This window comes from Stutzerimonas chloritidismutans (assembly GCF_051486945.1).
GTDB classification, from domain to species: domain Bacteria; phylum Pseudomonadota; class Gammaproteobacteria; order Pseudomonadales; family Pseudomonadaceae; genus Stutzerimonas; species Stutzerimonas chloritidismutans_B.
The window spans coordinates 453,263-510,933 of the sequence record NZ_JAHVDX010000003.1; the positions used below are offsets into that span (position 1 = coordinate 453,263).

Sequence of the window (57,671 nt, forward strand, 5' to 3'; positions counted from 1 at the left end):
GGCTGGATGACCCCACCGATGGTGCTCACCAGCATCTGTTTGACCACGCCGCGTACGGGCGAGGTGATCAACGTGCGGCGGACCCGATCCTCGAGCGCCTTGCCTGTGGATTGCAGCTTGGAGAGCTCCGTACGCGCCTCGTTGAGCTGAGTGAGCGCTTCGCTGCGGAACCGTCCTCGTGTTTCGCTGATTTTGCTTTCGATTTCCTTGATTGCCGCGCTAGCGCGAGGCAGTGCTAGCGTGGTGGCGTCGAGCTGCCCGCGGCTCTCGACCTCGGCCCGTTTGAGTCGGAGCACCTCCACGGGAGAAATGGCACCGCTGGCCACCAGCGGTTCGGACATTTCGATTTCTTTGCGCAGCAGGCCCAGGCTATTTCGGAATTGCTGCTGCTTAGATGTCATCTCGCGTACTTCCTGCCGGCGCTGCGCGAGCTGTTCCTCCAGCCCGGAGATTTCTGCGCTTAGCTGGGCGCGTCGGCTTTCGTAAAGCGCGCTCTCGCTGTTGGCGAGGTTGGGCGCGTCGCGCAGAAGCCCTTCGGGCATCACCAGTTCACGGCCCTCTACTTCCGCGGTCAGCCGCTCCACGCGCGCCGACAATGCCAACCGATCGGCTTCGGTTTCACCGACATTAGAGGCAAAGCGAGTGTCGTCCAGACGCAGCAAAGGTGCGCCTGCCTCGACGATTTGCCCATCACGGACGAACAGCTCCGCAACGATGCCGCCTTCGAGGTTCTGGATTTTCTGCAGACGGGATGACGGGATCGCCTTGCCTTCCCCCCGCGTCACTTCGTCGACAACGGCGAAGTGCGCCCATAGCACCAAGAACACGACAAAACCCAGCAGGCCCCAGATCGTCAGGCGAACCAGGCGTGGTGCATCTTCGATTAGCGCCTTACGGACTTCCGGCAGGGGCTCATTACGTGACCCGGTCAGCGAGCCCAGGCCGCTGCGGGCCATGATCGGCGGGATCGATTGCTTAGCTGACACGGATCTGCCCCTTCTTCAAGGCTTCGAGGATGACCGCCTTTGGACCATCAGCCACGATCTGGCCACGATCGACGATCACCAGCCGCTCGACCAGGCTGAGCATCGAGGTGCGATGGGTCACGAGCAGCAAAGTCTTGTCCACGGAGGCCTTCGCCAGTTGCTGCTTCAGGCGTTCTTCACTGGTGTTATCCAGCGCGCTGGTCGGCTCGTCGAGCAGCAGGATCGGGGGATCGAGCAGCAACGCTCGAGCCAGGGCTACGCATTGCCGTTGGCCACCAGACAGGTTCTGGCCCCGCTCGCCAACCTGCAATTCGTAGCCCTTGGAGTGCATCCGCGCAAATTCATGAACGCCGGCCAGCTCGGCAGCCGCGATGACGTGGTCGTCTTCGACGTAGCGTGCGCCCATCAGCAGGTTGTCGCGCAAGGTGCCAGAGAACAGCTGAATATCTTGTGGTACATAGCCGATGTTACTGCGCACATCAGCGATATCGAGCTGGCGAAGGTCGATCCCATCAATCAGCAGGCTTCCCGACTCGGGCTGATGAAGGCCCACGATGAGCTTGGCCAGCGAGCTCTTGCCCGAGCCGCTACGACCGATGATGCCCACCTTCTCGCCCGGCCGGATGACAAGGTTGACCTGCCGCAGCGCAATCTCCGTCTGCTCCGGGTAATTGAAGTCAACGCCCCGAAATTCGATAGCGCCCTGCAGGCTTTCGCGGTTGAGTGGCCGCTCGCCCGCCTGCCGCTCCTGCGGCAGCGCCATCATGTCATTGACCGAGCGGATGGTGACCTTGGCCTGCTGATAGCGGGTCAGCAGGCCTGCGACCTGCCCGAGCGGCGCTAGCGCCCGGCCACTGAGCATGTAGCAAGCGATCAGACCGCCCATGCTCAGATGTCCATCGATGATCTGGTAGACACCCAGCACGATCATCACCACGCCCGCCAATTGCTGCAGCGCCATCGTCAGATTAAGAGCCAGACTGGAGAGCATGCGAGCCCGCAGCTCAAGGCGGCTGAGGCTGCCAATGGTCTGCTCCCAAAGATGCTGCCGTTCGCTTTCGGCGTTGTTGACCTTGACCGAATCGAGCCCGGCCAGGGTTTCGATCAGACTAGACTGCCGTTCGGCCGACAGCGCCATGGTGCGCTCGAGCGTCTCGGCTAGCGGACGCTGCAAGGCAAGACTGAGCGCGGCCACCAACGGGAAGGCCAGCAGCGGTATCCAGGCCAGGTGACCGCCAATGACAGCGATCACAGCGATGATCAACAAGGTGAACGGCAGATCGATCAGGCTCGCCAGCGTCAGAGAAGCGAGGAACTCGCGCAGCGATTGGAATTCATGGATGTGCTGGGCAAAGGTGCCGACCCGCGCCGGGCGGTGGCGCATGAGCATGCCGGCGACACGCTCGAACAGGGTGGCCGAGATGATTAGGTCGGTTTTTTTACCAGCCAGGTCCAGACACAGGCCGCGCAAGGTCTTGAGCAGCAGGTCGAAAAAGAACGCACCGCTGACGCCAAGGGCCAGCACCCAAAGCGTAGCCTCGGCCTGATTCGGGACGACGCGGTCGTAGACGTTCATCACGAACAGCGGCGTGACCAGCCCGATCAAGCTAATGACGAAACTCGCCGCCACCGCATCGGCATACAACCAGCGGGAGCGCTTGAGGGTATCGCGAAACCAGTGCGTGGTCCGTGGGATAAGCTCGCCGCGGTCCAGGTCGAAGCGGTGCTGCGGCTGGGCGAAGAATGCCTGACCGGTGTATTCCTCCTCGAGTATTGCGCGGTCGACGTCCAGCTCCCCGCCTTCGGATTCGCTGGGCATGACGCGCGCTCGGCCATCGGCTTGCCAGCCCAGCAAAAGGGCACAGCGCCCATCGCGCAGCAGCAACAGCGCCGGCAGTGCCAGCGTTGGGATACGAACGAGCTCGCGCCGCAGCCAGCGCCCGCGCAGGCCCGCTCGAGCGGCGGCACGCGGCAGCAGTTCTGGGGTCAGGCGATGGTCCACAAGCGGCAGGCCAGCACTGAGCATGGCCCGGCTCGCTGCCTTCTGGTGAAAGGCGCACAGCGACAACAAACCATCTAGCAGCGGATCGTCATGACTTGCACGCGGGTCGAGGCGCACCCTCGGCTCGGGTGTTACAGCTTCCTGAGGTAGTGTCATAAGACCGCGCTGGGCCGACCTCTCAATTCATCCCGGGCAACTGGATCTGAGCGCGCACGTCATCCATCGGCACGGCGGCCAGGGGCGCCACGACCCCCTGGTTGCGCAGCAGGGAGCCACTGACCGCCTGGATGCGGTAATGGCTCAGAGCCTCGCTATAACGCACGTCCTCGAGACGGCGCGCAGCGGTGAACAATTCGTTCTCGCTGTCGAGCAAATCCAGCAAGGTGCGTTCACCCAAAGTGAACTGCTGCTGGTAGGAGTCGCGTACCCGACTGCTGCGGCTTACATAGTCCTCAGCGATGGGAAGTTGACGACGCGCATTGTTAAGCGCATTCCATGCCAACCCCATTTCTTCGGTGAGCATGCGCAAGGCATTGTTGCGAATGTCCATCGCCTGACCGACTTGGTTCGAGCGAGCGCGCAGGTCAGCACTGTTGCTACCACCAGCGAAGAGGTTGTAACGCATGCGCACCATGGCCTGCCATTCGTTCTCGTGCCCATTTACGCCGTCGATGTCGTTGTTGGCGCCCGTCGCGAGCTCAAGCGAAAAGCGCGGGTAGAATTCGGATTTGGCGGCCTGCACCTGTGCCTCGGCTGCATTTACATCCGATTGCGCCGAACGCAGCTGCGGATTCTCGATCAGCATCTTCTCCCGGGCCTGCTCGAAGCTCTGCGGCAACTCCACCGCGGCAAGCGTGGGGCGACTCAAGTCCTGCGGCATCTGGCCGACCAAAGCAAGGTAGTTGATCTGGCTATCGGCAAGGTTGGTCTGTTCTGTAATCAGATTGTTGCGCGCCTGGGCAAGACGAGCTTCGGCCTGATCAAGATCAGCCATACGGCCGACACCCTGCCGGCTGCGCATATCGATCTGGTCGTAGATGCGCTCGTGGTTGCGCAGGTTTTCTTCGGCCAGGCGGACCAGGGCTTCGCGCCGTAATACGTCCAGGTAAACCTGCGCAACATCCAATGCAGTCCGCTCTGCGCTGCCCAACAATTCATAGGCACGAGCATTAACTGTAGCGCGCTGGCGATTCACTTCGCTGGAGGTGGCGAAACCGTCGAACAGCATCTGCTGCGCAGTCAGGCTCGCCTCACCGCGATTCAGAGTGCGATAGCCATGATCCTCACCTTGACGAGTACTCACGCTATCGGTGCCTTCACGGCCATAACCCGCGACGACATCCACCCGCGGCAAATAACCGCCTTTCGCAGAACGCAGCTGTTCTTCAGCCGCCATACGGGCATGTACGCCCGCGCTGATTTCTGGGTGAGTGTCGAGGGCGCTGCGCATCGCCTCTTGCAGAGACTGCGCCTGAGCGGCAGCCGAGACGGCGAGAAACAGGGGAAGCACCAGGGCGAAAGGCTTCATGAGGCGTATTCCGAAAGAGTTGAGCGAGTGGCAAGGCCAAGGCGGGTTACGAGCTGAATCGGCACGCGATATCGCTACTGGTTGAGCGTCTGCGCCTTAGGGAGAATCGCGCCTGATATCACAGTGACATCATTGAGCACATTGTTTAACATCACACTATCTGGGGTCAATAGATTGACCTCCCGCTCGTCGACTTTTTTAAAGCGTCAAAAAAATACTAGTTACTTCTGCCTGCTGCGGCGGCACTCTATCAGTCGCAACACCGGCTTACATCTACCACTCGGAGCAAAGAGCATGAGCTCTAATTACGTCATCGTTAAAAGCGTTATCGGCCAAGCTTTTGCCATTTCGTCGGATGGCGTCCGTCGCGCTTTGCTCGAAGGGGACCGGCTGTTTACGGGTGATCAGGTTCTTACCGAACCGGGCAGCGCAGTAACGCTGGAACTTCCGAATGGCGAGCTTGTAAGCGTTGGGGAATCGGCATCGTGGCAAGCCGGCGAGTTCGCCGAGGCCAGTCCGGTCGAACCCATTTCCGAGCTGGAACAGGCCATCGCTGATGGCTTCGACCCGACAACCGACTTAGAAGCAACCGCTGCTGGCCCCGGGGCAGGCAGCAGCGCCGGCAGTTCCGGTGGCGGCCATACGGCGATCGTTCTGGATGAAACGGGCGAACAAGTTCAGGCGACCATCGGATTTCCGACGGACGGCTTGACCTCGGCGGCATTTGAAACTGCTGAAGAAAACGGGACCTCTTCAACTGTTTTTGTCGATACCGTCGCGCCCGCCGCACCAGCGGTTTCTCTGGAACTGGACAGCGGCAGCAGTAATGGTGACCGCATTACCAACGACGGCGGCCTCGTACTCGCAGGCATAGAGCCTGGTGCGACCGTTGAATACAGCACCGATGGCGGCCAGACCTGGACGTCGACCTTCACGCCAGTCGAAGGCAGCAACACCGTTTCCGTACGCCAGACCGATGCAGCCGGTAATACCTCCGCAACCACCGCCGTCAGCTTCACTCTCGATACTCAAGTTGCCTCGCCTATCGTTGCCCTGCAGGCCGACAGCGGCACAAGCGACTCGGATCTCATCACCAACTCCGGCGCATTGATCATCACCGGCCTCGAAACCAGCGCCACCGTCCAGTACAGCACCGATGGCGGTCACACCTGGACGTCGACCTTCACGCCGGTCGAAGGCGGCAACACCGTTGCCGTACGGCAAACCGATGTGGCCGGCAACACCTCCGCGGCCACCACCGTCAGCTTCACCCTCGATACTCAAGTCGCCTCACCTATCGTTGCCCTTCAGACCGACAGCGGCACAAGCGACTCGGATCTCATCACCAACTCCGGCGCACTGATCATCACCGGCATCGAAGCCGGTGCTACCGTTCAGTACAGCACCGATGGCGGCCAGACCTGGACGTCGACCTTCTCGTCAGTCGAAGGCAGCAACACCGTTGCCATACGCCAGACCGACGTGGCTGGCAATACCTCCGGCGCGACCAACGTAAGCTTCGTGCTCGACACTCAAGCACCAGCGATAACTGCCGGCCAGCAATTCACCTATGACGAAAACCAGCCGGCAAACGCCGTGATCGGTAGTGTCAGCGCACAAGATACTGTTGGCGTTGTTGCGTTCCGCTTCGCGGACAGTGGCAACAGCACGAGCGCTGACGGCTATTTCCAAATCGACAGCCTAGGCCGTATTACCCTGACCCAGGCGGGCGCCACGGCCGGCGTCAATGACTTCGAGCAGGCACCCAATAGCCATGGCTACGCCATCGAAACCATAGACGCCGCCGGCAATGTCTCCTCCGCTAACGTCACGCTGTCCGAAGCCAACGTGAACGACAACGCACCACACGCCGCTGACGACTCGCTGCAAGCAGTTGAAGACACTCCCGTTACCTTCCTGGCCAACGAGTTGCTGGGAAACGACAGCGATGCCGACGGCAATGGCCTGACCATCGCAGGCGTCACCAGCGGCGTGGGCGGCACGGCCGTGCTCAACGCCGACGGCTCGGTGACTTTCACCCCAGATGCCAATTTCAATGGCACGGCTGATTTTTCCTATACCGTCAGCGATGGCACTCACATTTCCGCGCCCGCGACCGTGACGGTCGATGTTACAGCCGTGAACGACGCACCGGTCGCCGAGGCCTCGCTTGGGCATGCCACCGAAGACAGCGGCGTGGTGGGAGGCCAACTGACCGCTAACGAAGTCGACGCTGGCGACAGTCTGAGTTTCGATCTCAACGGCACTGCCCCGGCCGGCTTCACCCTGGCCAGCAACGGCACCTGGACGCTGGACACTAGCGATGCGGCGTACCAATACCTGGCCAAGGATCAATCGCTGACTCTGCAGGTCCCATTTACCGTTACCGACGCAGCTGGCGCGAGCAGCACTAACAGCCTTACGCTGGTCATCACCGGCACCAACGATCTGCCGGTAGCCCAGGCGGCCAGCGCTACTGCCATCGAAGGTGCAACCACATCCGTTGGTGCGGTAAGCGATGCTACAGATGGCTCGGCGATCGTCCTGACCGTCACCACAACCAACCCAGGCGAAGCCGTCAGCTTCGACTGGCAATTCGCAACCTCGGACTATCTACCCTTCAACGACTTTGCCTTCGTGCAGGTCAATGGGCAGCCAGTTCAACTGCTGAGCAACGTCGCCAGCGTCGGCGATGGCGGCAACTCGGGTACCCAGGGCTTCAGTTATCAGTTCAACTCACCCGGCACCTATACGCTGGTCATCGGCGTTGCTGATGCCAGAGACGGCGGTATTGATTCCACCCTATCGCTAAGCAATCTGTCAGCCAATGCCACACTGAGCCTCAGCGCCGGCACGGTAACACCAACAGCCAATGGCTGGACGCTCACGACCAATGGCGTCAACAACGCGGATCTGTCTGGCCTCCTGCAGCTGGGCACGGTCAGCGGCCAACTCGTCGCCACTGATGTCGATCAGGGCGCAACCTTGACCTTCAGCGTGAACGGGATTGCCCCGGCAGGCTTCAGCTTGTCTAGCGATGGCCGTTGGACCTTCGATGCGACAGACAGCGCTTACGACTCGCTCGCGGCGGGCGAGACGCAGGATCTGGTTGTTCCCTACCAGGTGACCGACGAACACGGCGGCGTAGGCGCGAGCACGCTGACCATTACTGTCACCGGCACCAACGATGCGCCGGTTGCCACGGCGACCACCGCCTCGACCGCCGAAGATGCCCCGGTGATCGGCGGCACGCTCGCTGCCAGCGACATCGACGGCGATACGCTGACATACAGCCTCACCGGTAGCGCGCCGGCCGGCTTCATACTGAACAGTGACGGCACCTGGAGCCTCGACCCAAGTGACGCTGCCTATCAGCACTTGCCAGACGGCGCTTCGATGACATTGACCGTGCCGTTCATGACTACTGACGGCACGCTGTCCAGCAGCAGCACGCTGACGATCACGGTCACTGGCGTGAACGACAAGCCCGTGGTCACCGAAGCGGTTGCTGCAGCCAGCGAAGGCGATGGCGTGATCTCCGGCGAGCTCGTGGCGACCGACGCCGACGACGGCGCCGTTTTGACCTATGAAACAAGCGACAACGTCGCTGGCTTCACCCTCGGCAAAGACGGCAGTTGGAGCTTCGATAGCAGCGACGCGGCTTATGACTATCTAAAGGCGGGTGAAGAGCTTGTCATTCAGGTGCCGGTCACGGTTACCGATGAGCACGACGCCTCGACCCAGACCACCCTGACGATCACCCTGACCGGCACAAACGATGCTCCGGTCGCTAATGCAGTGGCCGTCAGCGGCGCCGAAGACCAGGCTGCGCGCATCCCAGTGACCCTGTCCGGCAGCGATGTGGATGGCACGATCTCAGGTTTCACCATCGGCTCGCTGCCCGAACACGGCACGCTCTACTCAAGCGCCAACGGCGGCGCCGCACTGGAGGTCGGCGATCAGGTCACCGGCCCGGTGTATTTCGCCCCGGCAAAAGACTGGAACGGCAGTACGACGTTCGAATACAGCGCGGTCGACAATAATGGCGCTTCGTCCGACCCCAAAAGCGTCACGCTGAACATCACGCCGGTAAACGATGCGCCGGTTGCGGCTCCGACCACCGCCAGCGCTGTAGAAGATGCGCCAGAGATCGGCGGCAAGCTGACAGCAGCCGACGTAGACGGCGACATCCTGAGTTACAGCTTGGTCAGCCCAGCGCCGGCTGGCTTCGCCTTGAACACAGACGGCAGCTGGGCGTTCGACCCGAGCGACGCCGCCTACCAGGCGCTGGCCGAGGGCGAGACGCGTATTATCACCGTGCCGTTCAGCGCTACCGATGGCAGCCTTTCAAGCAGCAGCACCCTGACCCTGACAGTGACCGGCACCAATGACGCCCCGGTAGTCAGCGGCGCCATCACTTCCGGTACCGATGAAGACGCAGCACCTCAGACCGTCAACCTGCTTGGCAATGCCAGCGACCTCGACACGACCGATGTGCTGAGCATTACCGGTCTCCAGGAAACCAGCGGCAACGACGCCAGTGGCGTGACTTTCGACGCTGCCAGCGGATCGCTGCGCATCGACCCGAACACCTACGGTTACCTGGCTGTAGGTGAAAGCCTCACCCTTACCTACGAGTACCAGGTGGCAGACGGCAACGGCGGCTTGGTTGATACCAGCGCGACCATCACCATTGATGGCCGTAACGACGCGCCTGTCGTTACCGCTGCCATAGACACGGCCAGCCATGAAGATGCTGGCACCTTCAGCGTCGATCTGCTGGCCAACGCCAGCGATATCGACAAGAGCGACGTGCTTGGCATCAGCAATCTGAAACTGGTGGGCACCGGCGACACCGCGGGAATCAGCCTGTCAGGCAACGCCTTGCAGGTCGATCCGAGCGCCTACGGCTATCTCGCAGCCGGCGAAAAGCTAGCGCTCACCTATAGCTACGACGTGGTGGACAATAAAGGCGGTGTCACGCCCACAACTGCCACCGTCACCGTCGAAGGGCGCAACGATGCGCCGCTGATCAATAGCACGCTGCAGACGGGCACCGTGTCAGAGCGCGCCGACCGGACCGTCGGCGAGAACGCGGGAACGCTCTCGACCAGCGGTGACTTTGGCTTTACCGACGCCGACCTGAGCAACAGCCATACCCTCAGCAGCCAGTTGATCAGCGCGACCGACGCGGACGGCAAGCCGGTTGCGGCTCTGGGCGAACTGATCGCCTCCCTTGCCGACAGCGCTCAAGGTGACGGGGTCGGCTCGGTGCACTGGGACTACAGCGTGGCGGCAGACGCGCTGGATTACCTCGGCGCCGGCGAAACCATCACCCTCGTCTACCGCGTATCGGTAGCCGACGACAGCGCGGCTACCGCAAGCCGTGATGTCACCGTCACGCTGACCGGCAGCAATGACGCCCCGATCGTCAGTGGTGCCGTCAGTTTCTCAACCAACGAAGACGCCCCGAGCTACACCCTCGACTTGCTACAGAACGCCACGGACGAAGACGCCAATGACGTGCTGAGCGTCAGTAACCTGCAGTTGGTTGGCAGCGGGAACACCGCAGGCATCACATTCGACGCGGCCACTAACAGCCTGGCCGTCGACCCTTCCGCCTACGATTACTTGGCCGCCGGGGAAAAAGTCGTCCTGAACTACAGCTACGACGTCAGCGACTCAAACGGCGGCGTTACCCAGGCCACGGCCTCGATCACCATTGAAGGTCGTAACGACGCTCCGGTAGTTACCAACACGTCCGTCACCGTCGCCGAGGAAAGTACCGGGACGCCGCTGCAGATCACCGCACCTACCGATGTCGACACGAGCAACGTTCTGAGCATTACCGTGACTGGCTTGCCCGATATCGGGCGCATCACCCTGAACGATGGCACGACCGTACAGAACGGCCAGACGCTCACGCTTGCCCAATTGCAGGGGTTGAAGTTCGACGGCCCGGCCGACTACAGCGCTGGCCAGCAGGTCGGTACCTTCATCTACAGCGTCAGTGATGGGACCACCAGCGTTGTCGGCAGCGTGGCTCTGGCGGTCAACCCGATCAATGACGCGCCGGTTGCCAATGACGACCTTGGCGTCATCAGCGGGCTGAAAGGTAGCTATTACGCATACAACGATGGGATTGATGGCAGCAATCTGGGCAGCCTGGCGCAAGCGACGGCCTTCATTGCCACCCACCAACCGAACGCTACCTTTATCGCTACCCGTCTCGATTATGGCAATGGCGTGAGCAACGACCTCGGCAGCGACGGGCAACTGCAGCGCTTCCTCGGCTCGGACGCCGCCTCGCTGAGCAACGATCCGGTTAACTCCTCGGACGCCATCATCAAGCTTGCCGGTGACATCAACCTGAACGCCGGCACCTACCAGATTCGTGTCCGGGCTGACGATGGCTACCGGGTCCTGATAGACGGCAAGGTCGTCGCCGAATACAACGCCAACCAGAGCACTACCACGCGCGACGGATCCACTTTCCAGATAACCGAAAGCGGTCCGCATCAGATTGAAATCGTGTATTGGGACCAGGGCGGAGCCGCTCAGCTCAAGGTGGAGCTGCGCCCTGATGGGGGGAACTACAGCGTCGTAGGCGGTAGCCAGATCAGCCATGCGGACAATGCCTCGCTGGTCACCAACGAAGACACCGCACTGACCATCGACCCATCCGTACTGCTTGGCAACGATGTCGATGTGGACGGCGACGCGCTCTCCATCATCAGCGTACAGAACGCCGTGAACGGCACCGTCGCGCTGGTCGATGGCAAGGTGGTCTTTACGCCTGCTGCCAATTTCAACGGCAATGGCTCGTTCAGCTACACCGTCAGTGACGGCAAGGGTGGTAGCGACACAGCGTCGGTTACCGTCGGCGTCAAGCCTGTAAACGACGTACCCACCGCAGCGAACCAAACGCTGGTCATCAACGAAGACACGCCCGTCAGCGGGAAGATTGTCGCCACCGATGCAGACAACGACACGCTCAGCTACACGCTGCTGACCGCTGCCAGCCACGGCTCGCTGGCTCTCAACACCGCAACGGGTGCCTACACCTACACACCGGCGGCCAACTACAACGGCGCCGACAGCTTCACCGTGCGCGTCAGTGACGGCAAGGGCGGTTTGGTCGACAGCGTCGTCACGTTGGGCATCACACCGGTTAACGACACCCCTACTGCCACGACGCAGGTACTCAGCACAAACGAAGACACACCGGTCACCGGCAAGGTAATCGCGCAGGATGTCGACGGCGACACACTGAGCTATCAGCTCATTGGCGACGCCAGCCACGGCACGCTTGTCATCAATTCAGGCACCGGCTCTTTCACCTACACGCCTGCAGCCAATTACAACGGCACCGACAGCTTTACCGTGCGTGTCAGCGATGGTAGCGGCAGCTTTACCGACAACGTTATCGCCATCGGCATCAATGCCATGAACGACGCTCCGGAAACCGCCAACCAATCTCAGGACGTTGCCGAAGACGGGCAACTCGACGGGACCATCACGGCAACCGACGTCGATGGCGACACGCTCGCTTATACGCTCGTCAGCGGCCCGCAGAACGGTGGCCTGCTGCTCAACACCGAGACCGGCAGCTACAGCTATCGCCCGAACCCCGGCTACAACGGCTCCGACAGCTTCAGTATCAGGGTCAGCGACGGCAACGGGGGCACGGTAGTCAGCAAGGTCGACGTAACCGTGCAACCGGTCAATGACGCACCCGTGGTGACTCCAATTGCCCTGGCGGCCATGGCCGAAGACGGCAGCATGGTCATCACCTCCGAGCAACTGCTGGGAGGCGCGACCGACCCGGACGGTGACAGCCTGACCGTCGTCGACCTGCAGGTAGCCAGCGGTAGCGGCAGCCTGACAAGCAATCCGGACGGTACCTGGACGTTCACGCCTGCCAAGGACTGGAACGGCAACGTCAGCTTCGACTTCGGCGTCAGCGATGGCAGCGTGACGGTCGCCAACACGGCGAGCCTGGTCGTAAATGCGGTCAACGATGATCCGTTCACCGCCACAGACAGCGCCACGACCCTCGAGGACACCGCCGTCACGCTCGATGTGCTCGCAAACGACCGCGACGTGGACGGCGACACCCTGACGCTGACGGGCGGCACCGCCGAACACGGCAGCGTCTCTGTCGTCGACGGCAAGCTGGTCTACACGCCTGACGCCAACTTCAGCGGCACCGATACCATCACCTACAGTGTTTCCGACGGTCAGCAGGGTACTGCGACCGGGACCGCTACGGTCTCGATCGGCGCCGTTGCCGATGCACCGACATTGAGCGCTGCCCAGCCAACCGACCGCCCTGCTGCTACCGGCCTGCTGTTGCAGAGCTGGAGCGGCCTGGCTCTCGGCAACAGTGGCACCGGAGCGGCCGCCGCCACGCTGAAATCAGTGATCGACGCAGCCGGTACGCCGAGCAGCAGCGCGACCCTGAGCGATGCACACCTGGACAGCGTCACCGCGGGTGTTGCCAACAAGCTCACGGGCCTCGTCTACCTGGAGGCGGGCCAGACCTATACCTTCAGCGGCGTCGCCGACGACAGCGTTGCAATCGTCGTGGGCGGCACCGCTGTCGCCTCTGCCACCTGGGGCGGCAGCAATGGTCAATTCAGCGGCAGCTACACGACGGCTGCTAGCGGCTATTACACGCTGGACATTTACCAACACAACCAGTCGGGCCCCGGCAATCTCGATGTGAACGTCCGTGTGGGCAACGGCGTGGTTCAGGACCTCTCCAGCCTGGCGCTCTACACCCAAGTCTCGGATCTCACCGGCGAGGGCGTGCGCATCTCCGAGCTAAATGGAGCCGACGGTAAGGGCTACTACGCCGAGTATGGCTATAACGAAGGCGCCGAGGACACAGCGATTCCGCTGTCGCGCCTGGAAGCCGCACTGGTCGACCGCGACGGCTCCGAGACGCTGAGAGTCGAGGCCTCGCAGATCCCGACCGGCGCCAAGCTGAGCGACGGCACGCATGAGTTCACCGCAACCGACACGCTGAACAGCGTGGATGTGAGCGGTTGGAATCTGGCCAACCTGAACGTCACGCCTGCCGCTAACGCCAATGGAAACTTCACCCTGAAGGTGACCGCAACGGCAACCGAATCCACGGGTGATAACGCCAGCACCAGCCTGGACCTGCCGGTGACGGTATATGCCGTTAACGACGCGCCGACCGGCGCCGATAACCTGATCCAGACGACCGAAGATACGCCGCGCAGCTTCAGCGCCGCTGACTTCAGCTTCCAGGATATTGATGCCGGTGACAGCCTGCGGGCGATTCGAATCGACAGCCTGCCAAGCACCGGCAGCCTGACGCTCGGCGGGCAACCGGTCACGATCGGCATGCTGGTTACCACCGCGAACATCGCTTCGCTGCTGTATTCACCGGCAGCCAACGATAACGGTGACAACACATTTACCTTCTCCGTGCAGGATCAGAGCGGTGCATTCTCTGCGTCGTCGAATACTCTTACGGTCCGCACCCTGGCCGTTGACGACGCGCCTGAGCTCGCCAACATCACCGTCTCGATCGCCGAGAACCAGCCATCCGGCGTGACCGTAGCCGACCTCAGTGACCACTTCACCGGTACCGATCTCGACCGCGACGGCGAGGCGCTGAGCTACAGCATCACTGGCGGCAACGAGGCGGGCCTGTTCAGCATCGATGCCAATACGGGTGTCATCACCCTGGCGAGCGGCAAATCCCTGGATTACGAAACGGCGATCAGCCACCAGTTGCAGGTAAGCACCAGCGACGGACACAGCAGCGCGAGCGCCGTGGTCACGGTGAACGTAGGCAACGTCAATGACAACGGCGTGGTACTGATCGATAGCGATACCGCCGACAACCGCGTCATCGAGAACGCGGTGACCGGGACCCGGGTAGGCATCACTGCACTGGGCACCGATGCCGATCGCGGCACTACGGTGACCTACAGCCTGCTCGATACCGCCGATGGCCGCTTCGCCATAGATGCGACAACCGGGGTGATCACTGTTGCCGATGGCAGCAAGCTCGACTACGAGACGGCGATCAGCCACACCGTGGTCGTGCAGGCCCTCAGCAGCGACGGTAGTACGCAGACGGCGAGCTACACGATCGCCCTCGGGGATGCCGACGACACCGTGCCCGTGGTCAATGCTGGGCAGAATTTCAGCTACGGGGAAAACCAGACCCTAAACGCCGCGGTCGCTCAGGTGGAGGCGAGCGATAATGTGGCCGTCACCGGCTACCGCTTCAGCAATGGCACACAAGTCTCCGACGACGGGCTGTTCCGCATTGATGACAGTGGCACGATACGCCTGACCGCAGCCGGCTCCGCAGCCACGTCAGCGAGCAACGACTACGAAACTGGCAGCAACAGCTTCACACTTCAGGTCCAGGCACGGGATGCGGCAGGCAACCTGTCGCCAGCAACGGATATCACCCTTAACGTGCAGCCGGAGCCCGGACTTATCCAGATCGGCGGCGGTGGCAATAACAACGGTGACAACGCCATCAATGGCGCCAATGGTAATGATGTGTTGCTCGGTGACGTGGGCGGTACGCTGACTACCGTACAGCCGGCGACGAACTACAACGTGGCCTTGCTGGTAGACGTCTCCGGCAGCATGTCCACCGCGCGCATGACGCTGATGAAGGACGCACTCAAGGCGTTTGTCAGCGACCTGGCAGGCCATGACGGTGTGATCAACATCACGCTAATCAGCTTCTCGACTGGCGCTCAGACTCTACTGACCATCCAAGATTTCGACAGCGCCAGCGAGGTCAGCGCGCTGCAGGCCGCCATCAACAACCTCAGCGCCAACGGCAACACGAACTACGAGTCCGCTTTCAATGCCGCCACGTCCTGGCTGAGCGGACAGCCTTCGTCGGGCTATCAGAACCTGACCTATCTGCTAACCGATGGCGACCCAACCGCCTACATCGACGCAAATGGCAACACCAGAACGTCAAGCTCCACTACCGCCACCGTTTTCGAGAACGCGCTCGATGGCTTCGCGCCGCTGAGCGCGATCAGTCAGGTGCACGCCATCGGCATCGGCAGCGGAATCAACGAAACGTATCTGAAGTTCTTCGACAATACGTCCGCCTCGAACGTCGCAACCGTCACGTTCGGCACCGTAGACAAGACAACTAGCTTGGCGACCTTCGATGGCAGCGCGCCGGGTCCGTTGGGTTCAGGATCAAACTGGGCCGGTGGAAGCATTTCGAATGGTGCGCTGCAGGTAACCGGCACTGCGACCAGTAGTATTTTTGCGGTGGAGGGCGACTCACGACTCAGCTTCGCTCTGTCCACTGCGAACTGGCGGAGCAACGGCAACGGCCGTGACACTTTGCTATGGGAGATTCAACAGCAGGCCATCGATTCGAAGGGCGCCGTGACCTGGACAACCGTGCAAAGCGGCACGAGCACCGGCACGATTAGCTCCGCGACATTGACCGCTGGCGAATACAGACTGGTGTATAAAGTCCAGGATAACTCCAGCAACAGTAGCACCGCCACGCTGCTGGTCGACAACATCAATTTGACCACGCCTGTACCCGTCGCCTACACCGCCCCCGTGGGCAACGTCGAAATCGCCAATAGCGCCGCCGACCTTCAATCCGCCCTTCATGGTGGTTCGAGCAGCACCAGCCCGGTCTCGGTGGGCAATGACACAGTCAGCGGCGGTGCCGGCCACGACGTGATCTTTGGCGACGTGATCAACACAGACGCCCTTCCCTGGGGCGTGGATGGCAATCCGGTGCGCCCATCGGATCTGCCGGACGGCTCGGGTGTGAACGCACTAAGCCGATTCCTCGAGCTGAAAAGCGGCAGCGCACCGACCGACCAGCAGCTGTACGACTACATTCGCGCTAACCATGAGCACTTCAATGTTGTTGGCGACACGCGTGGCGGCAATGACACGCTCGATGGCGGTGCCGGCAACGACATCCTCTACGGCCAGGGCGGCGACGACATTCTGATTGGCGGTGAAGGTGACGATATCCTCTATGGCGGCACCGGCAGCGACACCTTTGTGTGGAGAGCCGGCGACTTGGGACAGGACGTCGTAAAGGACTTCAACATTGGTGAAGGGGATCGTATCGATCTGAGCGACCTGTTAGCCGATATGGATAACAGTTCTTCGCTGGATGCTTACCTGCGCGTGGACACAACCACCTCTACGCTACAGATCAGTACCACTGGGCAGCTCGACCAGGGTGGCGCTGCGGATGTCTCCATCGCCCTGCAAAACGATGGGGCAGCGATCAACCTGGCCAGTTATGGCGGCGACTCGGCGGCGATCATCGACTCGCTTATCGCCAAGCAAATCGTCCAGGTCGATCACTAAGGGTGACGCACGGATACCCGCAAGCGCGTGCTTGCGGGTATTGTCCCAGCCAGCGTACGAGGTAATGCAGTGTTTTATATCAAGCGTGATAACGGCAGCCGGCTTCTGCGGGTCGAGCCGTCGCCCTTCGACGACATGACCGGCGAACTGCCAGATGACGACGGCGAAGTGCGGGCCTGGCTCGCCGCTCAGGACAGCCTTGCCCATTTGCGCCAGAGCGATCTGGAAATGGTGCGGGTACTGGAGGATTTGATCCATGCCCTGATCGATAAGGGCGTACTGCGCATCACCGACCTGCCGGACTCAGCGCAGGCTAAGCTGGCCGGGCGTAGCCGGGCTCGCCATGCGCTGGGCTCGTCGGGCTTATTGGTCGACGATGACGACGCCGGCCTGATCTAACCGGCTATCGGTGCCGTCCCAGGGCATCGGATTACCCAGCAGCCGGCCCTGACCGCCCTCGAAGCCCAACACCCGCAGCGTCATCCATTCCCCTTCAGTCTCGACCTGCTCGGCGATCAGGGGCAGGTCGATGCTGTGTGCAGCGCGTTGCATCGCCTGAATGAACAGGTGTTTGTCCGCCTCGGTATCGACACCCCGCAGGTAGCTTCCGTCGACTTTCAGGTAACCGAGGCCCAGGCGAGCCAGATTGCCGATCATGCTGAAGCGGCCGCCGAAGTGCTGGATGCCCAGGCCGAAGCCCAACTGGCGCAAACGCCGGGCTAGCAGCTCGAGGCTGGTTTGATCCGGCAAGTGCGCTTCGTCAAGTTCGAGCGTCAGCCATTGAGCCACGTCGCCATGCCGTTCCAATAAACCAAAGACCTCTTCCCGCATGGCTGGATCACCGAGCGTAGCGCCGCAGAGGCTCAACGCCATGGGTGACGGATGTGCGTGAAGGGTTTCCAACACCTGATGCACCATCGCCAGGTCGAGGCGGGCCGTCCAACCGAACCGCTCGAGCCATGGCAGAAAGCGCGCGGCGGGTATCACGTCGCCCTGCGGATCGACCAGCCGTGCCAGCACCTTGCGATGGATCACGCGCTGCGGCTCGGTCGCGCTCATTACCGGTTGGAAATACAGCTGCAGGAGGCCGTGTTCAAGCACGCCGTCGAGCAGTCTATACCAATCCTGATGCTGTTCCGCCGCCGGCATCGCAGCGGACGGCTGATGACACGCCCATGCCCGGTTCGCCTGGCTCGCGGCCTGGACCAGGGCCTGATCGAGCGACGCATAGAGCGATGCAGCAGTGCGCTCCTGAGCGAACGGCGTCAGGCCGATATGCGCGACGGGCAGCACGTCGGTTAGGCCGGTCTGCTGCAACGACGCCAGCGCATGTTCGAGCTGCTCGGCGAGGCGCTCGGCCTCGGGCCGATCCAGGCCGACCGCCAGTAAGGCGAATTCGCCGCCGCGCGTCCGCCCGATCAGGTAGCGATCCTCGGTCACTTGCCGCAACTGGCCCGCCACCGAGCGCAGCAGCTCATCCGTGCGTGCGCCTCCAAGCCGCTGGTTGAGACCGGTCAGGTCGTTGATCCTGAGCAGAATCATGTATCCGCTGCCCGCCAGGTCTTCGCCGCTCAAGCGTGCCTGCAGTTGCATGTCGAAGTGGCGCCGGTTGCTGAGGCCAGTCAGGCCGTCATGATAGGCCTCGTTGCGCAAGCGCTCGCTGCGCCGCGCCTCCTCTTCGAACAGGGTCTTGAGCTTCTCGACCATCAGGTTCATTGCCAGCACCACGCGGCGGAGCTCCGGCGTTTCGGGCAGGTGCGCCACGCTCATGAACTCGCGCCGAGTAATGGCCTGGGACTGCGCCACCATGTCATCGAGCGGCCGTAGCTGACGACGCAGCAACAGCGCCCCCAGCAGCGCGCTGATCACGCCACAGAGCACCAGCCAGCCAAACATGCCGAGCGTGCTCTGCCACAGCCGCGAAACCGCGAACATCGGGTGGCTGACCACTTCGACCCGGGCGACCTGCTGCCAACCACGACTGACGATCGCCTCGCCGCCTTCGGGCTTCAGGTTGATCAAGTCAACGAACCACTGCGGTGTGCTGCCAGCGTCCGGCTCCGCCTCGCGCTCGATCATTACCGTATCGTCGGCCAAGGCCACGACGCGGATGGACTGGTAATAGCCGCTATCGAATAGCGAGCTGATCACCAGCTCCACCATTGTCGGGTCATCGATGTTGGCCGTAAGCGACAACCCTAGCGCCGTGGCAGCATCCTGAGCGTGCGAGCGCAGCTGGTTGGCGTATTGGTCGCGCGAGCTTTCCAGGCTGACGATGAAGCTACCGGTGAACGCGGCGAGCAGAAACAGGCAGATCGCTAGTAACAGTTGTTTGAACAGAGACATGTGAAACTCCTACGTTCCGGACCCGGCCGGAAATCCTTCCGCTTGCATCTTTTTCAACAAGTCCTGCCAGCGCGACAGCTTCTTGCTGTCGCTGACCTGCTTGTCGCCGCTGCGCCCGGGCAGCCAGAGCCCCTCGCCATTGAAGGCGTAGACGGGCACCAAGTCATTGCGATGAGTCGCCGGCAGAATGCCGCCGACCAGGTTGTCCAGCACCAACGGCACCGCGCCGGGCTGCTCGTAATAGGTCAGCACCATGTGTGCCTGGTTGAGCCTGATCGCCTTGACGTACGTGATGCGCAGCTTATCGGCCGCAACCCCCAGGCGCCGAAGGGTCACGTACTTGGCGATGGCGAAATCCTCGCAGTCACCGCCGCCGATGCGCAGGGCCTCGACCGGGGTTGCCCAATAGTCGGGTTGGTGCCAGAGGGCGACGTCGTCCTTGAACTGCAACTGGTGATTGAAAAAGCGATTTACCGCGCGCAGCTTTTCGGACTCTGCAGCGGCGTCCTGCTCATCCAGCAAGCGTTGCCAGGCAAGCAGTCGCTCACGCCCGTCGCCCAGCGCACCGTAGCGCTGTTCGGCCAAGCGCAGGATGCGGTCGAAGTCCCAGTCGCTCGCGACCGCCCAGACGAGCGGGCCCAGGCCTAGCGCAGCCAGCAGGGCGATTGCGTAGCGGAGGGGGGCAAGCCGCGTCGGACCAGACATGACGACTACTCTCGGGCGACGGACAGGTGGCAGCGGAAGCTGATGGCTCAGTGCCATTGAGAACGGCGATGTTGGCGGGACAGCTAGCAAAACACAAGCGCCACGCCAGGCCATGCGACGGCTGGCGGGCGCCAGGTGCTGATTGCCACGCCGGCGCCCGAAGCGCGGCGACCGCAGTTATACTTGCGCGCTTTTCTGGCCGGCCGGCCGTCATTCCGCCCGCAGGACATCACATGGATAGCATCAATTCCCGCCTTGCCGCCGAACTCGGTGTGCGCCCGCAACAAGTCGCCGCCACTGTGGCGCTGCTCGACGAGGGCTCGACCGTGCCCTTCATCGCGCGCTACCGAAAGGAAGTCACCGGAAGCCTCGATGACACCCAGCTGCGCAACCTTGAAGAACGCCTGCGCTACCTGCGCGAGCTGGACGAGCGTCGGGCCTCGATCCTTGCCAGCATCGAAGAACAGGGCAAGCTGACCCCCGAGCTCAAGCGCGAAATTGACCTCGCGGACACCAAGACTCGCCTCGAAGACCTTTATCTGCCTTATAAGCAGAAGCGCCGTACCAAGGGCCAGATCGCCCTGGAGGCCGGCCTCGGCGAGCTGGCCGATGCGTTGTTCGGTAACCCGGACCTGACGCCAGAGCAGGAAGCCGAGCGCTTCATCGACGCCGAAAAGGGCTTCGCCGATGTGAAAGCCGTGCTCGAAGGCGCCAAGTACATCCTCATGGAGCGCTTCGCCGAGGACGCCGACCTGCTCGCCGGGCTGCGGGATTTCCTCAAGCACAACGCAACGCTCAGTGCTCGCGTGGTACCGGGCAAGGAAACCGAGGGTGCCAAGTTCAGCGACTATTTCGAGCATGACGAAGTGCTGAAGAACGCCCCGTCGCACCGAGCGCTGGCGATCTTCCGCGGGCGCAACGAAGGTGTGCTCAGCGTCAGCCTGAAGGTTGGCGACGAAGCGCCCGGCACCATGCACCCCGGCGAAGCGATGATCGGCGAGCGTTTCGGCATCGCTAATCGCGGTCGGGCCGCCGACAAGTGGCTGGCCGAGGTGGTGCGCTGGACTTGGAAGGTCAAGCTTTATACCCACCTGGAAACCGACCTGCTCGGCGAGCTGCGCGACCGCGCCGAGGACGAGGCGATCGGCGTGTTCGCCCGCAACATGCACGACCTGCTGTTGGCCGCGCCGGCCGGTCCGCGCGCCACCCTGGGCCTCGACCCGGGCCTGCGTACCGGCTGCAAGGTGGCGGTGGTCGACGCCACTGGCAAGCTGCTGGATACCGCCACCGTCTATCCGCACGCCCCACGCAACGATTGGGACGGCACCCTGGCCGTTCTCGCCAAGCTGTGCGCCAAGCACGGCGTCGACCTGATCGCCATCGGCAACGGCACCGCCAGCCGTGAAACCGACAAGCTGGCCGCCGACCTGATCAAGAAAGTGCCGGGCCTCAAGCTGACCAAGGTGATGGTGTCCGAGGCCGGCGCTTCGGTGTATTCAGCGTCCGAGCTCGCGGCCAAGGAATTCCCGGATCTGGATGTCTCGATCCGCGGCGCGGTGTCGATCGCCCGTCGCCTGCAGGACCCGCTCGCCGAGCTGGTGAAGATCGAGCCCAAGGCCATCGGCGTCGGTCAATATCAGCACGACGTTTCCCAGCTCAAACTGGCGCGCTCACTCGATGCCGTGGTGGAAGACTGCGTGAACGCCGTCGGTGTCGACGTCAACACCGCCTCCGTGGCGCTCCTGGCGCGCATTTCCGGCCTGAACACTACGCTGGCGCAGAACATCGTTGCCTATCGCGACGCCAATGGTGCCTTCAAAGCGCGCAGCGAACTGAAGAAGGTCCCTCGCCTGGGCGACAAGACCTTCGAGCAAGCCGCCGGCTTCCTTCGCGTAATGAACGGCGACAACCCGCTCGACGCCTCGGCGGTGCACCCCGAGACCTATCCGCTGGTCAAGCGCATCGCCCAGGACACCGGCCGCGATATCCGCTCGCTGATCGGCGACTCCGCTTTTCTCAAGCGCCTAGACCCCAAGCAGTTCACCGATGAGACCTTCGGCCTGCCGACCGTCACCGACATCCTCAAGGAGCTCGACAAGCCCGGCCGCGACCCACGCCCAGAGTTCAAGACCGCCGAATTTCAGGAGGGCGTGGAGAAGCTCAGCGACCTCAAACCCGGCATGGTGCTCGAGGGCGTGGTGACCAACGTGACCAACTTCGGCGCTTTCGTCGACGTCGGCGTGCATCAGGACGGCTTGGTACATATCAGCGCCCTGTCGGAGAAGTTCGTCAAAGACCCGTACGAAGTGGTCAAAGCCGGTGACATCGTCCGGGTCAAGGTCATGGAGGTGGACATACCGCGCAACCGCGTCGGGCTGTCGATGCGCATGAGCGACACCCCCGGCGAGAAGACCGAAGCGGTGCGCGGCGGCAGCGGGCGTGGCGGCCAATCGCGGCAGGCCAAACCGGAGCCGAAGCCGGCCCCGGCCAATAACGCCATGGCAGCGCTATTCGCCAATGCGAAGAACCTGAGGAAATAACGGTGCGCGAAGTCGAAGCAGTGGGAAGCAGCAGCGCCTTCGGGCGTCTGCTGGGCCTGGAGATTCTCGAAGTGGCCAACGGCGAGGCGATACTCCGCCTGGTCATGCACGACGGCCTGCGCAATCTGCACGGCAAGCTGCATGGCGGCGCGCTGTTTTCACTGATCGACACTGCCATGGGCCAGGCCAGCCACAGCCTGGGTGATGGCTCGCCAAACAGCGTGACCCTCGAATGCAAGGTCAACTACATCCGCCCGGTCACCGAAGGCGAGTTGCGTTGTCGCGCCTGGGTGGTGCATGGCGGCCGCCGCACCCAGGTCCTGGAAGCCGAGGTTCATCAGGGCGAAAAGCTTGTGGCCAAGGCGCAAGCCACTTTCGCCTGCCTGTAGCCGCACGACAGGCAAGCTGCCCCGCGGCGCCGTCCTGGTGCGCGAGGCTTGAAGCTTGCGGGCCGCCGCCCCATATTGTGCCGACCGTTGCGTGAAGGAATTCCAATTGAGCGATCTTCTCTCCCACCGCCTGGCGTTGCTGGCCGAGCACTCCAACCTGTCGCTGCTCTCGCAATGCCTGCATGGGATCGAGCGTGAATGCCTGCGCATCGGGCCTGACGGCCAGCTCGCCCTGACCCCGCACCCACGCGCGCTGGGCTCGGCACTGACTCACCCGAAGATCACCACCGACTACTCCGAAGCGCTGCTGGAATTTATCACCGGCACCGCGACCGACCCGGCCGAGACCCTCGACGAGCTCGGCGCCATCCACCGCTATACCTATGCCAAGCTCGGCGACGAGCTGCTATGGAGCCCTTCGATGCCCGGCCCGCTGCCGGACGAGGCGCAGATTCCGATTGCCGAGTACGGCAGCTCCAACATCGGTCGCCTCAAGTACGTCTACCGGCAGGGCCTGGCACTGCGTTACGGCAAGACCATGCAGTGCATCGCCGGCATTCATTACAACTTTTCGTTGCCCGAGGCCCTGTGGGCCTTGCTACGCGCAGACGACGGCGACACGCGTTCGGCGCAGGATTACCAGTCGTGGCGCTATATCGCGCTGATCCGCAACTTCCGCCGCTACAGCTGGCTGCTGATGTACCTGTTCGGGGCCTCGCCGGCGCTGGATGCCAGTTTCATGCGCGGCCGCCCGCACCAGCTCGAGCGGCTCGATGACGACACGCTCTACCTGCCCTACGCAACCAGCCTGCGCATGAGCGACCTCGGTTACCAGAGTAATGCCCAGGCCGGGCTCACGCCTTGTTACGACGACCTGCCCAGCTACACCAGCAGCCTGCACCGCGCCGTCTCGACGCCCTACCCGGACTATGCCGCTTGGGGCACCCGCGACGCCGACGGCAACTGGCAACAGCTCAACACCAACGTGCTGCAGATCGAAAACGAGTACTACTCGAATATCCGCCCCAAGCGCGTCACCGGCACGGGCGAGCGGCCGTTGCATGCACTGCGTGCCCGCGGCATCCAGTACATCGAAGTGCGCTGCCTGGACATCAACCCCTTCCTGCCGCTGGGCATCGATGTCACCGAAGCCCGCTTCCTCGATGCCTTCCTGCTTTACTGCGCCCTGCAGGACAGCCCCTGCCTGGTGGACGGTGAATGCAGCGCCAGCAGCGACAATTTCCTGAACGTGGTCAAGCAGGGCCGCAAGCCCGGCTTGCAGCTACGCCGCTGCGGCGAGACCGTCGGCCTGCAGGCCTGGGCCGACGAGTTGCTGGACGACATCGGCCAGATCGCCGCGCTGCTCGACCGCAGTCAGGGCAGCAATGCTCACGCCCAGGCCCTGGACGAACAGCGCGCGAAAGTCGCAGACAGCCGCCTGACGCCATCGGCCCAAGTGCTCGACGCGTTGCACCAGAGCGGTGAAAGCTTCAGCCAGTTCGCGTTGCGCCAGACCCGCCTGCATGCCGAACACCTGCGCAGCCAACCGCTGCCCGCTGCGCAGCTGGCCGCCTTCGAACAGGCGTCCCGCGAATCGCTCGATCAGCAGGCCGAGATGGAAGCGGCCGACACGCTGGATTTCGATGCGTTCGTCGAAGAGTATCAGCGGAGTTTGACGCAGCTGTAACGGCGACAGTTAGCCTGACGCCCAGAGCAGTCAGGCAGCTTTTCAAATCAACGGTTGCCGGTGCAACCGCCTCCCGTTGAGCGCTAGCCCCAGCGCGGCGCGGTCTGTCGGTGCTACAGCTTCTTCTCAAAAATCTGCGAGTTGCGTTGGTAGTTGTAGAGCGACGCACGAGCGGCGGGGAGACGTTCGACGCCGCTGGGTTCGAAGCCGCGCTCGCGGAACCAGTGGGCCGTACGGGTGGTGAGTACGAAGAGCGTCTTGAGTCCCAATTGGCGGGCACGTGCCTCGATGCGCTCGAGCAGCTCGTCACCCCGGCCGCCGTGGCGGTATTCGGGGTTGACTGCCAAGCAGGCCAGCTCCCCGGAATCGGAATCGGCGATTGGATAGAGCGCCGCGCAGGCGATGATCAGGCCGTCACGCTCGACGATGCTGAATTGCTCCACCTCCCGCTCGAGCACCTCCCGCGATCGGCGCACCAGGATGCCCTGCTCTTCCAGTGGGGTGATCAGGTCGATCAGCCCGCCCACGTCTTCGATGGTCGCCTCGCGCAGCCGCTCGAACTGCTCCTGGGTCACCAGCGTGCCGTCGCCACCGTCGCGGGTGAACAGTTCGCTGAGCAGGGAGCCGTCTTCGGCAAAGCTGATCACATGGCTGCGCCGCACGCCGCCTTTGCAGGCCTGCGCCGCGGCATCGAGCAATTCGGCCTGGTAGGTGCCGACCAGGCGCTGGAGGTAGGCCGGGATCTGGGGCGGCGTCAGCTCGCGCACCAGCCGACCGGTCTCGTCACGCAGGCCGCGCTCGGACCCATAGAGCACTAGCTTGTCCGCCTGCAGGTCGATGGCGGCCCGAGTCGCGATGTCCTCGCAGGCAATATTGAAGATCTCACCGGTCGGCGAATACCCTAGCGGCGAAAGCAGCACGATGGTGCGCTCGTCCAGCAAGCGGCCGATGCCTTTGCGATCCACCCGACGAACTTCGCCCGTATGGTGATAATCGACGCCATCGAGCACGCCGATGGGGCGCGCGGTGATGAAATTGCCGCTGGCCACGCGCAGGCGCGCACCCTGCATGGGCGAGGCGGCCATGTCCATGGACAGCCGCGCTTCGAGGGCGATGCGCATCTGCCCGACGGCATCGATCACACATTCGAGCGTCGCCGAGTCGGTGACGCGCAAATCGCGGTGGAAGCGCGGTTGAATGCCGCGTGCGGCCAGCCGTGCCTCGATCTGCGGGCGCGAGCCAAACGCCAACACGAGGCGCACCCCGAGACTGTGCAGCAGCACCAGGTCGTGGACGATATTGGCGAAATTGGAGTGTTCCAGTCCGTCGCCCGGCAACATGACCACAAAGGTACGGTCGCGGTGGGCATTGATATAGGGGGAGGAGTCGCGAAGCCAGGTGACGTAGTCGTGCATTGCAGAGCCTTGGAGTGGGTGACCGGGACGGGCGTTGGGCGGTGCAGGAGCAGGTCAACCAGGCGGCCGCCTGCTCCTATCCTCGGCTCGCCGGGTGCAGGCAGTAGTGTTCGATCATTCCGCGCAGCAGGTTCACGGTAGGTTCGATCCGATCCAGGTCCAAGTGTTCGTCAGGCTGGTGGGCACAAGCGATATCGCCCGGGCCGAGCACCAGCGTCTCGCAGCCAAGCTGCTGAAGATAAGGTGCTTCGGTGGCAAAGGCCACTGCCTCGGCGGCATGCCCGGTCAGGCGTTCGGCGAGCAGAACCAGCTCCGCTGTGGCCGGCTGGTCGAACGGCGGGACGCAGGGAAACAGCGGTGCCAGATCGATCTGAACGTGATGCTTCTCGGCAACGGGGCGCAGGCGCCCAGCGATCGCCTCGCGCAGCTGGTCCGGGTCCATCCCGGGCAGCGGGCGCAGGTCATACTCCAGGGAGCATTGACCACAGATACGGTTAGGGTTGTCGCCGCCGTGGATGCAGCCCAGATTGAGCGTCGGTGTCGGGACGTCGAACAACGGATTATCGTACCGGCCCTGCCATTCGCGGCGCAGGCCGATCAGCTCGCCGATCACGTCGTGCATCGCCTCCAGCGCGCTGTGGCCATAGGCGGGATTGGAGGAATGCCCGCTCTGCCCGTGGATCTCGATGCCTTCCATCATGATGCCCTTGTGCAGGCGCACCGGCCGTAGCCCGGTCGGCTCGCCAATCACCGCGGCGCGCCCGAGCGGCCGCCCGGCATCGGCCAACGCACGGGCACCTGACATGGAGCTCTCCTCATCGCAGGTGGCCAGGATCAGCAACGGCTGGCGGAACGGCTGGTCAAGCAGCGGCAGCACCGCCTCGATGATCAGCGCGAAGAAGCCCTTCATGTCGCAACTGCCCAGGCCGTACCAGCGGCCGTCGGCCTCACGAAGGCGCAACGGCTCGGCAGTCCATAGCTCGGCATCGTAGGGCACGGTGTCGCTGTGCCCGGCCAACACCAGGCCACCGGGCCCGCTGCCGTAACTGGCGAGCAGGTTGAACTTGCCCGGGGTGATTTCCTGGATTTCACAGGTAAAACCAAGGTCACCCAGCCAGCTTGCCAATAGGTCGATGACGGGGCGGTTGGTCTGGTCCCAATGGGCCTGCGTGCAGCTCACTGACGGTGCGGCGATCAGCGCGGCGAACTGGTCTTTGAGCGAAGGGATGGGCACCGGCAACCTCCTGGCATCGGGAAATTGGAGGCGCCCAGTGAAACATGAAATGCGCCGCCGCAGCGCCCCGGATGGGAAAAACTGCGGCGGCTATCGACCAGGAGCCAGGCGGCTGGTCGTCAAACGAAGATCGTCTTGAGAATGGTGAAGAAAACGATGGCAAGAAACGCACCGGCTGGCAGGGTGATCAGCCAGGACATGAAGATCGAGCCAACCACGCCGAGATTGAGCGCGCCGATGCCACGCGCGATGCCGATCCCGAGGACCGCGCCAACCAGCGTGTGGGTCGTCGAGACGGGCAGCCCGATCGCCGACGCGCCTACCACCGTGGTCGCGGTCGCCAGCTCGGCAGCGAAGCCGCGGCTGGGCGTCAGCTCGGTGATTTCCTTGCCGATGGTGGCGATCACCTTGTAGCCATAGGTCGCCAAGCCGATCACGATGCCCACCGCACCGAGCAACAGCACCCAGCCCGGGACCGCCGACTTGGCCGCGATCTCCGCCGCGCCACCCGATTCGATCACGCCGACCACGGCGGCCAGTGGCCCCACCGCGTTGGCTACATCGTTGGCGCCGTGGGCGAAGGCCATGGAGCAGGCGGTGAAGATCATGAGGACTGCGAAAACCTTTTCCACGCTGGCGAAGTGGAACGTCCTGTCAGCCTCTTCATCGACCTTGATGCGGGACAGCAAGGCGACGCCAACCAGCGCCACCAGTACGCCAATGGCGAAGGCGAGAAGGATCCCCTGGCTGCTGCTGAGCGTCAGGCCGACATGCTTGAGGCCCTTCGTAACGGTCATCAACGCGACCATGAAGCCAGTCAGGAACATGTACAGCGGCACGAAACGCTTGGCGTTGAGGAACGGCTCGTCGGTATTGATGATGAGTTTCTGGACGCTCATGAACAGGCCGAACGCGACGATGCCCGAGAGCATCGGCGTGACCACCCAACTGGCGACGATCGGGCCGATCGCTTCCCAATGCACGGCGTCGAGCGACACACCCACCGCCGCGAAACCGATGACCGCGCCGATGATCGAGTGAGTGGTCGAGACTGGCCAGCCCTTCATGGTCGCGATCAGCAGCCAGGTTCCCGCCGCCAGCAGGGCCGACATCATGCCCAGCACCATCAGATCAGGCGAAATGACCTCCGCATCGACGATGCCGTTCTTGATGGTCTCGGTGACTTCACCGCCGGCGAGGTACGCGCCACAGAATTCGAAAATCATGGCCACGATGATGGCCTGCTTGATCGTCAGCGCCCGCGAGCCGACCGAGGTGCCCATGGCGTTGGCAACGTCATTTGCGCCCACGCCCCAAGCCATGAAGAAACCGAACGCGCAGGCGAGTATCAGGAGTACGAGGCCGTAATCCGAGATGAAAGACATAGAAAATTACCTGTTGAACCCAGAAAGGACGCTGGCGCCTCAGCGCGCCAGCAATTGTTCCAGACGGTTGCCGACGCGCTCGGCGCGGTCGGCCACGTCACCGATCCATTCGATGATCTTGTAGAGGAACATCACGTCTACGGGAGGCAATTCCTTTTCCAGCCTGAACAGCGCGCGACGCACCGTAATCTGCATGCGATCGGTTTCGCGCTCGATTTCCTCGAGCTCCTCGACCATCTTCTCCACGAGTGTGGCCTCACGCCCGGCGAAGCCGGTCTCGAGTAGCGAATCGAGTTCCTTGAGTGCCTTGAGCGCCTGGCAGCTGGCGTCGACGCTACGCTGTACGAAGGCCATCATCTCCGGCTGCAGCGCCGGCGGGATCGTCATGCAGCGGCCCAGCATCAGGCCGGCAATGTCCTTGGCACGGTTGGCAATTTTGTCCTGTACACTCAGCAGCTCCAGCAGGTCCGAGCGCGGTACCGGCAGGAACAGGCTCTTGGGGAGATGCTGGCGAACGCTCTTCTTGAGCTTGTCGGCCTCGTTTTCCAGTCGGGCCATCTCTTTCTGGATCTGCTCGACCCGTTCCCAGTCTTCTGCCGTGATCGCCTGGAACAGCGGCACCAGGTTGGCGGCGCATTCGTGCGACTTGGCCATATGCTGTTGCATCGGACCGATGGGCGACCGCCCGAACAGGCTGACGAAAGGATTGATTGGCATAGGGAACACCCCGGCTTCAGAAGGCGGCAAGTATACGGATGACCTCAAAGGGCCGCTACCAAGTGACGTAGGTCACACTCAAACATAGGCATCATCTGGGCACCATGCAGAAAGAAACCGAAATCAAACTGCGCGCCAGTCGCGAAACCCTGGCGGCCCTGCGCGAGCATCCGCTGCTCAAGAAGCGCAACAAGAGCGGCTGGCAGCGTCACGAACTCTTCAACCAGTACTTCGACACCCCCACGCGCGACCTGGCTGGGGCGAAGGTCGCGTTGCGCCTGAGGCGCGACGGCGAGCAGTTCATCCAGACGCTCAAGAGCCGGGGCCAGAGTGTGGCCGGGCTGTCCGAACGCAACGAGTGGGACTGGTACCTGGACAAAGCCAAGCTGGACCTCAAAAAGTTGGCCGATGATTGCTGGCCGGCGAGCCTGGCCGACCTGGACAAGAAAACGCTCAAGCCCATCTTCACCACCGATTTCGTCCGGGAAAAGGCCGAGATCGCCTGGGGGCGCGGAAAGTCTAAGGTGGTCATAGAAGCGGCCCTCGACCTCGGCCAAGTCATCGCGGGCAAACAGAGCGAGGAAATCTGCGAACTAGAGCTGGAGCTGCGCCAGGGCGAACCCGAAGCGTTGCTGGAGCTGGCCGCCGAGCTGGCCATCGACTTACCGCTGATGCCCTGCGACATCAGCAAGGCCGAACGCGGCTACCGCCTGCACGATCCGGACAGCTACTCGTTGAGCCTGCCGACGCCACAGGTCGAACCCGGTACCACCCTGGACGACGCCTTCGCCGCACTCGCTTGGTACTTGCTCGGCAACAGCCAGCGGCTCGCCGAGCAATATCGCTACAACGGTCACTGGAAGCTGCTCGGCGAATGGCTGCAGCACTTGGTCGAGCTGCGCGCCCTACTCGGCAGCCTCGGGCAGGCCGCCCCGCGTGCCAGCAGCCGCGAACTGCGCGAGCAACTCGACGCGTTGATTCAGGACTGGCGCCCGCGCATCGAGGCCGGACAAGACGACGAGCAGGTCCGCCAGGCCGCACCTGAAGCCTTCGCTACCGAGCTCGAGCAACCACGCTGGGGCCGCTTCTCACTGCACACATCGCTGTGGCTCCTGCAACGCGGATGGACCACCCACCGCAACAGCCGTGGCGAGCGCCAGGGCACCGCCGAACTGGGCAACTGGCTGCCGCGCCTGTTGGCAGACGAAGCTCAGGCGCTTCAACTCCCGCGCTATGAGCGGCAGCCCGAGGACCTGGCCGAGCAGCGCCCACGCATGGAACGCATGCTGGTCTGGCTGCATCTGGCCCGAGCCACGTTGGACTTGCCGGAAACCGATCGGATGTATGGCGAGCTGGCCAAGCTCTACGCCTTGGCGTGCCAGCCTCTGACCGACGAATGCCTGGGTACACGCACCGAGCAGGCCCATACTGTGTGGGCGCTCAAGCCATGGAAGCTGCTGACAAAGTAGGCTTGCCACACTGAAGCTGCATCGGTCATGCCCCTCGCTGGCCGATCGTGCTCACAGGAATGGCTGCGCTCGGGCCTGCCGCGGCGTTCGTCCAGTTTGTCCGCCTCCAGCGCTTTTGTCGGTTTTCCAGGGAGTCCCCATGTCCGCCTTCGCTCCGTCCGTTACTGACCGCCTGCTCGACTTGAACGATCTGCTGCGCGATCTGGTCGCCCAGGGGCGGTTGTATCAGGAGACGGCCGAGCAGTGCATGACCCTGCGCCGCAGCGCCACGCAAAACCAGCAGCACCCGCTGGAGTTCATCGCCGCGCAGCAGATCGAGGATCTGTCCAGGCCAGGCAAGACGCTCGACCTTGAAACCCTCACCGTCTGGCTGGCCGAGCAGGCCGGCCAACCCTATCTGCGCATCGATCCGCTGAAGATCAACGTCGCCGCCATTACCCCGCTGATGTCCTACGCCTTTGCGCAGCGACACAAGATTCTCGCGGTCGCGGTGGACAGCAGCGCGGTGACTATCGCCAGCAGCCAGCCGTACGTGCACAGCTGGGAAGCCAACCTCACCCACGTGCTCAAGCGGCCGATCAAACGGGTCGTGGCCAACCCGGCCGACCTACAGCGCTTTACCGTCGAGTTTTACCGGCTGGCCAAATCGGTCAGCGGCGCCACCGCCAGTGACCAGAAAATCAGCGGTACCGGCAATTTCGAGCAATTGCTCAACCTCGGCGCCAGCGACCAGGAGCCGGACGCCAACGACGCCCATGTGGTGAACATCGTCGACTGGCTGTTCCAGTACGCCTTCGACCAGCGCGCCAGCGACATCCATATCGAGCCCCGGCGCGAGCAGGGCACGGTGCGCTTTCGCATCGACGGCGTACTGCACAACGTCTACCAGTTCCCGCCGCAGGTGGCGATGGCCGTGGTCAGCCGCCTGAAATCATTAGGAAGGATGAACGTCGCCGAAAAGCGCAAGCCGCAGGACGGACGCGTCAAAACCAAGACCCCGGACGGCGGCGAGGTCGAGTTGCGCCTGTCGACCCTGCCGACAGCCTTCGGCGAAAAGATGGTGATGCGGATCTTCGACCCGGACGTGCTGCTCAAGGGCTTCGATCAGCTGGGCTTTTCCGCGGAGGATTTACGCCGCTGGCAGAGCATGACGGGCCAGCCCAACGGCATCATCCTGGTTACCGGGCCGACCGGCTCGGGCAAGACCACCACGCTGTACACCACACTCAAGCAACTGGCGACGCCCGAGGTGAACGTCTGCACCATCGAGGACCCGATCGAAATGATCGAGGGCGCCTTTAACCAGATGCAGGTGCAGCACAACATTGACCTGACCTTCGCCAGCGGTGTGCGCGCCCTGATGCGCCAGGACCCGGACATCATCATGGTCGGCGAGATCCGCGATCTCGAAACCGCCGAGATGGCCATCCAGGCGGCGCTGACCGGGCACCTGGTGCTCTCGACCCTGCACACCAACGACGCGCCGTCGGCCATCACCCGCCTGCTCGAACTGGGCGTGCCGCACTACCTGTTGCGGGCCACGCTGCTTGGCGTGATGGCCCAGCGCCTGGTGCGTAAGCTGTGCCCGCATTGCAAGGCGCCCGTCCAACTCGACGCCGACGACTGGCAGGCCCTGACCAAACCCTGGAACGCGCCGCTGCCGAGCAACGCACACCGGGCGGTCGGCTGCATCGAATGCCGCGATACCGGCTATCGTGGCCGCGCGGGTGTTTACGAGATCATGCTGCTTAACGATGCGATCAAGCCGCTGATCACCGCCGACACCGACCTCATCACCTTGCGCCGCCAGGCCTTCAAGGATGGCATGCACAGCCTGCGGCTATCCGGCGCGCAAAAGATCGCGGCTGGGCTGACGACAGTCGAGGAAGTCCTGCGGGTCACACCGCAGAGCGAGCAGAAGTAGCGGGAGGCCGTTCAGCGCGAACAGGCCCGGCGATAAATGTCGTGGCGGGCGAGTTGGTTTGCACCCAGCCGGACCAAGACTCCGACCATTGTCTCGGCGTGTAGACGACTCGCCCTTGTTCAGCGAGCAATCTCCGGCGCCTTGACCGACCGCGATCAACCTTCCCTTGCCGCCAGGATGCCCGCCACCCGCGCCGGCTTGCAGTTCAGGTAGGCCGAGGACTGCAGCCATTGCCGGTCCGGATACCAGGAAAACATGAACTGGCCACCCTTCAGGCTATCGACCACCATGCGCGCCACTTCCGGGCGGACGGCCGGGCAACCCTGGCTGCGGCCGATGCGGCCCTGGGTCGCGATCCAGGCGGGATTCACATAAGCGGCCGGATGGATGACGATGGCACGCTCGCGTGCACGGTCATTCACACCGGGCTCGAGACCATCCATGCGCAACGAATAACCATGCTTGCCACTGTAGCTCTCGGCGGTGCGAAACAGGCCGAGGCTGGATTGATGACTGCCGACGACGTTGGAGAAGCGCGTTGCCAGGTTCTCGCCGGATTTCATGCCGTGCGCGACGAAGTCCTTGAGCAACAATCGCGTGCCCTGCAGGTCGAAGATCCAGAGTCGGCGCTGGGATGACGGCAGCGAGAAATCGATCACCGCCAGGCGCTGTGCCGGCGTGGCACCGTTGTTCACCGCGCACTGCATGGCGGCCACGGCATGTGTGAGGACCTGCCGATCGAGGCTCGGCGCCACGCGCGCCAAACGGTCGACCACAGGCTGATAGGAAGGCGGAGCCGCGAGCAGCGGCGCCGACAACAGCATGCCTGCGACCAGGCAGAGGCGTCGGAGCGTGACCATCATGTTCGTCGAGGACCTCATCGGCGGACACGGCCGGCATCGCTTCCGGCCCCACCAACATCCGCTGCCAGACGGGATACGGCAGCGATACAAAGCCAGTTCGGCGCCGCCATGAACGGACGCACGATCTGACAAAACCTGTTTTATTGGCCTGTACGGGCCTGGTATCCCCAGACGCCGCAAGGCTTTGCGCAGCGGAGTCTAGCAGCCGTCGGGACAGCCGGGAGTGAAGCGTTGTACAAAAAACATGCATTTCGTCTGTTCGCAGCTCTGCTGGTCATTCCGATTGCGGCTGCCGCCGCGCCCGGCAGCGAAGCCTCCGAATCGCTTCGCTCGGCGCTGGAGAGCCCGGCTACCCGCTGCCCATCGTTGAATACGACAATAGACCCAGCCGCCCGGCAGCGGCTGGTCGCGCTGTATGAGCCCGCCGACTTTGCCCCCCTGTGGACGCGCTACGAGCGGCTCGACCCGCTTTTCGAACAACTCCAGGCGCTCGCAGATGACGGCCTGGAGCCCTCCGTCTACGGCCCCGACCGCATCCGCAGGGCCATGCAGACTGCCACTGCCGATCCGCTGCATCGCGAATGCGCGGACATCCAGGCCAGCCACGCCTACCTGCTGGCACTCGACCACCTGGCCCATGGCCGGCTCCCGCAGGACCGTTTCGAACCGGTTTGGCGCAGCCCCAACGCAGCGGCGCAACAGCAGGAGCAGGACCGCATGCAGGCGATTGCCCGGGCGGGGCTGGACGACATCGCCGGCGCCTTCGACGCCGCACGTCCGGCCCTGGAGCAGTACCACAATCTGCGCACCGCCTTCGCTCGACTGCGCCAGGCGCCGCAATCCACCTGGCTACCGCTGCCGCCAGGCAAGACGTTGCGCCCAGGCATGCAAGACCCACGGCTGCCCCTGTTGCGCCAGCGGCTGTCGGCGGAGGGCCTGCTGCCCGAGGCGGCCGGCACTGATGCGTCGCCCACCTACGGCGACCTCGATATAGCCGCGATGAAGGCCTTTCAGGCCCGACACGCGCTGCAGGACGATGGCATCGTCGGCACCGACACCCTGGCCGCGCTCAACGCGAGCCAGGCCGACCGCTTGGGGCAGTTGCGCGTTAACCTCGAGCGCATGCGCTGGATGGCCCGTGATATCGAGCCCCGCTCGTTGCTGGTCGACATCGCCGGTGGCCGTGTCATCTATTTCCGTGAGGGCGAACCGCGCTGGGAGGCGCGCACGCAGGTTGGCCGTGAAACCCGACAGACCCCATCGATCAAGTCCAACGTCACGCGCCTGACGCTCAACCCGACTTGGACCATCCCGCCAACCATCCAGCGTGAGGACAAGCTGCCGAAAATCCGTGCCGACATCGCCTACCTGGCCGAGCAGGGCTTGCAGGTAATCGACTACGACGGAAAGGTGCTCGACCCGCGGCAGATCGACTGGGCCAACCCCGGCGACATCATGCTGCGGCAGGCAGCCGGTCCGGACAACCCACTCGGCCGGGTGGTCATCCGCTTCGCCAACCCCTATTCCATCTATTTGCACGACACGCCCAGCCAGGGCCTGTTCAGCCGCAGCCAGCGGGCTTTCAGCTCCGGCTGCGTACGGGTCGAATCGATCATGCAGCTGGTCGACCTGCTGCTCACCGAGGCCGAACGCGAGCGAGTCAGCGCCTTGCTCGAGCGCGGCGATACGTACGAGTTCCGCCTGGCACGACCCACGCCCGTGCTGCTCGGCTACTGGACCGCCGAGGCTGACCGAGCCGGCACCGCGCGCTACCGCCCTGACATCTATCACCGCGACCCTGCCCTGCTGGCAGCCCTGCGCAAAGCGGATCAGGACGCCGTGCTCGATTAACGCAGCCCACACTGACCGAGCGCGCCAGCCGCTCGGCCGAGCGCCACCGGACCGGCGGCTCTGGCAGATTGCCCGTAGACCGATGTCTACTTGCCGGCGGGCTGGGCCCGGGTATCTTGCACATCGACTAGCCTTGCAGGTAGCAATGCGAAAGCCAGCGTATGTCGAGCCCTGGATGCCTTCAGGACTTGCGCCCTTGCCGCCATGGATAGCAGAGCAGAATTTGAACATTGAAAAACACACCCACAGCTGGAACGAAGCAGACCGCCTGGCAGCGCTGGCCCGCTATCGCATTCTCGATACCGGGCCGGAACCCGCCTTCGATGACCTGGCGCTGCTCGCTGCCGAACTCTGTTCCACACCCAGCGCGGCGATCGTCTTCATCGACAAGGAACGCCAGTGGGCCAAGGCATCGGTAAACGTCAGCCAGCATGAACTCGGTCGCAGCGAAGCGCTGTGCGCACGTGCGATCACCCGCCCCGAGCCGCTGGTGGTCGAAAACCTGACCGACCTCCCACAGCTCGACGGCGCGAGTGGCTTCTACGCCGCGGCCGTGTTGCGCACGCCCGAAGGGTTGCCCCTCGGCACCCTCTGCGTGATGGACACCCAGCCACGCCAGCTCTCCGAGCGGCAGCTCGCGCACCTTCAGGCCCTGGCGCGACAGGTCATGGCGCTGCTGGAGCTGCGGCGCAGCCGCGAGCACAACGAGCGCAACCGGCAGATCATCGACAGCGCGGTGGACTATGCCATCCTCGCCACCGATGCCCAGGGGCTGATCACCAGCTGGAACCAGGGCGCGGAAATCATCCTCGGCTGGACCGCCGACGAAGTGCTAGGCAGCACGGCGGCACGTCTGTACACCGACGAAGACATCGCCCGTGGCGTGCCAGAGCAGGAGATGGTCACCGCGGCGCGCGAAGGCTCGGCAATCAACGAGCGCTGGCAGCGGCGCAAGGACGGCAGCCAGTTCTGGGCCAGCGGCGTCTTGATGCGGCTGAAGAACGACGAAGGCCATCATCCGGGGTTCGTCCACATCCTGCGTGACCTTACCGAGCGCCTGCACGAGCAGGCCGCCATACGCCAGGCCGAGGAGCGCTATCGGGCCCTTGTCGGCCTCAGCCCGCAGATCATCTGGCAGTGCGACGCACGCGGCGAACTGATCTTCTGCAACCGATACTGGGTCGAATTCAGCGGCCTGTCGCTGGACGCGTCCGCCGGCATGGGCTGGCTGGAGGCGGTCGCTGACGACCATCGCGACGCCGTGCTCCAGCAATGGCAAGGCGCGCTCAAGAGTCATCAACCCGGCAATTTTGAAGTACCGTTGCTCAATGCGGCCGGCGAGCCACGTTGGTTCCAGGGCAGCGGCGCGCCGGTCTACGACTGCGATGGCCGCCTGCTGCACTGGGTACTGGTCGCCCAAGACGTGCACGAGCGCCGCCGTGCCGAACTCGAGCGGCAGGAGAGCGAGGATTTCACCCGCAGCCTGCTCGACTCGGCCAGCGAAGGCTTCTACTCGATCGACACGCGTGGTCAGGTCACGCTCTGCAACGAAGCGTTTGTCCGGCTGCTCGGCTTTGCCAGCAAGGACGAGGTGCTCGGCCGCCACCTGCACGCCACCATCCATCACAGCCACCCGGACGGCTCGCCCTATGCGGTCGAGGACTGCCCGATCCAGCGCACCGCGATCACCGGCGAGCCGGCCCACGTTGCCTATGAACTCTTCTTCCGTCAGGACGGCAGCAGCCTGCCCGTCGAATATCGTGTTGCCCCGCTATACCGCGACGGCCAGCTGCAAGGCGCGATCTGTACCTTCACTGACATCAGCGAACGCACCCGCGGTGAAGCGCAGCAAGGCTACCTGTTGGAGCTGAGCGACCGGCTGCAGGACACCGACGGGCAGATCGAGCTGGGCGACGTCATGGCCGAGCAACTGGCGCAGCTGCTCGGTGTGCAGCTCATTGCCTTCGGTCAGCTCGACGAGCAGCAGCGCCTGGTCATCGAGCAGACCTGGCGCAGCGCCGGGCGGCCACAAGCCACATCGCCGATCAGTTTTGGCTGCTGCGCCGAGACGCTGAACCTGCGCCTCGGCCAAGGCCTGATCGTGCCGCTCGAGGATTTGCTCGACGAAGCGGACTGCCGCGCCGACTGCGACACCCTGCACCAGCAGCTTGGCTGCCGCAGCCTGCTGCTCGCGCCGCTGCTGGAACAGACGCCAAATTGCCCGGTACTGCTCTTCGCCAGCGTGTCGCCGCGCCATTGGAGCCAGGCCGACATCGCGCTGGTACGCGAGGTTATCGAGCGGATTCGCGCGGCGGCCGACCGTGCGCTCGGCCGCAAGGCGGTCCTCGAAGCCGAACAGCGGGTCAGCCTGGCCAACGAAATCGCCTCGATCGGCGTCTGGGAATACGAGCTGGAAAGCAACCGGCTGCACTGGGATGCCCAGATCAAGGCACTCGCCGGCGTCGCCCCGGACGAGCCAGAGCTCAGCGTCGAAGAATTCTTCGCGCGGGTTCATGCCGATGATCGCCGCGCCCTCATCGACGCCTTCCGCAATGCGCTTGACGGGCTGGCCGGTGGCGAGCTCAACCTCGACTACCGCGTCTACGATGAGGTCACCGAGCAGTTTCGCTGGCTGACCAACCGCGGGCGCCGGGTAATCGATGCCGGCGGCAAAGTCCGCCTGCTCGGCACGGCACGCGAGATCACCGCCGAGCGCAACGCCGCATTGAAGCTGCTGCGCATGAACGCCTTGCTCGAAGAGCAGATCCAGGAGCGCCAGCTGACTGAACAACGTCAGTCCGTACTGATGGAGCTGGGCGACCTGCTTCGCGGGCAGCCCGACAGCATCACGATCGTCACCGCTGCCGTGCGCGCGCTGGGCACCACACTGAACGTCACCCGCGCGGCTTTCCTCACGGTGGATCCGGGCGGCCAGTACGCCACCGTGGAGCGTTACTGGAGCGACGGCGCGCTGGGCGAATACAGCGAGCGCATGTGCTTCGCCGACTACGGCGACTTCGTCTACGACCTGCAGAACGACGAGATGGTCGTCGTCGAAGACGTACTGCACGACACCCGCACCGCCGCGCAGGCCGCCAGCCTGCGCTTGCGCCGCATCCAGAGCCTGGTCTGCGTGCCGCTTCAGGAGCAGGGCCGCTTCAGTGCGGCGCTGATCTTGCTGCAGGATCACCCACGGCAATGGGCCGAGGAGGACATCTCTTTCATTCGCGAGGTCGCTGACCGCGCCTGGACCGCCGATGAGCGCATGCGCGCCGAACGCGCGCTGCGGGCCAGCGAAGAGCAATTCCGTACGCTGGCTGACAACATGAGCCAGTTCGCCTGGATGGCCGACCCGACCGGGCGCATCTACTGGTACAACAAGCGCTGGTACGACTACACCGGCACGACGCTCGAAGCCATGCGGGCGCTGGGCTGGCGTTCGGTGCATCACCCTGACCACCATGTGCGCGTCAGCGCGTCGATGAAGCGCGCCGTCGCGATCGGCTCGATCTGGGAGGACACCTTTCCGCTCCGCGGCAAAGACGGCCAGTACCGCTGGTTCCTCGCACGCGCGCTGCCGATTCGCGATGAGTTCGGCCAGGTGACCCAGTGGTTCGGCACCAATACCGACATTACCGCTCAGGTCGCGGCGGAAGAGGCGCTACGCGAGCTCAACGACAATCTCGAGCGCCGCGTCGCCGAGCGGACCCGCGAGCTCGCCGAGATCAACCACCTCCTGCATGTGGAGATGGGTGAGCGCGAACGTGCCGAGGAAACCTTGCGGCATGCCCAGAAGATGGAAGCCATCGGCCAGCTCACCGGCGGCCTGGCGCACGATTTCAACAACATGCTCACCGGCGTGCTCGGTGCGCTCGACCTGATCCAGCGGCGCGTCGCCAGCGGCCAGACGCAGGAACTCGGCCGCTACCTCGACGCGGCGACCACCTCGGCCAACCGCGCCGCTGCGTTGACTCATCGCCTGCTCGCCTTCGCCCGCCGCCAGTCGCTCGACACCCGGCCGGTGGACGTCAACCAGCTGGTGCAATCTATGGAAGACATGCTGCGCCGCACCATCGGCGAGCACATCCAGTTCGAAACGCTGCTGCAGGCCGAGCCGTGGCTGGCCTATACCGACGCGCACCAACTGGAAAACGCACTGCTCAACCTGGTCATCAACGCTCGCGATGCGATGCCGGGCGGCGGACGTCTGGTGATCCAGACTGGCTGCGTGCAGATCGGCAATCCGCAACCGGACAGCCCGGAGCCAGGCGACTACGTCACCCTCAGCGTCGCCGATACCGGCTGCGGCATGCCGGCCGAGGTGGTCGCCAAGGCCTTCGACCCCTTCTTCACCACCAAGCCCATCGGCCAGGGCACCGGCCTCGGCCTGTCGATGGTCTATGGCTTCGTCAAGCAGACCGGCGGCCATGTACGCATCGACAGCACCGCCGGGCAAGGCACCTTGATCACGCTGTTCCTGCCACGCAACCGTGCGCAGCTGGAACCCGGCGATGAGCCGGCCGAGACATCCGGCTCCGTGCAAGGGGCGCAATCGAACGAAACCGTGCTAGTGGTCGAGGACGAAGCGGCCGTGCGCATGCTGGTCGTGGAGGTGCTGGAAGAGCTGGGCTACCAGGTGCTCGAAGCGATCGACGGCCCTTCGGCGCTGCCCTTCCTGCAGGGCGGCGAGCGCATCGACCTGCTGATCAGCGACTTCGGCCTGCCAGGCATGAACGGCCGCCAGCTGGCCGAGGTTGCCCGCCAGCACCGTCCGGAGCTGCAGGTGCTGTTCATTACAGGCTATGCGCCGAACGCCGAAGTTCGGGGGGAGTTCCTCGCGCCCGGCATGGACATGCTTTCCAAGCCGTTCAGCATCGACATGCTGGCGGCCAAGGTTCGCCAGCTGATCGAGCGCAGCGGATAACCGCGAGAAGGAACTCTGCGGTGACCGTTGCACTCTTCTTGATGAGTCATTCATCGGAGATCACGATCATGCGCAAACAATTCCTGGCGGCTGTCGCGTTGAGTGTCCTGCCCTTCGGCGCGGCGATGGCGGACAACGGCTTCGTCCGGCAGATCCTCTCCTCGGGCGCGACCACCGCCTCGACCTACATGACCTTCCGCGATGACAAGCTGGTCGCCGCAGCGCGTGAAGACGCCAGCAGCTTCGTTGCCAGCGATGGTGAGATCCGCGGCCCATACCTGGAGGCCATGCTGCAGCAGATCCGTAGCGATCAGCCTGACCTGCAGGCCAGCGACATGGAACTGGCGAGCGCCGTACTCGCAGCGCAGCAGTAAGCCAATTGGGGGTGCCTACCGCACCTCCACGCCACCCCGGCGCTCCGGCTAGAACCGTCCCTCAACGAATCTGGAGGCATCATGAAAAAAACTGCATCGGCTGTCTGGCAAGGTGACCTGAAGAGCGGCAAAGGCACCATTAGCACCCAAAGCGGCGTGCTCAAAGACAATCCTTACGGCTTCAACACACGCTTCGAAGGGGCCCCTGGGACCAACCCGGAAGAGCTGATCGGTGCGGCGCATGCGGGCTGCTTCTCGATGGCGTTTTCCATGATGCTCGGACAGGCAGGCCTGACACCTGAGCGCATCGACACCACCGCCGAGGTCACCCTGGACAAGCAGGACGAAGGCTTTGCGATCACCGCCATCGCGCTGACGATGAAGGCCAACGTACCGGGCGCCAGCAATGAGCAATTCCAGGAAATAGCCAACAAGGCGAAGGAAGGTTGTCCGGTGTCTCGGGTGCTCAATGCACAGATCAGCCTGAGCGCAACGCTCGAGGGCTGAGCCATCCGGTAATGAAAACGCCGCCCCGAAGGGCGGCGTTTTTGGATCTACAGCACCGCTTAGCCGCGGATGTTGTAGATGTCTTTCTCGTTAAGCTCCGCGTACTCATACAACCGCTTGAGGTAAGCGCTCTGCTGCTCCCAGACCTTGGCGGCGGTCGGGTCGGCCTTGGCTGAGGCATCGACCACTTCGGCGGCCACTTCCTTCAGGCGTGCCAGTACTTCGTCTGGCAGACGGCGGACTTCAACGCCCTGCTCTCGCAGCTGCTCCAGCGCTTCCATGTTCTTGGCGTTGTAGTCATCGAGCATGTCGCCGTTGACCGCACGGGCCGCAGCGCGAACGATGGCCTTGAGGTCGTCGGGCAGGGTTTCCCAGGCCTTGAGGTTGACGTCCAGCTCGAAGGTCACGTTCGGCTCCTGCCAGCCCGGCGTGTAGTAGTACTTGGACGCTTTGTGCAGGCCGAGCGCCAGATCGTTGTATGGGCCGATCCACTCGGTGGCGTCGATCGCACCGGTCTGCAACGCGGTGAAGATCTCGCCAGCCGGCATGTTGACCACGGTGCCGCCCATCTTGGTCAGCACTTCGCCGCCCAGGCCCGGGGTACGCATCTTCAGGCCCTTGAAATCATCGACCGAGTTGATTTCCTTGTTGAACCAACCGGCGGTCTGCACGCCGGTCGCACCGCAGGCCATCGGCAGCACGCCGAAGGGCTTGTACACCTCTTCCCACAGCTCCATGCCGCCGCCGCGATGCAGCCAGGCGTTCATTTCCTGCGCGTTCGGGCCGAACGGCAGTGCGCAGAAAAACTGCGCCGCGGGCACCTTGCCTTTCCAGTAATAGGGCGCGCCATGACCCATCTCAGCAGTCCCGCGAGAAACCGCATCGAAGACCTCGAGCGCCGGGACCAGCTCACCGGCGGCGTAGACTTTGACGGTCAGCCGACCATTGCTCATCTCGTTGACCAGCTTGGCGAAGTTCTCTGCGCCAACGCCCACGCCAGGGAAATTCTTTGGCCAGGAGGTGACCATCTTCCAATTGAATTTCTCGGTGCTGGCGGTGCCTTCGGATTTGGCGGCCGGCTCGCTTTCCTTGTTGCAGCCAGCCAGTGCGGTGGCGGCCAGGCCAACACCTGCGGCGGCCAGAATTTGACGACGTTTCATCGGGTAACTCCTTGTTGTTGTAATGACTGAATCGCGGGATCACTGATCCAGGTAGCTCTAGCTATCATATGGCTATCGAAGCCTCAAGCTTCGCGACTACGTACCGGCACTACGTACGTAGTACTGCCGGTTGCGACGCTGTAACGCAGCCGCCTAGAATCGCGGGCTGCCTTTCGTACCCCCATAACAATAAAGGTCCTGCCATGTCGAAACACGCCCCTCCATTGCTGGGCCTTGCGCGTCTGATCGACGCTTGCAACGCTCGGTTCGGCCAGGCATGCGCCTGGTTGACCCTGTTCCTAGTCATCGGCACTGCAGTCGTGGTGGTGCTGCGCTACGGGTTCGGCATCGGCGCCACCGCTCTCCAGGAAGCCGTCCTCTACGCGCATGCCCTAGTGTTCATGGGCGCCGCCGCCTGGGTTCTGCAACGCAACGGCCACGTTCGCGTCGACATCTTCTACCAGCGCTTCAGCCCCCGCTATCAGGCGGTAGTCGAATTGCTCGGCACGCTGCTTTTCCTGCTCCCGGTCTGCCTGTTCCTCGCCTGGGCCAGCTGGGATTACGTCAGCAATTCCTGGGCGACGCTGGAAGCGTCCAGCGAATCGGGCGGTTTGAAGTTCGTGTATCTGCAGAAAAGCATCATCTTGGTGCTGGTGGTTTGCCTCGCGCTTCAAGGCGTCTCCGAAATCATCAAGGCGGGCTATGCCATCGCCGGTCGTTTGCCCGAGCCGGAGGTGAAGCATGGCTGAGTTGATGGCGATCCTGCTGTTCGTCAGCATTTGTGCGGCCCTGATGGCCGGCTACCCGGTTGCGTTCACCCTCGGCGGCGTCTCGCTGCTATTCGCCGGCCTCGGCATCGTTACCGGCACCTTCGACGGCGGCTACCTCAGCGCCCTGCCCAACCGCCTGTTCGGCATCATGAACAACCAGACGATGCTGGCCGTGCCGCTCTTCGTCTTCATGGGCGTGATGCTGGAGAAGAGCCGGGTCGCCGAGGATCTGCTCGAATCCATGTCGCGGCTGTTCGGCACCTTGCGCGGTGGCTTGGCGATTTCCGTCTGCGTGGTCGGCGCGCTGCTGGCTGCGAGCACCGGCATCGTCGGCGCAACCGTGGTCACCATGGGCCTGCTGGCCCTGCCGACCATGCTGCGCCGCGGTTACGACCCGGCGATCTCCACCGGTACGCTGGCCGCCACCGGCACCCTCGGGCAGATCATTCCGCCGTCGATCGTGTTGGTGCTGCTCGGTGATGTCATGTCGAGCGCCTACCAACAGGCCCAGCTGAAAATGGGCATCTTCTCTCCCAAGACGGTGTCGGTCGGTGACCTCTTCGTCGGTGCCCTGCTACCGGGCCTGCTGCTGGTCGGCCTGTACATCCTCTACATCATCGCTGTCGCCGTGCTGCAGCCGAAGAAGCTGCCGGCGCTTCCGCAGGAAGAGCTTGGCCCGATCGAGTGGGGCAAGCTGATCAATGCGCTGGTGCCGCCGTTGCTGCTGATCAGCGCCGTGCTCGGCTCGATCCTCGCCGGCTACGCCACACCAACCGAGGCCGCTGCGCTGGGCGCTTTGGGCGCGATGGTGCTGGCCTTCTACAAAGGCAAGCTGAACTTCGGCCAATTGCGTGACGTCGCCTACGGCACCACGGAAATCAGCGCCATGGTGTTCCTGATCCTGATCGGCGCCTCGCTATTCTCCCTGGTTTTCCGCGGTTTCGGCGGCGAAGTGCTGATCGAGGACGTCTTTGCCCAGCTGCCTGGCGGCGTACTGGGTGCGTTCTTCGTCGTGATGCTGGTGATCTTCCTGCTCGGCTTCATTCTCGACTTCATCGAAATCACCTTCGTCGTGGTTCCGATCGTCGGCCCGGTGCTGCTGGCCATGGGCTTGGACCCGATCTGGCTCGGCGTGATGATCGCGCTGAACCTGCAAACCTCCTTCCTCACGCCACCGTTCGGTTTCGCGCTCTTCTACTTGCGCGGCGTAACGCCCAAGTCCGTGCCCACCAGCACCATCTATAAAGGCGTGGTGCCCTTCATCCTGATCCAGCTTCTGCTGCTAATCATCGCCTACCAGTTCCCGGGGCTGGTGACCTGGCTACCCGAGCAGGTCTACGGCAAGTGAAGCACCAGACGCCCGTTTCGACGGGCGTCTCTCTTTCCACTACAGGCCAACGGCGAGATGATGGGCGCCACGCCCGTCAGCCACTCTTCGCCATGCCTACACCCGCCCCCAGCCACGCGGCGCTCGCCGACCGCTTTCGCTCGCTCGACACGTTTCTGATCGAGCATCAGGCCCTCTGGCGCCCGCGCCCATTTACCGAGCGCCACCTGCCCTGGGAAGACGCCCATCCGGCCCTCGCCACCTGGCTGCGTGCACGCTCGTTGGCCGATGCCGAAGCCGCGCACAACGACCCGGCCGGCCTCGATGCGCCGGCGCCCTTCCCTGCGCTAGCGGCCCAGGCACGCCTGCTCGCGCAGGTCGAGCCCCTGCCACTGCGGCAACTGCCCGAGCAGGATTCACGGCACACGGTGGATGTCCCCGGGCGCAAATACGAGCAGATCCGTGCGTTCAGCGCCGCCCTCCGCTTCGCCGAACAGCCGGCGCGATGGCTTGATTGGTGCGCCGGCAAGGGCCACCTGGGGCGTCAGCTCGCGGTCGACGGCGGTTACCTGACATGCCTGGAATGGGACGCCAAACTGGTCGACGCCGGCCAGCACCTGAGCCAGCGATTGGGCATCGCCGCGAGCCACGTGCAGCAAGACATCATGAACGAGCACGCCGCTCACCATCTCGACCCAGCGACCACACCGGTCGCACTTCACGCCTGTGGCGACCTGCACGTGCGCCTGTTACAGCTGGGCGCAGCGCGTGGTTGCCGTCAGCTGGCCGTGGCGCCCTGCTGTTACAACCGCACGCAGGCCGAACGCTACCAGCCAATGTCTGCCCACGCTAAGCGGTCGAAACTCGTCCTGTCGCGAGACGACCTTGGCCTGCCGCTGAGCGAAACCGTCACAGCTGGCGCGCGGGAACGCCGGCAACGTGACCAGTCCATGGCCTGGCGATTGGCCTTCGACCTGCTCCAGCGGCAGGTGCGCGGCGAAGATACCTACCTGCCCACACCATCGCTGCCGAGCGCCTGGCTCAAGAAGCCCTTCGCCGTCTACTGCCAGGACCTGGCCGCTCTCAAGGCCCTGCCGCCCCTACCCGCTCAGGACTGGCCCCGGCTCGAACGACACGGCTGGCAGCGCCTGGCCGAAGTGCGCAACCTCGAACTCGTGCGCGGCCTGTTCCGCCGCCCGCTCGAACTCTGGCTGCTGCTCGACCGGGCCCTGTTCCTCAACGAACAAGGCTACCGGGTCCGCCTCGGCACCTTCTGCCCAAGCAGCCTGACCCCACGCAACCTAATGCTCCTCGCCGAACGTGACACGATGCCCTAACTTGCTGGCAACAAACGGTTTACTCCCTGCGAGCAATGGATATAATGGCGCCCTCTTTTGGCCGGTATAGCTCAGCTGGTAGAGCAACTGACTTGTAATCAGTAGGTCCCGGGTTCGACTCCTGGTGCCGGCACCACGAATTGAAAGGCTCGCAGAAATGCGGGCCTTTTTCGTTTCTGCCAATGAGCGGCCTCTGGCCTGATACCGGCGGCCCTGGTTCTTCAGCCCACAATCGTTTGCCCTATCGCAAGTACACCTGCCCTGCAGTGTCTGGCATCATCCGTTCGACTTACGGCCCGGACGACCGGGATGGATGACGCAGGGACGGATCAATGGCCGAGAGCAGTAACTTCGCCTTTCTCAAGGAACACGACCCGGTGTTCTCACAGCTCGCCAGCGCGGCTGAGCGGACATTCGCCAGCGATCCGAATACTACGCTGATCAAGCTGCGACAACTCGGTGAGGCTCTGGCACAGGATCTGGCGACGCGTGCTGGCATCGAACTGGACGCCACCCTCAGTCAGGCAGATCTGCTGTACAGACTGACCCGCGAGATCCAGCTCGACGGGAATATCCGCAACCTGTTCCACACCCTGCGCATCGAAGGCAACAAGGCCACTCACCAGTTCCACACCCAGCACCGGGAAGCGCTGGACGGGCTTAAGGTCGCCCGCGAACTGTGTATCTGGTACCACAAGGCACTCGGTAAGGCCGGCAGCAATTTCAAAGCCGGCCCTTTCGTCATCCCCAGCGACCCCAGCGCCCCGCTACGCGACCTGCAAAGCCAGATTGAACAACTCAAAGCCCAGCTCAGCGAATCCAGTCAGCAACTGGAGAGTAATCAGCAGCTGGCTGAACTGCTCAAGCGTGAAGCCGAGGAATACGCCGTTCTTGCCAGTCAGATGGATGCCGAGTCTCGCAGCCATAAGCAACTGGCCGCTGAGCACGAAGCTGCGCTCAACAAATTGCGCAGCGAACACGAGCAGAGCCTCAGGATGCTCCAGCAGCAACTGGCCACCCAGCCCCAGGCCGTGCAGCAGGTCAAGCAAAGTACTCAGCAGGCCAGCAGTCAGTTCGACCTGAGCGAAGACCTCACCCGCATCCTCATCGACCAGCAACTTAACGATGCCGGCTGGGAGGCCGACTCGCTCGACCTCACCTACGGCAAGGGCTCGCGCCCAGAAAAGGGCAAGAACAAGGCCATCGCCGAATGGCCGACCTGCAAGCCAAAAGAAAACGCTGACTACGTACTGTTCGTTGGCCTCACACCCATCGCCATCGTCGAAGCCAAGCGCAAGCGCATCAACATTGCCGACCGCATCCCCCAGGCCGAACGCTATTCGCGCCAGCTGATCATCACCGCCGACCTGCAGCCCGCCGCGCAAGATGCAGGCTGGGCCGACGGCCAGGGTGGGTATTTCCAAGTCCCGTTCGCCTTCGCCTGTAACGGCCGGCCCTTCATCAAGCAGCTGGCCGAGCAGTCCGGCATCTGGTTCCGCGACCTGCGCAGCCCGGCCAACCTGCGACGGCCGCTGCAGGACTTCCACACGCCGAACGGCCTGCTCGACCTGCTCAAACGCAGCCGCGAAGACGCCGAAGCCAGACTTCAGGGAGAAGGCTTCGCCTACCTCAAGCTGCGCGACTATCAGGAAAACGCCATCCGCGCCGTCGAGCAGGCGCTCGCCGACAACCGTCGCCAATGCCTGCTGGCCATGGCCACCGGCACTGGCAAGACGCGCACCATCATCGGCCTGATGTACCGCCTGCTGAAGGCCGAACGCTTCCGGCGCATCCTCTTCCTCGTCGACCGCAGCGCCCTGGGTCAGCAGGCCATCGAGGCGTTCAACGAAGCAACCCTTGAGCAGAACCACACGCTGGCGCAGATCTACGACATCAAGGAACTGGGGGACATGGCCGCCGAGGCCGAAACGCGCATCCAGGTCGCCACTGTGCAAGCCATGGTGCGTCGCATCTTCCAATCGGACAACCCGCCGCCCATCGACGCGTTCGACTGCATCATCGTCGACGAGGCCCACCGTGGTTACACACTCGACCAGGAGATGACCGAAGGCGAACTGGCAGTGCGCGACTTCAGCCAGTACCTCTCGCAGTATCGCCGCGTGCTCGACTACTTCGACGCCTGCCGCATCGGCCTCACCGCCACGCCGGCCAAGCACACCAGCGAAGTGTTCGGCGCGCCGATCTACACCTACAGCTACCGAGAGGCGGTGGCCGACGACTGGCTGATCGACCATGAACCGCCGATCCGCTACCAGACCCTGCTTAGCCAGAACGGCATTCACTTCGCCCGCGGCGAGAGCGTCAGCATCATCGATACCAGCACTGGCGAGGTGGACGTGGCGGAACTGGAGGACGAGCTCGACTTCAAGATCGAATCCTTCAACCGCCGCGTGATTACGCCCGGTTTCGATAAGGTGATCTGCGAGCAGCTGGCCCAGGAGCTGGACCCTTCAGGCGATGAGAAAGCGATGATCTTCTGCGTCAACCAGGCCCACGCCGAGCGCGTGAAGAACCTGCTCGACGAAGCCTTCAAAGACGTTCACGGCGATGACTACAACCAGGCCGCCGTACAGATCATCACCGGGCAGAGCGACAAGGTCGAACAGCTGATTCGCCAGTACAAGAACGAGCGCTACCCGAGCATCGCCATCACAGTCGATCTGCTCACCACCGGCATCGACGTGCCGCGCATTTGCCATCTGGTGTTCATGCGCCGGGTACGCTCGCGCATCCTTTACGAACAGATGAAGGGCCGCGCCACGCGTCGCTGCGACGAGATCGGAAAAACCGTTTTCAACATCTACGACCCGGTCGACCTGTACGCCAGCCTCGAACCCGTGGACACCATGAAGCCGCTGGTGAAGGACCCTAGCATCAGCCTTGAGCAGTTGGTCAACGAACTGACCAACCCGGCCAGCCTCGACGCGCCCGGCAGCCAGCCCGAGACCAGCCATGCGCATGACGTGCTCGATCAGCTCAGCCAGCGGGTGATGCGCATCCTGCGCAAGGCCAGCCACAAGGCCGAGAGCAAACCAACCCTCAAGAGCAAACTCGACGAGCTGGAAGACACTTGGGGAGTGGCACCAGAAAAACTGCACCAGCACCTACACGGGCTCGGTCCGCAGCAGGCCGCGCAGTTCGTCCGCCAGCACAGCCAGCTGCTCGAACAGCTCGCCACCGTCAATGCCCTGCTCGGCTCCGAAAACTACCCGTTGATCTCCACCCACACGGACGAGTTGATGGTCCGGGAGCAGAACTACGGCGCCAACCAGAAGCCCGCCGACTATTTGGAAAGCTTCAACGATTTCATCCGGAACCAGCTCAACCAGTCGGTGGCCCTCGGTGTGGTGGTCAATCGCCCGCAGGACCTGACCCGAGAGCAGTTGCGCGAGGTGCGCCTGCTGCTCGATGGGCATGGATATAGCGAAGTGAATCTCCAAAGCGCATGGCGCAACCAGACCAACCAGGAGATCGCTGCCAGCATCGTCGGCTTCATTCGCCAGGCCGCCCTCGGCGAAGCGCTGCTGCCGTTCGAGCAGCGAGTAGCCAAGGCCATGGAGACGATCTACACCCTGCAACCCTGGACGCCGGTCCAGCGTAAATGGCTGGACCGTCTGGCCAAGCAGCTGGTGCATGAGGTGGTGATCGACCAGAAACAGATTGGCGAGGCGTTCAGGAACGACGGCGGCAGCACTCGGCTGGACAAAATGCTCGGCGGGCATCTCGTCATGGTGCTGGAAGAAATCAACAGCCACCTGTGGGCACAAGCGAGTTGAAACTGGTGATCGCCTTAAAACCCAGGCTCTTGCAAAAACCGACAGTAGTGCATAGGCTTGCGCGCAATACACCCGCCATGCCTATGACCGCCTCGGCAGTTACGCACAAATTGAGCGGGTTTTTTATGCCCGCAGGTTTTGTCGCATGAGAACCTTCGACAAACCCGCTATCGATATTGGCGAGCAGCTTGCCCTGCTCAAGGCGCGCGGCCTGCAGATCCAGGACGAAGCGCGCGCCCGGCACTTCCTGGAGGCCGTCAGCTTCTTCCGCTTGACGCCGTACATGCGGCCTTTTCAAGTCGTCGACGATCCACAGCATGGCTTCCGTACCGACGTAGGTTTCCGCAGCCTGACTCGTCTTTACGATTTTGACCGCCGCCTACGACTGCTGGTAATGGATGCCGTGGAGCGGGTGGAAGTGGCAGCCCGCGCAATGATCAGCAACCACATGGGCCCCAGCCGTGGGGTTCATTGGTATTTGGATGCCCAAGTCTTTAAGCACCAGTACAACCATGAACGCCTGCTCGAGACCATCCGCGATAAACAAGTGCGTGCCTTGCGAGACTATGCGCGTGAGTGCAAGAACATCGACCGGTTTCCCGACGATGAGCGCAAGGCGTACCTGAAGCGACAGCGCGCCCATGAGAGCTACGCGCGCCACTATCCGCTGACCTACCAAAATCCAGAGCTGATGCCGGGCTGGGCAATGGTGGAAGAGCTAACGCTCGGGGACCTATCCCATCTCTATGCCGGTCTTGCACATGACGCTGATCGAAAGGCCATCGCAAAGCGCTTGAACCTGGCAGCACCGCTGATGGAGTCGTGGCTGCACACCCTGACCACCATTCGAAATATATGCGCTCACCACGCTCGCCTGTGGAACCGCGAATTGGGTATTCGACCCAAGCTGCCAGAAAAACCCCGGTTTGCTTGGCCCGAGTACCTCAAAACAGGTACGCACAAGCGCCTGTATTCCGTGCTATCGATCCTCAATCACTTGATGCGCCAGACGAGCCCCCACACCAGCTGGGATCGGCGCCTGCATGAACTTCTGGCAGAGTTTCCTGAAGTCGACCTGCGCGCAATGGGCTTTCCGCAGCACTGGCAAGATGATCCCTTCTGGCACGCGCCTCACTAACGCCGCCTACTTAAATACTGTTTTAGCGAGTACCCATGACCAATTCCGACATCGTCCAGAAGCTCTGGAACCTCTGCGACGTCCTGCGTGACGACGGCATCAACTACAGCGATTACGTCACTGAGCTTGTGCTGCTGTTGTTCATCAAGATGGAATACGAGCAGGTGCAGAACAACGACAGCTTTGGCCACAAGCTGCCCATTGGTGCGCGCTGGCCGGATCTGGCTGGCAAGTCCGGGCTCAACCTGCTCAACCATTACCGGCAGATGCTGCTGGATCTGGGTAAGAACCCGGACCCGCTGATCGCCGCCATCTATGCCGATGCACAGACCCGCCTCAAGGAGCCGCGCCACCTCGAGCAACTGATCAAGAGCCTCGACGGCATCGACTGGTTCAGCGCCCGCGAAGACGGCCTCGGTGATCTCTACGAAGGCCTGCTGGAAAAGAACGCCAGCGAGACCAAATCCGGCGCCGGCCAGTACTTCACCCCGCGCCCGCTGATCGACAGCATCATCCGCTGTATCAAGCCGCAGCCGGGCGAGACCATCCAGGACCCAGCTGCCGGCACCGCAGGCTTTCTCATCGCCGCCGACGCCTACATCAAGCAGCACACCGATGACCTCTACGAGCTGAATGAAAAAGACCGCCGCTTCCAGCGCACCGACGCCTACGTGGGCGTCGAGCTGGTGTCTGGCACACGCCGGCTGGCGCTGATGAACTGCCTACTGCACGGCATGGAAGGCGACGCCGAGGGCGTGGTGCACCTAGGCAACGCCCTCGGCCAGACCGGCGCCAGCCTGCCCAAGGTCGACGTGATTCTCTCCAACCCGCCATTCGGCACCGCCAAGGGCGGCGGCGGCCCGACCCGCGACGACCTCACCTACCGCACCGGCAACAAACAGCTGGCCTTCCTCCAGCACATCTACCGCGGCCTCAAGCCGGGCGGGCGGGCCGCTGTGGTGCTGCCGGACAACGTGCTATTCGAGGCCGGCGTCGGCACCGACGTGCGACGAGACCTGATGGACAAGTGCAACCTGCACACCATCCTGCGCCTGCCCACCGGCATCTTCTACGCCCAGGGCGTGAAGACCAACGTGCTGTTCTTCCAGAAAGGCACGGCCGACAACCCACGCCAGGAAAAGCGCTGCACCAGCCGCGTATGGATCTACGACCTGCGCAGCAACATGCCCAGCTTCGGCAAGCGCACCCCCTTCGGCCCCACCCACCTCAAGCCGTTCGAAGATGCCTATGGCGAGGACCCGAATGGCGGTAGCCCCCGTGCCGAAAACGTCGAGGGCATCGGTGAAACCAGCCGCTTCCGCTGCTTCACCCGCGAGCAGATTCGCGAACGCGGCGACTCGCTGGATATCAGCTGGCTCAAGGACGACAGCAGCCTCGACGCCGCCGACCTCCCAGCCCCGGAAGTACTGGCCGGCGAAGCCATGGCCGAACTGACCGAGGCGCTGCATGAGTTGGAAGCACTGATGAAGGCGTTGGGTGCGGGAGATGAAGTGGTGGCGCAGAAGCAGTTGATGGCGGAAGTGATGGGGCTTTCGGTGGTTCAGGAGGCTGGGGATGAGTGAGTTAATGCTAGCGAACTGGGCCGACTGTAAGCTTGGAGACGTCGCCAGCATTATCCGCGGTGTGACTTTCCCTGCTTCGTCAAAAGTTCACGAGCCTGCTGATGGGTATGTTGCTTGCCTTAGAACATCGCATGTTCAGGAGAAGCTGCTCTGGGAAAATATTTATTACGTCCCAGAAAACTACGTTAAAAGAGCTGATCAATTAGTTGGAAAAAACGACATATTGATGTCGATGGCCAACAGCTCGAACCTTGTCGGCAAGGTATGTATAAATGAGACTGACCGCACGGCATGTTTCGGAGCATTCCTATCGGCCATAAGAAGCAAAGAAATAGATCATCGATATGTCTATTACTACCTAAAGAGTAGTGAGGCACAGCGAGCTTTAAAAGCCTCAGCAAGCCAGACTGTAAATATTGCGAATATCTCGGTCGGCGCACTAGAGAATTTGAGAGTTCCGCTGCCTCCACTCGCCGAACAAACCCGCATCGCCGCCAAGCTCGATGAACTGCTGGCCCAGGTTGACACCCTTAAAGCCCGCATCGACGGCATCCCCGCGCTGCTCAAAAGCTTCCGCCAATCCGTCCTCGCCGCCGCCGTTTCCGGGCGGTTGACTGAAGAGTGGCAGGCTAGTGCAGCAGTCGACTGGAGTTTTCAACGTGCGGCAGATGTGTGCGAGAAGGTACAGAGCGGTGGTACCCCAAAAGAGGGTTTTTCCGAGTCCGGAGTTCCATTTCTGAAGGTGTACAACATCGTAAATCAAGAGATTAGCTTCGAGTACCGACCTCAATATATTTCGGAGTCCATCCACAGAGGTGCATCATCGAAATCGATCACAATGCCGGGCGACGTTGTGATGAATATCGTAGGCCCGCCACTTGGAAAAGTCGCGACTATCCCGGCGACGTCGCCAGAGTGGAATATAAACCAAGCTATTACTCTCTTTAGACCGAGTGAAAACATCATCTCAGGCTGGATATCAATCGTTCTTCTTGGCGGGGAAAATCTCCGCAGCATCATAAACGAGACCAAAGGATCGGCGGGCCAGGTAAACATATCGCTCTCCCAGTGCCGAGATTTTTTGTTCCCGGTTCCCTGCGTTGAGGAACAAACCGAAATCGTCCGCCGCGTCGAACAACTCTTCGCCTTCGCCGACCAACTCGAAGCCCGCGTCAAAGCCGCCCAGGCACGCATCGACCGGCTGACCCAAAGCATCCTTGCCAAGGCTTTCAGCGGCGAGCTGGTGCCGCAGGACCCGAACGACGAGCAGGCCAGCGTGCTGCTGGAGCGCATCAAGGCCCAACGCGCCGCCGAGCCCAAGGCCAAACGCGGCAGAAAGGCATCAGCGTGAACCAGCCAGCCAGCAAACCGACTCGCGCCAGGTTCCGCCCTGCTGGGCGGGTTCCTTTTGGCATTGCCCCAAAAGGAACCAAAAGGGCTAGCCCCGCCATCCGGCCCTGCGCTGCGCTCCGGGTTCGTTCACTTCATCGCCGCTCCGAGGGCCGGCTTACAAGGGCCTTCCATGGCCCTTTAAGCCTTTCGCCGCATCCATGCGGCTCATCCCTTTGCACGGCGACTACGCTCACCCTGCTGAAGCGGCATTCTGCGTTGCGTGGCAGCCCGTACCTGTACAACGTAAAAGCAACTTAGGGTGGCAGACCGCAGAAGGTTCTCCACCTGCGAAATCTGCAAGGCCTATACCTCGGCTATACGCCAATACGCGCCATTAAGGATCCAGGAACCATGTCCGTGCCGACCTACGACCAGTTCATCGAGCCCATCCTGCGTTTTCTCGCCGCCCACCCAGAGGGCGCGACGGCGAGCGAAGCTCACGAAGCGGCCGCACAGACACTCGGCCTGAGCGAGGCGCAGCGACAGGAAACCATCACCAGCGGCCAGGCCACTTACAAGAACCGCGCAGGTTGGGCGCATGACCGGCTCAAGCGCGCCGGCTATTCCAGCAGCGCCAAGCGTGGCTACTGGAAGCTGACCGACGACGGCCTTGCCTTCGCCCAGGCCAACCCGGCTCCGCTAACCGCCGAGCAGGTCGAACATCTCGCGATGAATTTCATGAGCGTGAAGCTGAAGACGGCGCCAGATGCCGCCTCGCTGGATGAAAGCAGCGACACACAAGCGCTGATCGCCCAGGCAGAAATCGCCACCAGCAGCCCACAGGAGCGGCTGGACCAGGCGCTGCTCGAGTTGCGCACCAGCGTCGCCGGTGATCTGCTGGACAGCCTGCTGCAAGCCAGCCCGACGCGCTTCGAGCATATCGTGCTCGATGTGCTGCACAGCCTGGGCTACGGCGCGAACCGCCAGGCGCTGCAGCAGGTGGGCGGCAGCGGCGATGGCGGCATCGACGGGGTGATCTCGCTCGATGCGCTGGGGCTCGAAAAGGTCTATGTGCAGGCCAAGCGCTGGCAGAGCACCGTTGGCCGCCCTGAACTCCAGGCCTTCTACGGCGCCCTGGCCGGGCAGAAAGCGCGGCGCGGCGTGTTCATCACCACCTCCGGGTTTACTGCACAGGCGGTGGAGTTCGCACGCTCGGTGGAAGGGCTGGTGCTGGTCGACGGCAAACGCCTGGTCAACCTGATGCTCGACCATGAGGTCGGCGTGAGTTCGCAGCTCTACAAGGTGCCCAGGCTCGACAGCGACTACTTCGACGAATCGCTCGGCTGAGCGGCTGTGGCGCTACATAGCTGCGCATCAGCCGTACCGGTTCGGACCCTTCGTCTAGTTGTACAACCCGCTATCCGGTAAGCAAAAGGCCCCGCCTCCTGATGGAAGCGGGGCCTTCTGGTTTGGGCTGGGTCCTGTCCCTATCGGCGGCTCCGAGCCGCATTTCCTGACGCCGTCCAAGCGCTTGCGATATCCGTCGCGGCAGCCACGACTGCGAGCCAGAGGCCGCAATCGCGCCGTGCTAGGCGGAGGTGACGCATCGAAATGGGACACGAACCGGCCAGCAGCGGCAGCGAGGAGTAAGAGTGCCACTAATGGCAAAGGTTCATCTTTTTAAAATGAAATCGCCATTACGGGTTAATCCGGCCGATCCGAGACGGTCTAAACCGTGTATTAACGGGGGTCACCTACCCGACTCTGCCCGGCGACTCAGCTATAGGCCGCGCCGTTGTTAAACGCAACGTGCTAGAGCGGTCCGATGGCGTTTTGCCAAGCTCCGTCAGGTAACCAGCCCGATACATTTTAACCGTTGCGCCTTCGGAACATGCGCGGCGAAACGCGGTCAGCTAAGCGTCGCCACCCCAGCGCAACCGAAAGGCTAAGCCTGCCACCACGAAGTCCGCCTTTGAGGAGCCAGGCCACTCGATGACCGCGATAACGACCCTCTTCAGCAAACTCAAGCACTACCTGTTCAACGCCTCCTGGATGATGGCCGAACGCCTGCTCAACATCGGCGTGGGCTTCCTTACGGCCGTGTTGCTGGCCCGTTATCTGGGGCCGGAGCAGTACGGCATCCTTGCGTACGCCATCTCGATGACCGCGATATTCGCCTCGGCCGGCCATATGGGCCTGGCGGGGCTGGTGGTCCGCGAGGTCGTCAAGCAGCCGGACAAGGTGCCGGAGACGCTTGGCACCACTTTTATGCTCAAGCTCAGCGGAATGGCCATCGGCTTCGCGCTGATCGTGATGTATGCGCTGGCCTTCGAGGAAGTTGGCGGCACCGAGTTCTGGATGCTGCTGATCGTCGCCTCGGCGATCTTCTTTCAGACCTTCGATGTGGTGGAGTACTGGTTCCAGTCGCAAGTACAGGCCAAGTACCCGGCCATCGCCAAGTCCTGCGCGATCCTCCTGGCGGCGGCGCTCAAACTACTGCTGGCGCTCGGCGGTGCAAGCGTGGTGGCCTTCGCCTTCGCGCACACCGCACAGTTCGTCGCGGCAGCGATCATTCTGGCGATCCTTTACAAGGGCACCACTCGGGTCTCGGTCACCAGCTGGAAGGCCAGTTTCGCCAAGGCGCGCGAGCTGCTCGCGCAGGGCTGGATCATCTACCTCGGCTCGATCTTCGCGGTGATCTACATGAAGATCGACCAGGTCATGCTCAAGTGGATGATCGGGGCCGAGGAAGTGGGTGTATACGCCGTCGCCGCCCAGCTGTCCGAGGCGTGGTATTTCCTGCCGACGGCCATCGTTGCCTCCTTCTTCCCCAAGCTGATCAAGCTTCATGCGGCCGACGGCGCGATGTTCAACCGGCGGTTCCAGCAGTTGCTGGATGTGCTCTTCGTGCTGGCAGTCGCCGTGGCGGTGCTCGTGTCACTCATCGCCGCGCCGCTGATCGGCCTGCTGTTTGGCGACGAATACCAGAACTCCGCCTCGATCCTGACCATCCATATTTGGGCCGGCGTGTTCATCTTCATGCGTGCTGCGTTCAGCCGTTGGATCCTGATCGAGGGCGCCCTGATGTTTTCACTGATCACCCAGGGCCTCGGCGCCCTGTTCAACATAGGCCTGAACCTGCTGCTGATTCCGCGCTACGGCGGTGAAGGCGCAGCCATGGCCACTCTCTTTTCCTACGCAATCGCTTCGTACGCTGCGCTACTGGTGCATCAGAAGACCCGGCCGGTGTTTTTCATGATGACCAAGTCGATGTTCAGCCCCGTCCGCTATGCGTTCAATGCCGCAGGAGCCCTCCGATGAGCCTCAAGCCTCTTGTTCGAATGCTGCCCGAGCCGGTCAAGGACCTGCTCAAGGGCATACGCGACCGCAGCCGCCTGGGCCTGGTCCAGCTGTTCTCCAGCAATGGCTTCCTGGCCTCGCTGTATTACTGCCTGATCAGCCGCGAGTTCGACCGCGAGCACCGCGCCGTCCTGCTCGGCCGCCTGCAGTTCGCCCGCCTGATGCAAGGGCGAGGCGAAAACGATGCCTTCCTGCGGCGCAACGTGCATCGGCTGGAGAAGGGCCTGATCATGCGGCCACGCCGCAGCACCTTCGCCGAGGACTACATCGGCCCGACCGTCCGCTGCTTCGCCGAGGCGACACACGCCGGCGTCGTGACCGGGCAGCAGCGCTGGGCCAACGATGTGCTCACCGACTATTTCTCCGCCGTGCAGAGCTCGCCACGGATCGACTCCGCTCGACGTGAATTTGCCAATGCGCAACGGGACGAGAGCGCCGGCCGCTGCGTGCCGTACCCGCATAGCGATCTGCCCGAGTGCCCGGTCAGCTACGAGCAGCTGATGGTGCTGTTCCGCCGCCGCCGCTCGGTGCGCTGGTATCAGGACAAGCCGGTCAGCAACGAACTGATCGAGCAGGCCGTGCGGGCGGCGTCACTTGCGCCCTCGGCGTGCAACCGCCAGCCGTTCCGCTTTTACGTCAGCAACGACGC

General features: G+C 63.0%; 32 protein-coding genes and 1 tRNA gene (2 of these 33 running past the window's edge). 22 read left to right on the forward strand and 11 right to left on the reverse strand.

Annotated features, from left to right (window positions below):
• The 3 genes in view from KXR72_RS14135 to KXR72_RS14145 are tightly spaced (at most 22 nt apart) and all read right to left on the reverse strand, a layout consistent with a single transcriptional unit that may run on beyond the window.
• Positions 1 to 956, reverse strand: the 5' portion of a protein-coding gene (locus KXR72_RS14135) for an HlyD family type I secretion periplasmic adaptor subunit (RefSeq protein ID WP_437421983.1). 382 nt of this gene lie to the left of the window's left edge; the window shows 956 of its 1,338 coding nt (coding positions 1–956); the start codon lies at positions 954 to 956; its stop codon lies beyond the left edge, outside the window.
• A gap of 19 nt (positions 957 to 975) precedes the next feature.
• The gene (locus KXR72_RS14140; RefSeq protein ID WP_437421725.1) at positions 976 to 3,144 is read right to left on the reverse strand and encodes a type I secretion system permease/ATPase; all 2,169 of its coding nucleotides are present in this window, start codon (positions 3,142 to 3,144) and stop codon (positions 976 to 978) included.
• 22 nt (positions 3,145 to 3,166) lie between these two features.
• On the reverse strand, positions 3,167 to 4,516 hold the full coding sequence (locus tag KXR72_RS14145; protein WP_437421726.1) for a TolC family outer membrane protein: 1,350 nt from the start codon (positions 4,514 to 4,516) through the stop codon (positions 3,167 to 3,169).
• A gap of 294 nt (positions 4,517 to 4,810) precedes the next feature.
• Between KXR72_RS14145 and KXR72_RS14150 the strand changes: the two genes are divergently transcribed.
• Positions 4,811 to 16,888: a retention module-containing protein gene (locus KXR72_RS14150; RefSeq protein WP_437421727.1), complete on the forward strand. Its 12,078-nt coding sequence runs from the start codon at positions 4,811 to 4,813 to the stop codon at positions 16,886 to 16,888.
• A 69-nt stretch (positions 16,889 to 16,957) separates the two neighbouring features.
• A complete protein-coding gene (locus KXR72_RS14155; RefSeq protein WP_437421728.1) occupies positions 16,958 to 17,287 on the forward strand; it encodes a tryptophan synthase subunit beta in 330 nt (109 codons plus the stop codon).
• Here the strand turns inward: KXR72_RS14155 and lapD are convergent.
• Positions 17,252 to 19,234: a cyclic di-GMP receptor LapD gene (gene lapD / locus KXR72_RS14160; RefSeq protein ID WP_437421729.1), complete on the reverse strand. Its 1,983-nt coding sequence runs from the start codon at positions 19,232 to 19,234 to the stop codon at positions 17,252 to 17,254. The genes KXR72_RS14155 and lapD overlap by 36 nt on opposite strands.
• A gap of 9 nt (positions 19,235 to 19,243) precedes the next feature.
• Positions 19,244 to 19,939, reverse strand: a complete 696-nt coding sequence (gene lapG / locus KXR72_RS14165) for a cysteine protease LapG (RefSeq protein WP_437421730.1) — start codon at positions 19,937 to 19,939, stop codon at positions 19,244 to 19,246.
• Between the two features lie 233 nt (positions 19,940 to 20,172).
• Between lapG and KXR72_RS14170 the strand changes: the two genes are divergently transcribed.
• The 3 genes from KXR72_RS14170 to gshA all read left to right on the forward strand — a co-directional run bounded on the left by KXR72_RS14170 (position 20,173) and on the right by gshA (position 24,555).
• Positions 20,173 to 22,479, forward strand: coding sequence for a Tex family protein (locus KXR72_RS14170; protein ID WP_437421731.1), 2,307 nt, complete (start codon positions 20,173 to 20,175; stop codon positions 22,477 to 22,479).
• Between the two features lie 2 nt (positions 22,480 to 22,481).
• Entirely contained in the window at positions 22,482 to 22,868 is a 387-nt protein-coding gene (locus KXR72_RS14175; protein ID WP_437421732.1) for a PaaI family thioesterase, read from the forward strand.
• Positions 22,869 to 22,974: 106 nt separating this feature from the next.
• Positions 22,975 to 24,555, forward strand: coding sequence for a glutamate--cysteine ligase (gene gshA, locus KXR72_RS14180; protein WP_437421733.1), 1,581 nt, complete (start codon positions 22,975 to 22,977; stop codon positions 24,553 to 24,555).
• Positions 24,556 to 24,668: 113 nt separating this feature from the next.
• On the opposite strand, the gene argA is transcribed toward gshA, so the two are convergent.
• The 4 genes from argA to KXR72_RS14200 all read right to left on the reverse strand — a co-directional run bounded on the left by argA (position 24,669) and on the right by KXR72_RS14200 (position 29,306).
• A complete protein-coding gene (gene argA / locus KXR72_RS14185; RefSeq protein ID WP_437421734.1) occupies positions 24,669 to 25,970 on the reverse strand; it encodes an amino-acid N-acetyltransferase in 1,302 nt (433 codons plus the stop codon).
• A 76-nt stretch (positions 25,971 to 26,046) separates the two neighbouring features.
• Positions 26,047 to 27,204, reverse strand: a complete 1,158-nt coding sequence (gene argE, locus KXR72_RS14190; RefSeq protein WP_437421735.1) for an acetylornithine deacetylase — start codon at positions 27,202 to 27,204, stop codon at positions 26,047 to 26,049.
• Positions 27,205 to 27,323: 119 nt separating this feature from the next.
• Positions 27,324 to 28,589: an inorganic phosphate transporter gene (locus tag KXR72_RS14195; RefSeq protein WP_437421736.1), complete on the reverse strand. Its 1,266-nt coding sequence runs from the start codon at positions 28,587 to 28,589 to the stop codon at positions 27,324 to 27,326.
• Positions 28,590 to 28,628: 39 nt separating this feature from the next.
• Positions 28,629 to 29,306, reverse strand: coding sequence for a TIGR00153 family protein (locus KXR72_RS14200; protein WP_437421737.1), 678 nt, complete (start codon positions 29,304 to 29,306; stop codon positions 28,629 to 28,631).
• 104 nt (positions 29,307 to 29,410) lie between these two features.
• Here KXR72_RS14200 and KXR72_RS14205 point away from each other — a divergent pair, with 104 nt between their 5' ends.
• The gene (locus KXR72_RS14205) at positions 29,411 to 30,775 is read left to right on the forward strand and encodes a CYTH domain-containing protein (RefSeq protein WP_437421738.1); all 1,365 of its coding nucleotides are present in this window, start codon (positions 29,411 to 29,413) and stop codon (positions 30,773 to 30,775) included.
• A 139-nt stretch (positions 30,776 to 30,914) separates the two neighbouring features.
• Positions 30,915 to 32,699, forward strand: a complete 1,785-nt coding sequence (locus KXR72_RS14210) for a GspE/PulE family protein (protein WP_437421739.1) — start codon at positions 30,915 to 30,917, stop codon at positions 32,697 to 32,699.
• A 155-nt stretch (positions 32,700 to 32,854) separates the two neighbouring features.
• Here the strand turns inward: KXR72_RS14210 and KXR72_RS14215 are convergent, their stop codons facing one another.
• On the reverse strand, positions 32,855 to 33,562 hold the full coding sequence (locus KXR72_RS14215) for a murein L,D-transpeptidase catalytic domain family protein (protein WP_437421740.1): 708 nt from the start codon (positions 33,560 to 33,562) through the stop codon (positions 32,855 to 32,857).
• Between the two features lie 231 nt (positions 33,563 to 33,793).
• Here KXR72_RS14215 and KXR72_RS14220 point away from each other — a divergent pair, with 231 nt between their 5' ends.
• The 4 genes from KXR72_RS14220 (at position 33,794) to KXR72_RS14235 (ending at position 41,218) form a co-directional block, all read left to right on the forward strand.
• Positions 33,794 to 35,413 (forward strand): L,D-transpeptidase family protein, encoded by a 1,620-nt coding sequence (locus KXR72_RS14220; protein WP_437421741.1) that lies wholly within the window; start codon positions 33,794 to 33,796, stop codon positions 35,411 to 35,413.
• Between the two features lie 175 nt (positions 35,414 to 35,588).
• On the forward strand, positions 35,589 to 40,337 hold the full coding sequence (locus KXR72_RS14225; RefSeq protein WP_437421742.1) for a PAS domain S-box protein: 4,749 nt from the start codon (positions 35,589 to 35,591) through the stop codon (positions 40,335 to 40,337).
• 68 nt (positions 40,338 to 40,405) lie between these two features.
• Entirely contained in the window at positions 40,406 to 40,711 is a 306-nt protein-coding gene (locus tag KXR72_RS14230) for a DUF2388 domain-containing protein (protein ID WP_437421743.1), read from the forward strand.
• Between the two features lie 81 nt (positions 40,712 to 40,792).
• Positions 40,793 to 41,218, forward strand: a complete 426-nt coding sequence (locus KXR72_RS14235; protein ID WP_437421744.1) for an OsmC family protein — start codon at positions 40,793 to 40,795, stop codon at positions 41,216 to 41,218.
• A 59-nt stretch (positions 41,219 to 41,277) separates the two neighbouring features.
• Here KXR72_RS14235 and KXR72_RS14240 read toward each other — a convergent pair whose 3' ends face one another.
• Positions 41,278 to 42,378 carry a TRAP transporter substrate-binding protein gene (locus KXR72_RS14240; protein WP_437421745.1) on the reverse strand — a complete coding sequence of 367 codons (1,101 nt, stop codon included), beginning with the start codon at positions 42,376 to 42,378 and terminating at the stop codon, positions 41,278 to 41,280.
• Positions 42,379 to 42,581: 203 nt separating this feature from the next.
• Between KXR72_RS14240 and KXR72_RS14245 the strand changes: the two genes are divergently transcribed.
• The 11 genes from KXR72_RS14245 to KXR72_RS14295 form a co-directional block, all read left to right on the forward strand.
• Positions 42,582 to 43,127, forward strand: coding sequence for a TRAP transporter small permease subunit (locus tag KXR72_RS14245; protein WP_437421746.1), 546 nt, complete (start codon positions 42,582 to 42,584; stop codon positions 43,125 to 43,127).
• Positions 43,120 to 44,496, forward strand: a complete 1,377-nt coding sequence (locus KXR72_RS14250; RefSeq protein ID WP_437421747.1) for a TRAP transporter large permease — start codon at positions 43,120 to 43,122, stop codon at positions 44,494 to 44,496. Before KXR72_RS14245 ends, KXR72_RS14250 begins: the two co-directional genes overlap by 8 nt.
• A 92-nt stretch (positions 44,497 to 44,588) precedes the next feature.
• The gene (locus KXR72_RS14255; RefSeq protein WP_437421748.1) at positions 44,589 to 45,812 is read left to right on the forward strand and encodes a methyltransferase; all 1,224 of its coding nucleotides are present in this window, start codon (positions 44,589 to 44,591) and stop codon (positions 45,810 to 45,812) included.
• A 60-nt stretch (positions 45,813 to 45,872) separates the two neighbouring features.
• Positions 45,873 to 45,948, forward strand: a tRNA-Thr gene (locus KXR72_RS14260).
• 196 nt (positions 45,949 to 46,144) lie between these two features.
• A complete protein-coding gene (gene hsdR / locus KXR72_RS14265) occupies positions 46,145 to 49,609 on the forward strand; it encodes a type I restriction-modification system endonuclease (protein ID WP_437421749.1) in 3,465 nt (1,154 codons plus the stop codon).
• 145 nt (positions 49,610 to 49,754) lie between these two features.
• Positions 49,755 to 50,747, forward strand: a complete 993-nt coding sequence (locus tag KXR72_RS14270; protein ID WP_437421750.1) for an Abi family protein — start codon at positions 49,755 to 49,757, stop codon at positions 50,745 to 50,747.
• Between the two features lie 35 nt (positions 50,748 to 50,782).
• Complete coding sequence (locus KXR72_RS14275) at positions 50,783 to 52,330, forward strand: N-6 DNA methylase (protein ID WP_437421751.1); 1,548 nt, start codon at positions 50,783 to 50,785, stop codon at positions 52,328 to 52,330.
• Positions 52,323 to 53,681, forward strand: coding sequence for a restriction endonuclease subunit S (locus KXR72_RS14280; RefSeq protein WP_437421752.1), 1,359 nt, complete (start codon positions 52,323 to 52,325; stop codon positions 53,679 to 53,681). The genes KXR72_RS14275 and KXR72_RS14280 overlap by 8 nt, the downstream gene beginning before the upstream one ends.
• Positions 53,682 to 54,073: 392 nt before the next feature.
• On the forward strand, positions 54,074 to 55,009 hold the full coding sequence (locus KXR72_RS14285) for a restriction endonuclease (protein WP_437421753.1): 936 nt from the start codon (positions 54,074 to 54,076) through the stop codon (positions 55,007 to 55,009).
• A gap of 645 nt (positions 55,010 to 55,654) precedes the next feature.
• Positions 55,655 to 56,983, forward strand: a complete 1,329-nt coding sequence (locus KXR72_RS14290) for a flippase (RefSeq protein WP_437421754.1) — start codon at positions 55,655 to 55,657, stop codon at positions 56,981 to 56,983.
• On the forward strand, positions 56,980 to 57,671 hold the 5' portion of the coding sequence (locus KXR72_RS14295) for a nitroreductase family protein (protein WP_437421755.1). It continues 367 nt past the right edge of the window; the window shows 692 of its 1,059 coding nt (coding positions 1–692); its start codon is at positions 56,980 to 56,982; the stop codon falls past the right edge of the window. The genes KXR72_RS14290 and KXR72_RS14295 overlap by 4 nt, the downstream gene beginning before the upstream one ends.

What these genes read in the sequence shown, in the direction of transcription:
- KXR72_RS14140 (WP_437421725.1), bottom strand. Translation starts at nt 3,144, where the DNA reads ATGACACTACCTCAGGAAGCTGTAACACCCGAGCCGAGGGTGCGCCTC.
- KXR72_RS14145 (WP_437421726.1), bottom strand. Translation starts at nt 4,516, where the DNA reads ATGAAGCCTTTCGCCCTGGTGCTTCCCCTGTTTCTCGCCGTCTCGGCT.
- KXR72_RS14150 (WP_437421727.1), top strand. Translation starts at nt 4,811, where the DNA reads ATGAGCTCTAATTACGTCATCGTTAAAAGCGTTATCGGCCAAGCTTTT.
- lapD (WP_437421729.1), bottom strand. Translation starts at nt 19,234, where the DNA reads ATGTCTCTGTTCAAACAACTGTTACTAGCGATCTGCCTGTTTCTGCTC.
- lapG (WP_437421730.1), bottom strand. Translation starts at nt 19,939, where the DNA reads ATGTCTGGTCCGACGCGGCTTGCCCCCCTCCGCTACGCAATCGCCCTG.
- KXR72_RS14170 (WP_437421731.1), top strand. Translation starts at nt 20,173, where the DNA reads ATGGATAGCATCAATTCCCGCCTTGCCGCCGAACTCGGTGTGCGCCCG.
- argA (WP_437421734.1), bottom strand. Translation starts at nt 25,970, where the DNA reads ATGCACGACTACGTCACCTGGCTTCGCGACTCCTCCCCCTATATCAAT.
- KXR72_RS14195 (WP_437421736.1), bottom strand. Translation starts at nt 28,589, where the DNA reads ATGTCTTTCATCTCGGATTACGGCCTCGTACTCCTGATACTCGCCTGC.
- KXR72_RS14200 (WP_437421737.1), bottom strand. Translation starts at nt 29,306, where the DNA reads ATGCCAATCAATCCTTTCGTCAGCCTGTTCGGGCGGTCGCCCATCGGT.
- KXR72_RS14205 (WP_437421738.1), top strand. Translation starts at nt 29,411, where the DNA reads ATGCAGAAAGAAACCGAAATCAAACTGCGCGCCAGTCGCGAAACCCTG.
- KXR72_RS14210 (WP_437421739.1), top strand. Translation starts at nt 30,915, where the DNA reads ATGTCCGCCTTCGCTCCGTCCGTTACTGACCGCCTGCTCGACTTGAAC.
- KXR72_RS14215 (WP_437421740.1), bottom strand. Translation starts at nt 33,562, where the DNA reads ATGATGGTCACGCTCCGACGCCTCTGCCTGGTCGCAGGCATGCTGTTG.
- KXR72_RS14225 (WP_437421742.1), top strand. Translation starts at nt 35,589, where the DNA reads ATGCCTTCAGGACTTGCGCCCTTGCCGCCATGGATAGCAGAGCAGAAT.
- KXR72_RS14230 (WP_437421743.1), top strand. Translation starts at nt 40,406, where the DNA reads ATGCGCAAACAATTCCTGGCGGCTGTCGCGTTGAGTGTCCTGCCCTTC.
- KXR72_RS14235 (WP_437421744.1), top strand. Translation starts at nt 40,793, where the DNA reads ATGAAAAAAACTGCATCGGCTGTCTGGCAAGGTGACCTGAAGAGCGGC.
- KXR72_RS14240 (WP_437421745.1), bottom strand. Translation starts at nt 42,378, where the DNA reads ATGAAACGTCGTCAAATTCTGGCCGCCGCAGGTGTTGGCCTGGCCGCC.
- KXR72_RS14245 (WP_437421746.1), top strand. Translation starts at nt 42,582, where the DNA reads ATGTCGAAACACGCCCCTCCATTGCTGGGCCTTGCGCGTCTGATCGAC.
- KXR72_RS14250 (WP_437421747.1), top strand. Translation starts at nt 43,120, where the DNA reads ATGGCTGAGTTGATGGCGATCCTGCTGTTCGTCAGCATTTGTGCGGCC.
- KXR72_RS14255 (WP_437421748.1), top strand. Translation starts at nt 44,589, where the DNA reads ATGCCTACACCCGCCCCCAGCCACGCGGCGCTCGCCGACCGCTTTCGC.
- hsdR (WP_437421749.1), top strand. Translation starts at nt 46,145, where the DNA reads ATGGCCGAGAGCAGTAACTTCGCCTTTCTCAAGGAACACGACCCGGTG.
- KXR72_RS14270 (WP_437421750.1), top strand. Translation starts at nt 49,755, where the DNA reads ATGAGAACCTTCGACAAACCCGCTATCGATATTGGCGAGCAGCTTGCC.
- KXR72_RS14275 (WP_437421751.1), top strand. Translation starts at nt 50,783, where the DNA reads ATGACCAATTCCGACATCGTCCAGAAGCTCTGGAACCTCTGCGACGTC.
- KXR72_RS14280 (WP_437421752.1), top strand. Translation starts at nt 52,323, where the DNA reads ATGAGTGAGTTAATGCTAGCGAACTGGGCCGACTGTAAGCTTGGAGAC.
- KXR72_RS14285 (WP_437421753.1), top strand. Translation starts at nt 54,074, where the DNA reads ATGTCCGTGCCGACCTACGACCAGTTCATCGAGCCCATCCTGCGTTTT.
- KXR72_RS14290 (WP_437421754.1), top strand. Translation starts at nt 55,655, where the DNA reads ATGACCGCGATAACGACCCTCTTCAGCAAACTCAAGCACTACCTGTTC.